Source organism: Kineosporia sp. R_H_3, assembly GCF_002198675.1.
GTDB lineage: Bacteria > Actinomycetota > Actinomycetes > Actinomycetales > Kineosporiaceae > R-H-3.
Genome location: NZ_MWLL01000178.1, coordinates 55,808 through 111,238, shown reverse-complemented (window position 1 = coordinate 111,238; position 55,431 = coordinate 55,808). Strand labels below are relative to the sequence as shown.

The window sequence follows — 55,431 nt, the reverse complement described above, 5'->3', positions numbered from 1 at the left end:
AGCGACCTCGGGGTCGAGCTCGAGCTGGAGAACTGCTACCAGTCGTCGTACCTCGCGCCCGGAGAGGTCCTGTACATGCACTGGCAGGGCGGTGGCGGGTACGGAGACCCCTGCCGGCGCGATCCGGCGTCCGTCGCGGCCGACGTCCGCGAGGGCAAGGTCACCGTCACCGCCGCTCGCGACGTCTACGGCGTCGTCCTCGTCGACGGCTCGGTGGACGCCTCCGCGACCCGGCACCGCCGCGACGAGATCCTCGCTGCGCGGCAGGCGCGGTCGACCGTGCCGGACGGCACGGCGTCCGTCGACGGTGGCGCACCGCTCGACCGGTCGGCCGCGCGGCGTCTCGACGACAACCTGTTCGTCGTCGACAGCGCCCATGCCGTCGGTTGCACGCACTGCGGGCGCCGGCTCGCCGACCTGCGGACCGACACCCGGTTGCAGCTCGCCGTCTACGAAGGGCCCTCGAGCGACGCGGGTCCGCAGGTCACCTCGGCGCCCGAGACGTACGTCGACGCCGACGTCGTCTTCCGGCAGCTGTGCTGCCCCGGTTGCTGGACGGCGGTGTACTCCTCCGTCGTGCCCCGCGAGCACGAGGACCACATCGCCGACGTGACACGGTTCGCCGTGGCGGCACAGGGATGAGCCGATGAGACTGCGAAGCGCAGCAGTCGTCGGAGGGGGACCGGGAGGCCTCTACGCGGCGCGGCTCATCAAGCTCAGCCAGCCGGACTGCCGGGTCGACGTCTACGAGGACGCCGACCCGGCCCGGACCTTCGGGTTCGGGGTCGGCCTCGCGACCCGCACGCAGCGCAACCTCCAGGCCGCCGACCCCGACACGCTGCGGGACATCCTGGAGACCTCGTGGCCGCACGACATGTCCATGCGGGTCGCCGGCCGCAAGGTGCAGCTGCCCGGTGACAACCTCATCGCCATCGGCCGGACCGCCCTGCTCGACCTCCTGCGCCGGCACGCGGCCGCGGTCGGGGTCCGGCTGCACTACGGGGCCAGGGTCCGCGCCGAGGACCTCGACGCGGACGTCGTCATCGCGGCCGACGGCGTCAGCAGCGGCACCCGCGAGGCGCACGCGCGTGAGTTCGGCGCCGACATCGAGTGGCACGACAGCCTCTACGTGTGGTGCGGCACCGAGTTCGCGCTGCCGAGCGCGGTCTTCACCCCAGCGCGGACCGAGCACGGCACGTTCGTCGCGCACGCCTATCCCTACGCGGCCGACCGCAGCACCTTCCTCGTCGAGGTCGACGAGACCACCTGGCGGGCAGCGGGATTCGACCGGACGACGGAGCTCACCGCGGTCGACGACAGCGACGAGACCACACTCGCCTACCTCGGTGACGCGTTCGCCGAGGAGCTGCGCGGCCACCGGCTCATCGGCAACCGCACCCGCTGGCTGCGGTTCCGCACCGTCCGCTGCCGGCAGTGGCACCACGGCAACCTCGTCCTGCTCGGCGACGCGGCCCACACGGCGCACTACTCCATCGGGTCCGGGACGAAGCTGGCGATGGAGGGCGCGATCGCGTTGAGCCGCGCACTCGCGGAGCAGCCGACGGTCGCGGAGGCCCTCGCGGAGTACGACGCCGTCCACCGCCCGGGGGTGGAGCACCTGCAGGAGACCGCCGACCGGAGCATGCACTGGTGGGACTCGTTCGCCACCCGCCTCGACCTGCCGGTGGAACGGCTCTTCGTGTCCTACATGACCCGCGCCGGAAAGGTCTCCATCGACAAGTTCGCCACCCGGACGCCGCACGTCGTCGACGCCGCGCTGGCCCAGTTCGCCGACGTCGCCGCCGCCGACGTCGACACCTCCGCCCGGGTCGACTGGGTCCTGTCCCGACCGCTGACCCTCGCTTCCGGGCAGGTCCCCGGCCGCGTCGTCGCCGAGACGGCTCTCACGGAGCTCGTCGGAGCCGTCGTCCGGCTCGAGGTCGACGTCGCCGAGCCGTGGGGCGCACGGGCCGACGGACTCGTGGCCCGCACGGCGGACGCCGTCCGGGCCGCAGGGGCGCACGCCGTCCTGCTCTCGTGCGCCGACGACGTGGGTGCCACCCTGACGATGTTCGACATCGGAGAACGGATGAAGCGGGAGACCGGTGCACTCGTCGTCGCACGCCTCGACCCGAAGTGGCGCGACCTCGCCGCGGACGCCCTCGTCAGCGGCCGTACGGACCTCGTGACGTGGGCGTCCGAGCAGGAGCCGGTGCCATGACGGACGTCGTCGGCGCGGCCGTCGGAGCGCACGGTGCGGCCGGCGCCGCGGTCGTGCGGGACGAGGAGTCGGTGCTCGCTCCACCGTTCCCTGCGGTCCGGGCGGCCGCCTACCGGTCCGCCGGCTGCTGGGGCGAACGGACGATCGGCGAGGAGCTGTCCGCCTCGGCGGCGCTGCACGCCGGACGGACCGCGGTCGTCGATGCCCACGGGCGTCTCACCTACGCCGAGCTGGACGCCGTGACCGACCGGGTCGGCGCAGGGATGCTCGACGCCGGCCTGGTGCCGGGCGACCGGGTCCTGTTCCAGGTGACCAACCGGCTGGAGTCGGTCGTCGCCTGGTACGCCTGCCAGAAGGCGGGGCTGGTGCCCGTCGCCACGCTCGCCGCGCACCGTGAGCACGAGATGCGGGCGATCGGCGCCCTGTCGGCGGCCAGGGCGTACGTCGTCGAGATCACCCCCGCCGGCACGACCGATCTCGTGGCCCTGGCCCGGAACGTCGCGGGCGACGTCCCCTCCGTCGGATGGATCCTCACGATCGACCCGCCCGGCGGCCCGGCCCCCGTGACGGCGGCACCGGCCGCCGAGGATGCTCCCCTGACGCTGCCCCTGGCGTCTCTCGGGGCGGGACTGCCGGCCGACGCCGTCGCGGCTGCGGTGCGGTCGGCCCAGGCCGCCCGTGGCCCGGAGAGCATCGCCGCGCTGCAGCTGTCCGGCGGCACGACGGGGGCGCCGAAGCTCATACCGCGTCGGCACAACGAGTACTGGTACAACGCGCTCGCCTACGCCCGGCATCTCGGGTGGACCGCGGAGACCAAGGTCGCCCACCTCATCCCGATCATCCACAACGCGGGGATCGTGTGCGCCACCCACGCGAGCCATGCCGTCGGCGCGACCTTGGTGCTCGGGACCCCGGACGCGCGGGCATCGCTGCCCCTGCTCGCGCGCGAGGGCACGACCTTCGCCCTCGTGGGGCACGCGCACTTCGCCGCGGTCGGGGAACCGGCCTTCCTCGACGCGCTCCCGACGCTGGACGGCCTCCTGCTGTCGGGCACCAAGGTCCCCGACGACCTGTTCGAGGAGATCGAACGCCGTGGCATCTGGTCCGGTCAGCTGTTCGGCATGGGGGAAGGGCTGTTCTGCCTCAGCCGGCGTGACGACCCCCGCGAGGCCAGGCTCCGGTCCGTGGGGCGGGTGCTGAGCCCGCTCGACGAGATCCGCATCTGCTATCCCGGCTCGGAGCAGCAGGTCGCGGCCGGCGAGATCGGTGAGCTGTGCTGCCGTGGCCCGTACACGATCCCCGGCTACTACGCCGCACCCGAACGCAACACCGAGGCCTTCACGTCCGACGGCTTCTACCGCACCGGGGACCTCGCTCGGTGGCAGGACTTCGACGGCGAGCCGCATCTGCTCATCGAGGGCCGCATCAAGGACGTCATCAACCGCGGTGGCGAGAAGATCAACGCCGAGGAGGTCGAGCTGCTCCTCCTGAGCCACCCCGACGTCGCCGAGGTCGCCGTCGTCGCCATGCCCGACCCGCGGCTCGGTGAACGGCCGTGCGCCTACGTCGTGTCCGGTCGTGCCTTCGGCGTGGGTGACGCGCAGGAGTGGCTCGCCGGTCTGGGCGTCGCGAAGTACAAGTGGCCGGAGCGCGTCGAGCGCCTCGACGTCCTCCCCCGGACCAAGGTGGGCAAGCTGAACAAGGCCCTTCTGCGGCAGATGGCCGCCGACCCGGGTCCCGGGCACTGAGCGGCCGTCCCAGTACAGTCACGCACATGGCGACGGCGAACCCCCAGCAAGCCGACGACAGCAGCCCGCCGGCTCCTCAGCGGCCCCGCAGCACCGCTCGACGCGACCTCGTCGAGCAGCAGATCATCGCCGAGGCGACCCGCCTCTTCGCCGAGCGCGGCTTCTCCGGCACCAGCCTGCAGGACATCGCCGACGCGACCGGTATGACCCGGCCCGCGCTCTACCACTACATCAAGAGCAAGGACGACGTCCTGGCCCGGCTCGTCGCCGAGCTCGCCCACGGGCCGGCCGCCGAGCTGCGCCGCATCCGGGCCGCCGAGGCGACCGACCCGGCTGCCCGGCTGTACGAGATGGTCTACCGCGTGGCGCAGGGCCATGCGCGGAACCCGGAGCGGTTCCAGCTGCTGGTCCGCTCCGAGGCCTACCTGCCGAACGAGCTCGTCGAGCCGTACCGCAAGAGCCGCCGCGACGTCCTCAAGGAGTTCGCCGGCGTCATCGGCGAGGGTGTGCGGTCCGGTCAGTTCCGACCGGTGGACCCGCGGATCGCGGCGCTCTCCGTCATCGGCCAGTGCAACTGGATCGCCTGGTGGCACCGGCCCGGCACCGACGACGAGGCGGACGCCGTCGCGCGGGCCGTCGCCGACCTCGCCGTGGCCTCGGTGCTGTCCAGCTCGTCGGAGCCTGCGGAGGCCGACCCGGCCCGCCGCGCGATCGCCATGCTGCGTCGCGACCTGGACTTCCTCGAGCGGACGCTCGACGCGCGCCCGGGGGACGCCGGGTAGCCGGTACCGGCACCGCCGTTCAGCCGCGAGCGGGGAACCGCTCGGCGAGCCAGCGCAGGATGGCCCCGGCCGCCAGCACGGACCCGCTCGGGTGCCCGGGGGCGATCGGACCGCCGAAGTGCGTGCCGTCGACCGACCCGGCCTCGAGGTCCTGCGCGCCGAGAGCCGCCTCCATCGCCGAGAGGTCGGAGGGGAACGAGGCCTGGTCGCCGCTGAACCCCAGCAGCAGCGTCGGCACGCGGACCGCGGGAGCGCATCGGAGGAAGCCGGCGTTGCTGTGGTTCGCCGACCACGTCGACAGCCAGGCGTCCGCGGTCGACAGCCGCCCGAAACCGACCAGCCCGTAGTTCGTGAGATCGGGACGGCGCCCGAACAACGACCCGTACGGCCGTCGGTTGGCATCGAGGGACAGGTCGACGGTGCGCGGGTCCGCGTCCGTGCGGTAGACCGTGACGATCCGCGGGGCGATGGCCGCCCGTCGGTCGAGGGGGTCCTGCCCGGCCTTGTAGCGACGGTTCGCGGCGCGGGCCCCGGCGACGAGATCGAGTGCGCAGGCGTCGATCCGGGCGATCCGCTCCGCCTGCGCGGCCCGGTACCGGCCGAGGAACTCCTCGTCGTACGTGCTCGGTTCCGGCGCCGGCCGGAACCCGTTGCGCAGGTCGAAGGCGTCGAGATCCGGGTCGACGGACAACGGGTCCGTCTCGTCGGTCACCGACGGGTCGACGAGCCGCGACAGCAGGACGCCCTGGCCCGGGTGCGGGGCGAGGAAGACCACGCCGTCCGGCTCGGGCATGGTCGTCGCCGCGAGATCGACCGGCTTGCCGGACGGCGCGCACGCCAACCGGTCGGCAGGAGCCGCGGCGGCCTGCTCGCAGTAGAACGCCGTCAGCGCACCGCCGCCGGAGTGACCGAGTGCGACGACGTGGCGAGAACCGTTGTCCCGCAGGAAGACCTGCCCTGCGGCGAAGTCCACGAGGGCCTGCTCGTGGACGAGGCTCAGGTCGTTGTTCGGCGATCTCGACCCCTGGGTCCACACGGCGTACCCGCCGGCGAGCAGGTGCGGCACGAGCGCGTGGTGCGTCACGTCCTGCCGTGGGTGCATGAGCGTGACGACGCAGCGCGAGCCGGGCGGGACCCGGAGGACGCCGGTGACCTTCGCGCCGTCCGCGGTCGTCAGCTCGTGCGCCGTCGTCACCGTCTCCGCCGGGACGGGCAGCAGGACGTCGTGGCGGCCCGAGCCGAGCCGCAGCGCTCCGTCCTCCGTCATCGCGCCTCGACGCGGAGCGCGTCCTTGTCCCACTGGGTGATGCGGCTGACGGACAGACCGGCGACGCAGCTGTACCAGACGGCGTGCCGGACCCCGGTGCTGCGGCGGTCGATGACGATGGCGCCGTCCGACTCCACCCCGAAGTACGGACCGACCCTGGTCACGCGGACCGTCGGGTCCTGCGCGACCACGTCGACGATCGGCCGGTTCTCCGGCACGTCGAGGAACCAGACCCCGGTCATGCGTGCACCCCGCTCGGCTGCGTGATGTTCTGCCGCACCGCGTCCTGCTGCTCCTGCCAGGCCCCGGCGCGCTCGACGATGAGCTCCGCCTTCCGGGCCAGCAGGTCGTCGAGGGTGTGACCGGGCCTGCTGACGATGTCCACGAGCGCGTCGATCGTCAGGTTGGCGTCGAGGTCCTCCTGCGGTGTCACCGGCCGCAGCGCGCGGGTGATCTCGAAGAAGTAGCCGTTCGGGTCGTGCGTGTAGATCGACTCGATGGTCTCGTGCTGCAGCTGCATCTCCACCGGCCAGCTGCTCGCGTCGAGCCGGCGCCGGTACTCCAGCAGGGCCTCCTCGGAGTCCACGTGCAGGGCCAGGTGCCGCGACCGGACGAAGTACTCCGGGACGTCGGAACCGAACTGCGCGAACGAGTCCCCCCGGTCCAGACGCTCCGGGCGCTCCAGGCCGAAGTAGTAGAAGAACGCGATCCGGTCACCGTTGCCGATGTCGAAGAAGAAGTGGATGAAGTCCGGGTGGTCCTCCGGCCCCCAGCCTGCTGCGCAGATCGAGTGGACGACCGGCAGACCCAGGACGTCCCGGTAGAACGTCACGGTCCCTGCGGGGTCGAAGGTCGGGAAGGCGGCGTGGTCCACGCCGCGGACGAGGTGTCGGCCGGTCAGGTCGGTCATCGGTGAGGCTCCCTACTCGTACCGGACAGGACGGTTCAGGCGGCGGGAGATGCGGCGTCCGGGCGGAGCAGGCGCCCCGCCGCGGGGAGCGCCGGCGGGAGGCCGACCGCGCGCAGCACGCTGTAGGCGCCCGCGGTGGCGGCCGACAGGACCGGCAGGCCGAACTCCGCCTCCGCCGGTTCGACCAGGTCCAGCGACGGCATCTGGACGCACGCGGAGATGACGAGGGCATCCAGACCCTCCAGGGCGAGGGACCGTGCCGCCGCCATGACCCGGTGACCGGCGATGCGGCCCACCTCGCGGTTGTCCTCGACCTCCAGTGCTCGCCACTGCGGCACCTCGAACCCCTCGTGCTCGAGGTACGCGACCACGGTCCGTGCCAGCGGCTCCATGTACGGCGTCACGAGCCCGATCCGTCGTGCGCCCAGCGCCCGCAGTCCTTCGACGAGTGCACCCGCGCTCGACCGGACCAGTGCGCGGGAGCCGCCCGCGGCGAGCTGCTCGGCGACGAGGTGCTCGACCCGCTGGTGCTCGCCCGGGCCGGCGGCCATGAGCGCGACGAGGCACGCGTAGAGCATGACGTCGGGGTCGCTGTCGCCGAGCTCGATGACGCACCGTTCGCGCTGCGCGTTCATCGCCGCCAGCTGCGACGGCGACACCTTCGCCATGCGCATCCGGCTCGCGTGGAACGAGAACGTCGCGGACTCGTGACGTCGCAGCAGCAGCGGCATCTCGTGCTCGACCGTCACGTTGGAGCTGGGGACCACAAGGCCCACCCGGACATGCCTCATCGTCGGTCCTCCGGCGGCGTCGACTTCGACGAGTATGACGAAAGTTCGACACGTACGTCAACCGTCGGTGGGTGCACGTCAGGCGGCGCCGACCACGCACCGCAGCGGTCGGCCGAGGATCCCCGCGAGCCGGTCGGCCTCGGTCTCGAGGTCCTCGCGCGGCGGGGGTCCGGGGTCGAGCCAGGTGACCGTGAGGGTGTCCGCGGTCGTCGCCCAGGTGCCGCGGACGACACCGCCCACCGTCACGGGGTTGGACTTGCGGGTGACCGGGGTGCGGTGGTCGGGCGGGACGACGTGCGACTCCTTGGTGCCCGGGCCGATGACCCACTGGTCGTGGCCGGGCAGGAAGCGCACCACCGTGGACGGCCGGGCAGCGAGCAGGGAGTCGACGTCCTCGCGCAGGACGTGGCGGCGACCGCCCTCGACGTCCACGGCGACCAGGCGGTCCTGCACGTCGGCGAGCCACCCGCGGAGCCGCTTCGCGCCGGCGCTGAGCCCGTTGCCGAGCCAGTAGCCCACGTGGTCGGCGTCGGCGGGGCCGTAGGTGCCGAAGTACTGGGTGACGGCGTACCGGCCGGCGTCGTCGAGGTCCCACACGCCGGCCCAGCGCGGGTCGTGGTCGAGCCGCTGGAAGGTGGGTCGCCGGCCGCGGGGTGGCCCGAAGCTCATGTCGCCCTGCCAGGTCAGGGGTTTGAGGAGCGTCCACGGGTCGTCGTCGAAGACCGGCCCCAGATGGCGGTACGCGGCGCGGGACGTCAGAGCCGCACCGAGCTCGGCGACGGTGCGCGGGCCGTCGGACAGCGCGTCGCGGACGGCCTCGCGGAAGCGCGGCCAGTCGGACGGCGTGAGCCCGTAGTAGTCCTGCCAGCTGGGCAGCTCCCACTGCCGGCCGGCGCAGCGGAGGGCCAGGTAGGCGCCGCCGTCCTCGGGGGTGAGGTAGTGCACGCTCCCGCGGAAGGCGAAGACCTTGATCACCTCACCGGCGGCGAACGCCCGGGCGAGCTCGCCCGGGGCGGAGCGCCGCCGCCGGACCCGGACGGCGAGCTCGGCGAGGGACTCGTCCATCGAGAGGACGGCGCCCAGGCGCCGCACCACGTCGGCGACCGGGAGCTCGCCCACCGGCGAGAGCAGGTGCCGCTCCGCCCGCCAGGCCAGGGCCTGCGGCCACGTGACGGACACCTCGGTCCCGCTCGCCATACGTCTCACGCTCGCACACGCCACCGACAAACGTGACTCCGTCGGGCCTAGCGGGTCACGAGCAGCACCGAGTTGTCGTCGTCGACCTGTGCGGCGGTGACGGCGGCGAGCAGCGTCTCGGTGTCCGTGCGCCGCAGCGCCGCGTCGGCGGGCAGCGCGGGGTCGGCCAGGAGGAAGCCGTCGGCGTCCGCGCCGACGAGCAGCACGCTGTGCGTGCCCACCTGCCCGTCCAGCGGGTCAGGCGCTCCCGACGCGTCGCGCTTCCCGGTGCCCGACAGCACGTTGTCGAGCAGCCCGGCTCCCACCGGCCCCCGGTCGAGGAGGTCGAGCAGCAGCGCGCGGCGTGGATGGGTCGCGATCCGCAGGACCCCGCCGGCGCGCACCAGGGAGAGGTAGCCCTCCGCGTAGCGCAGGCGGGCGTCGGTGGACGGACGGGAGGCGCGCAGATGGACGCACAGGGCCGTGAGCCGTGACTCCAGGTCGCTCCGGTCCAGCCTCGACCACGCGTAGTCCAGCACCCGGCCGTCGAACGAGTGCAGCTCGACCTCGAGCCCGAGCGAGAGGCAGAACGCAGCGAGCTCCTGGGTCGTGAACCCGGCGTCGCCGGCGCGTCGGAAGCCCGCGGCCCGACGCACCACCTCACCAGGGCTGAGGTCGAACCCGACCGACGAGAGCTGCATGGCGAGCGCCGTCGGGCCGCACACCGCATCCGCCGTCTGCTGGTAGCGCCTGACGGCGTGGAGGGGAGGCATCTGGTCACAGTAGCCAGCGCACAGCGGACGAACCCGCGTCGTCCCGCGGGCGGGAGGCCGCACTGGCGAGGTCCGATGCTCCCGGTGTCGAAGCGGGACGCTAGTCCTCGATGACGTCGAGGCCCTTGGCACGCAGCTGCGCCAGGGAGTCGAGCATGCCCCGGACGACCTCGGGGTCGTGGCCCTGCCACTCGACCACCTCACCGACGACGCGCAGCGGGTGGCGGGTGCGGTAGGACCGCGTCGGGTTGCCGGGGAACCGCTTGTTCGTCACGTTCGGGTCGTCCTCGAAGGGGCCCGTCGGGTGCACCTCGTAGATCCGCCCGCGGTCGGCGCTCCCGGCCAGTGCCGTCGCCAGCTCCGCTCCCCAGGCGGCGGTCTCCAGGAGCGTCGTGAAGTAGACGTTGTTCGACACCCGGCCGTCCTGGTAGTTCGAGCCGTACCCGGCGACGAGCTCGTCGCCGATCCCCAGCACCGACTTGGTGCCGTGGAAGAACGGCCCCTCGACGTGCGCCCACGACTCGTACGTCACCGGGACGTGGGTGTCGCCGGTCTCGTCCGTCACTGGTCCTCCCCGTGCTCGGTCCGCCGCCCTACCGCAGAGCGCCCTCGAGCCTAGGGCCGTCCGTGGCGCCACGCCGTCGCCGGTCCCCGGCCCACGCCGCGCCGGCGACGACAGCGAGCCCGGCGGCGACGGCGAGCGGGTGGCCGACGAGAGCCGCCTCGGCGCCGGCCAGCGGGTTCGCGAGGATCCCCAGCCGGTCCAGCACCCAGCAGGTCGCCGCCGCGAGGGCGACGAGCCCGCCGGTCACCCGGGTCGCGGTCGCGAACCGGCTGCGCGCCAGCACGTACAGCGAGGGGAAGACGAGGAGGGTGGCGAGCACCTGGGCCAGCTCGACCCCGACGTTGAAGGCGAGCAGCGCCGGCAGCGAGGGCGTCCCTGCCAGCCCCAGCCCGGCGAGGATGCCGGCGAACGCCAGCCCGTGCACGAGCCCGAAGCCGGCGGCGATGACCGTCTCGCCGCGGCGGAACAGCGGTCTGAGGACGTGGATCGCCGCCACCGCCACCGACACCGCGACGAGCACCTCGACGAGGCGGGTCGGGACCTCCACCCAGCCGAGGGCGGACGCGACGAGCGTCACCGAGTGCCCGAGGGTGAAGGCGGAGACGACCCCGAGGACGCCGCGCAGCGACGACACGGGCCCGTCCCGCCGCTGCCAGCGCCCGGCGACGACCACGAGCGGTGCGGCGAGCAGCAGCGCCACGAGGAACAGCAGGTGGTCGGCGCCCTGCAGCACGTGCTCGAACCCGTAGCCGACCATGTCGAGCACCCCGTGCCCGCCGTCGCTGCTCGCCGTCGTGCCCTCGACGGCGACGGACAGGGTGTCGTCGGACGACGTGAGCACCCCTGCGGTGGTCACGTCACCCTGGGGGTCGGTGAGGACGACGACCGCCTCGTGGGCCGGGTCGGCCTCGATCACCGCGTCGTAGGTGAGGTCGAACCCGGACGTGTCCGACCCGGCGGTGTCGAAGGAGACGTCGACCGAGAACGACTCGATCCCCTCGACGTCCTCGATCGTGGCCCCGGAGAACGTCTCCGCCCACTCGGTGCCGTCCGTCGAGGTCACCGTGAGGTGGTCGGCGAGGTACTCGACGACATCGTCCGCGTACGCCTCGGCGTCCTGGCCGTCGTAGGTCGTCCCTGTCGCGGCCTCCAGCGCGTCCAGCGCGACGCTGATCGTCGCGTCGACGCCGGTGCCGGTGACGTGGGTCGAGATCGTGCTGCTCGTCAGGCTGTGCGCCTGGGCGGCGGTCGGGGCGAGCGCGAGGGCGCCGCCGGCGAGCAGTGCGCCGGCGGCGACCCACGGGCGTCGCAGCAGATGCGGCGGCATGGTGGCGGCTCAGGCCTCGAGGCCGCTGAAGGTCGGGGTGGCCGCCTGGCCGTCCCAGGTCACCCGGAACGTGAACGCCTCCTCGAGCGCCGCGCGGTAGGCGTCCGCCTCGTCCTGCGTGATGGTGCCGTTCGCCAGCAGGGTGTCGATCGCCGGGCTCCACGACTCGACGAGCGCGTCGACGAGCGACTGCGGGTCGATGCCGAGGTCGGTCGCGACGGCGGCGAGGTTCTGGCCCTGCTCCTCCATGCGCACGTGCAGCTCGTCGTGACTGATCCCGAGCACCTCGTCGAGCACGCTCTCGACGGGCTGGTGACCACGGTGCAGGCCGAGGCTCGCGTCGCCGTAGGCCTCCTGGACGAGGGCGACGAGCTGCTCCTCGGTCGTCACCGAGCTCACGTCGACCGCGTTCGGGCCGGCGCCCGCGGCGTTGCTGCCGGCGGCCGCGCCGGACGTGTCCGCGGAGGTGTCCGAGGACGTGCTCGACGTCGTCGTCGTGCTCGAGCCGGACGACGTGCCCGTCGCGGCGGCGCCGCACGCGGCAGTGGCGGACAGGACGGCGACCAGGCCCAGGGCGGCCAGCGTCTTTCGGATCTTCACGGTTCTCTCGCTCTCGCAGCAGGTGGGTGGATCGGACTGCTGCAAGATTCGGGGCCGGACCGGTCAGCAGGCTCTCCGGACCCTGGACGTCCGCTGTGAACGTCGGCCGCCGCCTCAGCCGCTCCCCAGACCGGCCACGAGCTCGGCGAGCCGCTTGGCGCGCGTCGCGGCCGAGGCGCCCCAGTTGACGGCGTACAGCCGCCGGCGCCGCGTCGCCGGGGTGAGGGCGTCCCAAGCGCCGAGCAGGTCCGCGGCCACGAGCGCGTCCCGCACGTCGTCGGCCAACGGGACGTCGTCGGGATCGGCGGGCGCGAGGCGGCACGTGACCGGGTCCCCGGCGCGGACGCCGATCCGGCGCAGCACCGAGGCCCCGGCGTACACGAACGGGCCGTCGACGACCGGCGCCGTCGTCACCGCGAGGTTCACCGCCGTGCCGTCGATGTCGCCGGCGACCCGGCGGGTCCCCTGCCGCTCGGCGTCCGCGACGAGCGCGGCGGGCAGCCGGATGACGGTGTAGCGGCTGCGGCCCCAGTGCACCGGTTCGACGAGGGCGTCGAACTCATGCGCCCCGGCGGTCCCGTGCGGCCCTGCCACGCGTGCTCCTTCGGTCCGGCGACGTCTCCATCGTCCGGGATCACCCGCCGGACCGCACGTCCCGCGCCGGCGTGCGGGGCGTGACCGCCAGCGGGCGGGCCCGCGTAGGGATCGCGTGAAAATCGCCGGGTGCGCGTCGCAAACGCGTGAAGAGACATGTCGGTGCGCGGACGGCGGGACTTCACTTCTCGACGGGGCGACCGCACGGTCGCCCCGGCCGGACGACTCGTGAGGTGTCGAGCATGTCGAGACGGACCGTGGCCGGAAGCCCGGCCATCGAGGTCACCGGGAGCGTGCCACGTTCTCCGGCGGGGGTGCCGTTCGGCTTCTCCGCCCCCCTCGGCGCCGCCGTGGTCGCGGCGGCCTGCCTGTGCGCCGGGGCGTTCCCGTCGGCCGCGGCCGCCCGGCTGTGGCTGCCGGCCGCCGCCGTCGCCGCGGTGGCGTTCCTGAGCCGGGACTGGCGTGCGGGCCTCGCGGTGGCCGGCGTCGCCTTCCTGCTCGTGGACGGCTTCCTGGAGAACCGTTCCGGCCTGCTGACCTGGCACCCGGGGGACGGCGCCCGGCTGGGGCTCCTGCTCTGCGTCGCCGTCCTCGGCGCGGCGCTCGGCGCCGTCGCCTCGTCACCCGCGCGCGACGGCGGTGCGTCATGACCGACGTCGTCTACGTGCTCGTCGTGGTCGCGGGGTTCGCCGCCCTCGTCGCGCTGCTGCGCGGCGTCGAGCGGATGTGAGGGGGTGACTCCGGCATGAGTGTCGAGAACGTGGTGGGCCTGGTCCTGGCCGTCGGGCTGACGGTCTTCGTGGTCACGGCGCTGCTGTTCCCCGAGAAGTTCTGACCCGCCCGCGGCCCGAGCGGCCGCCGTCCTCTCGCGTGGTCCGCACGCGAGTCGCTCCCGAACATCGGTCATGGGATGTCATCGAACACGTCCACCCTGCTCTTCGTCGTCGCGCTCGTCGCGGCGCTCGCCCTCTCGTACCGCTTCGTCGGGGACTGGCTGCATCGCGCCGTCACCGCGCCCGGCCACGGCCGGGTCGAGCTACTGGTGTACCGCAGCATCGGTGCCTCCCCGGACGGGGAGCAGCGGTGGAGCGTGTACGCGCGCAGCGTCCTGGCCTTCTCCGCCGTCGGCGTGCTGGCCCTGTACGCCCTGCAACGCCTGCAGGACAGGCTCCCGCTGAGCCTGGGCAGGGAGCCGGTCGCGCCGGACCAGGCCTTCAACACGGCCGTGAGCTTCGTGACGAACACGAACTGGCAGTCCTACTCGGGTGAGGCGACCATGGGGCACCTCGTCCAGATGAGCGGCCTCGCGGTGCAGAACTTCGTCTCCGCAGCGGTCGGGATCGCCGTCGCCGTGGCACTCGTGCGCGGCATGGTCCGGCACTCGACGGACACCGTCGGCAACTTCTGGGTCGACCTCGTGCGGATCTGCCTGCGCGTCCTGCTGCCGGCCAGCGTGGTCGGCGCACTCGTGCTCGTCGCCGCAGGCGCCGTCCAGAACCTCACGGGCGGAACGGATGTCACGACCCTGGCCGGTGCCGCCCAGCACATCCCGGGCGGCCCGGTCGCGAGCCAGGAGGTCATCAAGGAGCTCGGCACGAACGGCGGCGGCTTCTACAACGCCAACAGCGCCCACCCGTTCGAGAACCCGACCTCGTGGACGAACTGGCTCCAGGTCTACCTCCTCCTCGTCATCCCGTTCAGCATGCCCCGGGTCTTCGGCCGGATGGTCGGGGACCGCAGGCAGGGGCTGGCGATCGCCGCGGTGATGGCGATCCTCGCCCTGCTGAGCACCGCGGCGATCTCGTTCGCCCAGGCCGCCGCCGCAGGGACCGTGCCGCAGGCCGTGGGCGCTGCGACCGAGGGCACCGAGGCCCGGTTCGGGGTCGGGCAGTCGGCGGTCTTCGGGGCGGCGACCACGCTGACGTCGACCGGGGCGGTGGACTCCTTCCACTCGAGCTACACGGGGCTCGGCGGTGGCGTGCTCCTCGTCAACATGATGCTCGGCGAGGTCGCGCCCGGCGGCGTCGGCTCGGGCCTGTACGGGATGCTCGTGCTCGCCGTCATCACGGTCTTCGTCGCGGGGCTCATGGTCGGGCGCACCCCGGAGTACCTCGGCAAGAAGATCGGCGCCCGCGAGATCAAGTTCGCCTCGCTGTACTTCCTCACGACCCCGACCATCGTCCTGGTCGGCACGGCGGCCGCGATGAGCCTCGCCGCGGCGCGCTCCTCCATGCTGAACGTCGGCCCGCACGGCCTGTCCGAGGTGCTCTACGCGTACACCTCCGCCGGCAACAACAACGGCTCCGCGTTCGCCGGTCTCGACGCGAACACCCCTTGGTACAACACGACTCTCGGGCTGGCGATGCTCTTCGGCCGGTTCCTGCCGATCATCTTCGTGCTCGGGCTCGCCGGCTCCTTCGCGGCACAGAAGCCCGTCCCGGAGTCCGCCGGGACGCTGCGGACCTACCAGCCGCTCTTCGTCGGGATGCTCGTCGGGGTCACCGTCGTCCTCGTCGCCCTGACCTACCTGCCCGCGCTCGCGCTCGGCCCCCTCGCGGAGGGACTGTCATGACCACCCCCGTCCTCACCGACCCCGCCGACGCCCGCCCGGGCGGCACCCCGGAACCCTCCGACCCGGCCGGCACGGCCCACCGCCGCGTCGGCGGCGGGCTGCTCGACCCGAAGCTCCTGTGGACCTCGCTGCCCGACGCCCTGCGCAAGCTCGACCCGCGCATCCTGTGGCACAACCCGGTGATGCTCATCGTCGAGGTCGGCTCGGTCTGGACGACGGTGCTCGCCGTCCTGCACCCGTCGGCCTTCGCCTGGGTCGTCACGGCCTGGCTGTGGGCCACCGTGGTCTTCGCCAACCTCGCCGAGGCCGTCGCCGAGGGGCGCGGCAAGGCCCAGGCGGACTCGCTGCGCCGGGCCAAGCAGGACGCGACCGCGCGCCGGCTGATCGGGTGGTCGCCGGGCGCCTCCGCGGACACGCTCGAGGAGGAGCAGGTGCCGGCGGCCGCGCTGCAGCCCGGCGACGTCGTCGTCGTCGAGGCGGGCCAGGTGATCCCCGGCGACGGCGACGTCGTCGAGGGCATCGCGAGCGTCGACGAGTCGGCCATCACCGGCGAGTCCGCGCCCGTGATCCGCGAGTCCGGCGGCGACCGCAGCGCCGTGACCGGCGGCACGAGCGTCCTGTCCGACCGGATCGTCGTCCGCGTCACGCAGCGCCCCGGGGAGAGCTTCCTGGACCGGATGATCGCCCTCGTCGAGGGCGCGGACCGGCAGAAGACGCCGAACGAGATCGCGCTGAACATCCTTCTCGCGGCCCTCACGGTGATCTTCCTGCTCGCCGTCGCGACGCTCCAGCCGCTGGCCGTCTACGCCAAGGCGCAGCAGACCGCGGCCCCGGACACCCTGGCGCTGGACGCCGACGGCGTCACCGGCGTCGTCCTCGTCGCCCTGCTCGTCTGCCTGATCCCGACGACCATCGGGGCGCTGCTCTCGGCGATCGGGATCGCGGGCATGGACCGCCTCGTCCAGCGCAACGTCCTGGCGATGTCCGGACGCGCCGTCGAGGCGGCCGGGGACGTGAACACCCTGCTGCTCGACAAGACGGGCACGATCACCCTCGGCAACCGGCAGGCGAGCGAGCTGCTGCCCGCGCCGGGCGTCGACCCGGCCGACCTCGCCGACGCCGCCCAGCTCTCGAGCCTCGCCGACGAGACCCCCGAGGGCCGCTCGATCGTCGTCCACGTCAAGCAGGCGCACGGGCTGCGCGAGCGTCATCAGGGCGAGCTCCGCGGGGCCGTCTGGGTGCCGTTCACCGCCCAGACCCGGATGTCGGGCGTCGACCTGCACGACGACCCGGACGGCGCCGTCCGTCGGATCCGCAAGGGCGCCGCCGCGGCCGTGATCGCCTGGGTCCGCGAGCAGAACGCCACCTCGGGGGTCACGAGCACGTCGGCAGAGACGGACTCCGAGCGCGGTCTCGAGGCCGCGGTGGATGCCGTCAGCGCAGCGGGCGGGACGCCGCTCGTCGTCGCCGAGCAGCGAGCGGGCCGGCCGGCGCGGGCGCTCGGCGTCGTCCACCTCAAGGACGTCGTCAAGGACGGCCTGCGGGAACGCTTCGACGAGATGCGCCGGATGGGCATCCGCACCGTGATGATCACCGGTGACAACCCGTTGACCGCCAAGGCGATCGCCGCGGAGGCGGGCGTCGACGACTTCCTCGCCGAGGCCACCCCGGAGGACAAGCTCGCGCTCATCGCGAAGGAGCAGGCCGGCGGCCGGCTCGTCGCGATGACCGGTGACGGCACCAACGACGCACCCGCGCTCGCCCAGGCGGACGTCGGGGTCGCGATGAACACCGGGACCTCGGCCGCCAAGGAGGCCGGGAACATGGTCGACCTCGACTCCGACCCGACCAAGCTCATCGAGATCGTCGAGATCGGCAAGCAGCTGCTCATCACCCGCGGTGCCCTGACGACGTTCTCCATCGCGAACGACGTCGCGAAGTACTTCGCGATCATCCCCGCGATGTTCGCCGGCCTCTACCCCGGCCTGGACACGCTCAACGTCATGCGGCTCCACAGCCCGACGACGGCGATCCTGTCCGCCGTCGTCTTCAACGCGCTCGTCATCGTCGCGCTCATCCCGCTCGCCCTGCGCGGCGTCCGGTACACCCCGAGCAGCGCCGCCGACCTGTTGCGCCGCAACCTGTTCGTCTACGGGCTCGGCGGCGTCGTCGCCCCGTTCGTCGGCATCAAGGTCATCGACCTCCTCGTCGCCCTCGTCCCCGGGCTCTCCTGAGCCCCCGTGAGGATCTCCTGATGCGTCGCGTCCCCTGGATCGCCCAGTACTCCGCAGCACTGCGGGCCCTGCTCGTCCTGACCCTGCTCCTCGGGGTCGCCTACCCGTTGCTCGTCACGCTCCTCGCGCAGGTCCCGGGCCTGCGCGACCGGGCCGGCGGCAGCCTCCTCACGCACGACGGCCGCACGGTCGGCAGCGCCCTCGTCGGGCAGTCGTTCACCGACGCGGACGGCGCCGCGCTGCCGCGGTACTTCCAGTCCCGACCGTCCGCGGCGGGGGACGGCTACGACCCGCTCGCGTCGGGCGCGTCCAACCTCGGTCCGGAGAGCGTCGTCGACTCCCTGCCCGACCCCGCCGTCGCCGGGGACACCGGCACGCAGAGCCTGCTCACCCGGGTCTGCGCGCGCAGCCTCGAGATCGGTACCCGAGAGGGCGTCGACGGACGCCGTCCCTTCTGCACCACCGGGGGCGTCGGTGCGGTGCTCGGCGTCTTCCACCGGGACGGTCTCACCGGACCGGTCACCCGGGCCGTCAGCCTCAACGAGGCCTGCCCCGCCACGCCGTTCGTCGCGACGTACGAGGGAGCCCGGGTCGAGTGCGCCGAGCCGGGCGCCGACTACGCGGGGGCGGTGGTCACCCCCGTCCGGGGAGACGCGCCGGCGTCCCCGGCCGTGCCGGCCGACGCCGTCACCGCGAGCGCGAGCGGCCTCGACCCGGGGATCAGCGTCGCCTTCGCCCGGCTTCAGGCGGCACGGGTCGCGACCGCCCGCGGGCTCACGGTCGACCAGGTGCTGACGCTCGTCGACGCGAACACGCGCCCTCGCGCCCTGGGGTTCCTCGGGGAGCCCACGGTCGACGTCCTCCGGCTGAACCTCGCGCTGGACGACGCTACGAGACGCTGACGTGCACGTGGTCGAAGTGGTTCGCGGTCCGGCTGCCGCGGTCCTCCATGCCCTTCCACTGGCTGGTCGGGTTGCCGGCCATCCAGATCTGCTGCTGGTAGATCACGTACGTGACACCGAGCTCGCGGGCGTGCGCCTGGACGTAGCGGGCGATCGTCCACCCGGGGTCGCCGGACACCATGATGTCGACGGCCCGGCCGCTGCCGTGGTCGCCGTCGTCCCCGGCGCGGTAGCCGCCGAAGGACGACACCGAGCTGCCGTAGGCGGCGCACACGGCGCGGTACACGGCGCGGGCGTTCGACGACAGGTGCGCCTCGATACTCGTGCTGATGGAGCAGGAGGCGTTCGACACGCCCTTGGCCGCGCTCTTCGGCTTCGGCGTGGGCTTCGTCTTCGACAGGTACGTGGACCGGACCCATCCGGCGCGGCCGTCGGTCACGACCTGGGTCCAGCCGCTCTTCGTCTCGCCGGTGACGCCGACCCGCGCGAGCGCCTTCAGGCTGCCGATGCGGTCCGTGCTCGCCGACGGCCCGGAGCGGACGTTGACCTGGGTCTCGACCCACATCTTCCGGACGACGGCCGGCACCGGGTCGGGCGTCGGGGTGGCCTTCGGGGTGGCGGTGGGAGCCGTCGGCGCGGGCGACGCGGGCCGGTCCCGGCTCGTCCGCTCCTCGGTCCGCAGTGCGGCCGCGGCCCGGAGGGCGTCGGCGGCGCGGAGGGCGTCCTGCTCGCCGGCGACGACGGTCTGGACCGTCGGCCCCGTGCTCGTGTCGGGCCAGAGGGTGACGCCCAGGGTCACGCCGAGCAGCGCCGTGCCGACACCGGCGGCGACGAACGGGCGGGGCAGCTGACGCGGGAGACGCGGGAGACGCGGGAGACGCGGGATCGGCGGGAGCGAGCGCTTGACGGGCTCCACGCGGTGACGGCCTCGGGACACGAACTCTCTCCCGCTCGGGAACGGTTAACTCGGACATCCTAGGCGCGATCATCGAGGCCCATGATCGACGACACGAGGGGACGAACCGGACTTAGCGACACTGCGTGCTGCCGTCACTACGGAGACGATCCGGCTGTGCTCCGGTCGCCTTATCCGAGTCGGACCCCGGGCCGTCGAGATGCCAGAGAAGTGTGATCGGGGTCACGTCTGGAGATCGACAACCGGCCCCTGCGTCACCACCGCGGACGGCGCCCGCTCGAACGGGGCGGCCGGTCCGGGTTCTCGACGGCCCTGGCGGGCTCGCCGGGGCGGCGGACGTCGCTCGCCTCGACCCAGTCGGTGCGTTCGGCGCCCCACGGGTCGGTCCAGGTGACCTCGACGGCGTTCCGGGTCCAGGCGACCGCGAGGGCCTGCTCCTCGGTGGCGTGACCGGCGTGCCAGCGGATGGTCGCGAGGACCGGGATCGGCTCGGGAGCCCTGGTCACCGGCCCGGTGGGCTCGGTACGGCGGAAGCGGGGGACGGCGGGCACGAGGACCTCCACGGAAGACGCTGGAACGGCTCGACCCTGCCTCCACGGTAGCGCAGATCCGTACGTATGTTCGAGCATCCGCCTGCAGGAGCGACCGGTCAGGCTCCGGCCGTCGGCAGCCGGCGACGGGTCGGGCGGTCGTCGCCCTGCTGCGCGGCGGCGTCCGCCGCGGCCACCACCTGCCGGACGGCGGCCCGCAGGAGCGCGGGCTCGTACCCCGGGTCCATGGAGGCGAGCAGCGTCACGGCGGCCCGCGACAGGTGCTGCGCCAGCAGACGCCCCGCGGCGGGGACGTCGGCGTTCCGGCAGTGCTCGAGCAGTTGGGCGTGCTCGCGGGCGCCCTGGGACCACCCGCCGGTCTCGTCGGCGAGGTACACCCGCCGGTACCGGGAGGTGTGGTCGGCCCACTGCGCGAGCACCTGCCGCATGGGCGGCTCGACGTGGTGCACGAGCAGGGCGTGGAACTGCTGGTGCCGGCTCTCCCAGGTGTCGAAGTCCTGGCTGCGCGGGTCCGACAGGGCCGGCAGCAGGCCCTCCATCGTCGCCAGCTCGTCGGACGTCATCCGCGGCACGCTGACGGTGAGCGCGAGCGACTCGTTCGCGACCCGGAGCGCGTAGACGTGCTCGACGTCCGTCAGGGAGATCGGCATGACATGGCAGCGCTGGTTCACCTGGGAGGCGAGCAGGCCCTCGCGCTCCAGCATGCGGAAGGCCTCCCGCACGGGCCCGCGGCTGACGCCGTAGTCGGCGGCGACCCTGGCCTGGGCCAGCTCGCTGCCCGCGGGCAGCTCACCGGAGAGGATCCGGGCGCGGAGGTCGTCGTGGACGACCTGCGTCGACCCGCGCATCCCGGGGTGCAGGGCGACCGCCGGTCTGCTCCGGGGGCGCGTCGCGCCGACCATCTCCGCTCCTCCCCGTCACCGGCCCGGCTCGTAGAGCCCGAAGATCAGGCCCGGGTCACCCGGGGTCAGGCCGCCGCCGAACTGGGACGTGTCGCCGATGGCCCGGGTGCGTGCCAGGAGGTCGCTGCCGAGCCGCAGCTGCCGCTGCTCCCAGGAACCTAGCGCGGCGGGCACGTCGCCGTCGTGGGCCACCAGCTCCTCGGCGAGCACCCAGCCGTCCTCGGCGGCCTTGGCCGTCCCGGCGGCCGCGTGCGGGCGCGCGGCGAAGGCGGCGTCGCCGAGGAGACAGACCCGGCCGAAGGCCATCCGCGGCACGTCCAGGTCGAACACGGCCTGGATGAACGGTTCCCGAACGGCCGTGACGAACCGGGCGACGGCCGGGGCGAGCAGCTCGTGCGCCTGCTCGCGCATCTCGTCGACGGGCTCGTCGCGGACCAGCCCGGGCGGGAGCGAGACCGGTCGCCGCTCGCCGTTGCGGTCGGTGAGGACGTCGGCCAGCCGGTCCTCGGGAACGTTGCGGTACCAGACCATGTTCATGAGCCGCCGGCCCACGCCGACCGAGCCGTCCGTGGCGGGGATCGGGTAGACGAGGATGTGCCCGCCCGGGACCTGCTGGTACGTCAGGGCGTCGTGCAGCCGGTCGAACGTCGCGGCGTCGAGGTCTGCCTCGGGGAGGACCCCGCGCCAGGCGACGTACCCCGCGTAGCGCGGGGCGGCCCGCGGCAGCAGCCGGCGCCGCGACGCCGAGGAGATGCCGTCGGCGCAGACGAGCAGGTCGGCCGTGCGCACCTGCCCGTCGGCGAACGTCACCCGCACGCGCTCGCCGTCGTCCTCGAAGCCGACCATCTCGTGGCCGAGGTGGTACCGCTGCGCCGGGAAGGCCGCCAGGAGCGTCCCGTAGACGGCGTTCCACGACGAGAAGACGTAGGGGTGCTCCTGCTCGTGCGCGACGCTCCCGTCGGCGCGCAGGAACCGGATCCACCCCGTCGTCGAGCAGAACTGCTCGATCGGGACGCCGGCCCGCCCGACCGGGTAGCGCAGCGTCTGCTCGAGCGCGGCGATGCCGGCGCCGCGCGCGGTCAGGGCGCTGCCGGACCGCTCGTAGACGTCGACGTCGCAGCCTGCGTCGCGCAGGACGCAGGCCGCGGTCAGGCCCCCGATGGAACCGCCGACGACGACGACCTGCGGTGCGTGCTCCATGGGCGGCCCGACGGCGACCGCGACCTCAGGGCCGGCCGAACGTGGCGACCGAGTCGACGCTCATCTCGAAGAGGACGCGGCGCTCCTCGAAGGACGGGTCCCGCAGGGCGTAGACGTCACCGCCGGTGTACTTCTTGAAGATCCGGTTCAGCTGGGCGGCGACCCGTGGGCCCTCGACCGGGTCGTCCTCGGAGACCTCGCGGGTGACGGTGCCCTTGATGCTCAACCAGTGGTAGGCGTTCTGCGGGTTCATGAGGAGGAACGTCGCCTGCGGGTTCGCCCGGAGCCAGTCCACCTTCTTGCGGTGGGTGGCGAGGTTCAGCAGGATCGTGTCGTCCTCGTAGTCGAACCAGACCGGGGTCAGGTTGGGGCGGCCGGTGCTGCCCATGACCGCGATCGTCGCCGTGACCGGCTCGTCGATGAGCTGCCGGTAGATGGGGTCCAGGTCGGACAGGCTGCGCGCGTGCTCGCGGTCGCCGACCGTGAACTGCCCCGCCTGGGTGCCTTCGGGCACGTCCTTGAACTTCGCCACGGTGAACGACATCGCCGTTGGGTCCTCCGTCCCGGTGCCGGCCACACTGCCGACAGTTCCGAGGAAGGCTAATGAGGTGGCTGATCCAAAGTCGAGACTTCCGAAGGAGTTGGCCGCGGGTTAGCATCGCGGATGCCGTCAACTGTCGACAGTTTGGGGCCACGGGTGTGACGGGTCCGCTGAACGGTCTACGCGTCGTGGATCTCACCCAGGTCCTGTCCGGGCCGTTCTGCACGATGGTGCTGGCCGACCTCGGCGCCGACGTCGTCAAGGTGGAGCCGCCCCAGGGCGACGTGTCCCGGGCCTGGGGGCCGCACCCGGCCGCGACCGGCGGCGCACCGGTCGAGGGCGGCTACGGCGGCTACTTCGCGAGCGTCAACCGCAACAAGCGCGGCGTCGTCCTCGACCTCAAGACCGAGGACGGCCGGGCCGGCCTGCACCGGCTGCTCGACGGCGCCGACGCCGTCGTGGAGAACTACCGGGTCGGCGTCATGGAGCGGCTGGGGCTCGACTACGAGACGCTGCACGCGCGGCACCCGCGCCTGGTCTACGTGTGCGTCCGGGGGTTCGGGGACCCGCGCACCGGGGCCGGTCCGTACGCCACCTGGCCCGCCTTCGACATCGTCGCGCAGGCGATGGGCGGGCTCATGGGGATCACCGGCAGCGACGCCGACCACCCGACGAAGGTCGGACCGGGCGTCGGCGACATCTTCCCGGGGGTGCTGGCCGCCGTCGGCCTGCTCGCCGCCGTACGGCACGCCGAACGCACCGGGGAGGGCCAGCTCGTCGACGTCGCCATGTACGACGCCGTCCTCTCGCTCTGCGAGCGCGTGGTCTACCAGCAGTCCATCACCGGGGTGCCGCCCCGTCCGCAGGGCAACACCCACCCGCTGCTGTGCCCGTACGGCGTCGTCGCGACCGGCGACGGGTTCGTCACGGTCGCCGCGCCCTCGGACCACCACTGGCGGCTGCTCACCGAGCTGATGGGCCGCCCCGGGCTGGGCACCGACGAGCGCTACGCGACGAACGAGGACCGGCTGTCCCGGGCCGGTGAGGTTTACCGGCACATCGAGGACTGGAGCCGGGCCCTGACGACCGAGGGCGTCGTCGGGGTGCTCGGGGGGCGGATCCCGTGCGGCCCCGTCGCGTCCGCGGCCGACATCCTCGACGACCCGCACGCCCGGGCCCGGCAGATGCTCGTCGAGCTGCCCCATCCCGGCGGGTCGACCGTGACCGTGGCCGGTTCGGCGATCAAGTTCACGGCGACGCCGAGCGCGCCCTTCCGGCCGGCACCGCTGCTGGGCGAGCACACCGACGAGGTCCTCGCCGCCCGCGCGACGACCGGCGCGAGCGGCCCGACCGGGGGCGCGCCGGAAGGGACGGACGGATGACGGGCAGCGGCTTCTCCGCGGACGTGGCGCACGCGCTGCACGACGCCGGTGTCCGCCGGCTGTTCGGGGTGCCGGGCGGCGGTGCGAACCTCGAGCTCATCGACGCCGCCGCCGCACTGGGGCTCGACTTCGTGCTCGCGCACACCGAGTCCGCCGCGTGCGTCATGGCCGCCGTCCACGGGCGGCTCACGGGCACGGTCGGCGCGGCAGTCGTCACCCGCGGGCCGGGGGTGACGAGCGCCGTGAACGGCCTCGCCCAGGCGAGCCTCGACCGCTACCCGCTGCTCCTGCTGAGCGACACGGTCCCGCAGGACCAGGCGGAGCGGACCGCCCACCAGCGGCTCGACCAGGTGGCGATGTCGGCGCCGCTGACCCGGTGGAGCGGCCTGCTCGGCTCCCGGGCGCCGTACAAGGACGTCATGGCCGCCGCGGCGCTCGCCCGGCGGCCCCCGGCCGGCGCCGTCCACCTGGCGCTCGACCCCTCGGTCCCCGGGGACCCCGTCGTGGATCCGGTCCGCACGGACGACGACACCGAGGGCAACGGCGACGGTCCGGACGCCGTCCGGGCCGCCTTCGCCCGGGCCCGCCGCCCCGTCGTCGTCGTCGGGCTGGACGCCGCCGACCTCGGTGCCCCCTTGCGCGCCGTCCTCGAGGCCGTGGGCTGTCCGGTGCTCACCACCTACCAGGCCAAAGGCGCTGTCCCCGAGTCGTGGCACGGCTACGCGGGGCTGTTCACGGGAGCCCGGATCGAGGCCCCGCTGCTCGAGCAGGCGGACCTCGTCGTCGGCGTCGGGGTGGACCCGGTCGAGCCGGTGCCCGGCCCGTGGCCGTACCCGGCCGACGTCGTCCTGCTCCACCGCCACCCGGTCGCCACCGCCTACTTCGGCGGCCGCGCGCTCGTGCACGTCGGCGAGTACGCGACGGCGCTGCTCCCCCTGCTGGCGGACCTGGTCTCGACGTGGCCGGCCGGCGCCGGGGCGGGCGCGCTCGCGGCGGGCCGGCGGGCCCTCGACGCGCCGGCCCCGGGCCTGCGCCCCCAGGACGTCGTCCGCGCGGTGCAGGAGGAGCTCGGCGACGTGCCCGTGACGGTCGACGCCGGCGCGCACATGCTCGTCGCGATGGAGCTGTGGCAGACCGACCGGCCGGCGCACGTGCTCATCTCGAACGGCCTGGCCACCATGGGTTTCGCGCTCCCCGCCGCGATCGGTGCCGCCCTCGCCCGGCCGGGCGGCCGGGTGGTCTGCCTCGTCGGGGACGGCGGTCTCGGGATGGTCCTCGCGGAGCTCGAGACCGTCGCACGGCTCGACCTCGACGTCGCCGTCGTCGTCTTCAACGACGCGACCCTGAGCCTCATCGAGCTCAAACGGTCGCCGGGCGTCGTGGACACCCGCCCGGTCGCCTACCGCCGCACCGACTTCGCGGCGGTCGCCGGAGGGATGGGCGTACCGGCGGGCGTCGCCACCGACGCCGCCGGGATCCGGGCCCTGCTGGCGCAGGTGCCCCGCGGCCCGCTGCTCGTCGACGCCAGGGTCGACCGGGGGGCCTACCGTCAGGTCATGGCCGCCATCCGCGGGACGACGCCCGCGCCGCCCGCCGACGATGCGCCGGCACCGGATCCGCGTCACGCACCGACGCCAGACGAGGGGAGCCGGCGATGAACGCCGCCGACCGAGCCGTGGACCTGACCGCCCGCCGCGACGTGGCGGGGAGGATGGCCGAGGCCGCCGCGGCCTGGCTGGACGCCCTGGACGCCGCGCAGCGCGAGCTCGCGAGCGGAGCAGTCCCCGCGGACGACGCGACGGACGCCGAGCGCCGGCGCTGGTTCTACACCCCGACCGACCACGGCGGGCTCACCTTCCACGGGCAGCGCCCCGCCCAGCAGCGCGCGGCCATGCGGCTCGTCGCGACCGGGCTGTCCACCGCGGGCTACGTGACGGTCGCCCTGACCATGGGGCTGGAGAACGTCCTCGACCACGTGGAGGGGTTCGTCACCCGGTTCGACCGGGAGCGGGCCCGCGACCCGCACCTGTACTACCTGCGCGTCTTCGGCGAGCCCGGGGGGACGCAGCCCTGGGGGTGGCGCTTCGGCGGGCACCACGTCTCGCTGAACTACCTCGTGGTGGACGGCGCCCTCGTCGCCACGACGCCCTGCTTCGTCGGCGCCGACCCCGCCGTGTCGCCGCTGCTCGGCGGCGCGCTGCACCGCCCGCTGGCCCGCGTCGAGGACCTCGGCCGCGACCTCGTGCGGTCCATGCCCGCGGACCTGCGCGCGCGGGCGGTCCTGCTGCCCAAGGCGCCCCCCGACCTCGTCACGGCGAACCGGACGCGGGTCGCCGACGGCGACCGCCAGGTGCCGCTGTCCGGCATCTGGCGCGACGAGCGGTTCCCCGACCCGGCCGAGGCGGCCCGGCTCCAGGTCCTCAGCGACGCCATCGACGCCGCCGCCGGGTTCGAGGAGGCCGACCTGCGGGCCGTCGAGTACACGAGCGTGCCGAAGGGGGTCGCCGTCGCCGACCTCGACGCCGAGCAGAAGGACCTCGTGCGGGCCCTGCTGGGGACGTACTTCGGGCGGGTCCCGGACGCCGTCGCGCCCACCTGGCACGAGGACGCCGCGGCCCTGGACGTCGTCCACGTCGCGTGGGCCGGCTCCCTCGAACCCGGTGAGCCGCACTACTACCGGCTGCAGGCGCCGGGCCTGCTCGTCGAGTGGGACAACACCCAGCGCGGGGCCAACCACGCCCACTCGGTGTGGCGCGACCCCGACACCGACTTCGGGCTCGACGTGCTGGCGGCGCACCGCGCACGGCACCACTGACCCGGTCAGCCAGATCAGGCAGGTCAGGCAGATCAGCCCGTGCGGCGCCTGCGGATCCGGATCGGACCCTTGGCGTGCGACGGGTCGGCCACGACGCGTCCGCCCTGGGTGATCTCGACCTCGCCCCGGACGACGAGCCGCCGTGCCGCTGCGCGCGCGGGCTCCATGAGCGCCCGCCACGCGTCGTCGGCGGCCGGCGCCCCGGCCGGTGCCGACGACGCGGCGACCGCCCGCGCGGCCTCCGACGGGCAGATCGTCGCCGTCGCGGGTCGCGCGGCGAGCAGCCTGAAGACGGCCTCCTCGAGAGCGGTGTCGACGGGGCGCACCCCGGCGCGGCGGCAGGCGTCGGAGCAGTACCGCACCTGGTCCCAGTCCCGGGCCCACTTCCTGCGCCAGGTGATCGTGCGGCCGCAGACGGCGCACGGCTTGCTCGGCGGGGCGGGGCTCATCGCCGGACCCAAGCGCTGAACGACTGCAGGGACCCGGAGCCCGGGCGGCGCAGCCAGGGCCACGGGTGGAGGGCGACGAGGTCGAGCGCGGCGGCCCGGCGCTTCCAGCCCGGCACCGGCGTCCAGGTCGCGGAGAGCGGCCGGCCGGCGAGCTCGACGGCGGGGTCGCCGAGGCGGACCTCCGCGCCGAGCTCCGCCAGCGTCTCGGCGAGGAACACCAGGCGCTTGCCCGACAGCCGGAGCCGGGCCAGCAGCGGCTCGTCGAGGACGAAGACCGCGGGCAGGTCAGGGTGCGCCGCCAGGGCCGGGTCGGCGTCCCCGAGCGACTCCGCGGTGAGCCAGACCGCCTCCGGGGCGCCGTGGACCAGCGGCTCGTGCGGCCCGGCGTCCGTGGTGCCGCCCGACAGCCGGGGGTCGGCCGGCAGCGCCGCCCCGGCCGCGGGCCGGTCCTCCACGGGGCAGGCCGCCGACAGCGGGCACGCCCGGCACAGCTGCGGGGCACGCCGCTCGACCTGCCACCGGCTGAAGCCGTAGGGGCGGCCGGTCGCGGTGCCGACGGTCCACTGCCACCCCAGCAGGTTGGCGGCCGGGGAGCCGTCGAGCAGGTGCCGGTACATCTCGTCGGCGCCCTCGAGCCAGTCGTGCCCGGCACGCACCCCGTGCTGCGAGGCCAGCCACATGCGGGTCTGGTTGACGAGCCAGCCCTTCTCCCGCAGCTCGGCGGTCGTGGTCGCGAGGCACGGCAGGTCGGGCCGCCACGGCTCGCCCTCCCACGGCACGTCCGGGACCGGCGGTGCGTAGCGCAGCGGACGCCGCAGCGCACGACCGAGCCGGGCGTAGACGTGCCGCGCGTACTCCTGCCACAGCAGCTCGTCCCGGAACTTCGCCCGGTCGCGCGGCGGCGCGGCCGCGACGGCGTCCCACACCGCGGGCAGCGGGAGCATCCCGTGCCGGATGTAGGGCGACAGCCCGGTGGCCCCGCGGGCGTGCCCGGGCAGCACGGTGCTGCGGCGCGCGGCGTACCCGGTGACGTCGAGCCCGGCCAGCGCCACGTCCGCCGCGGCCTGACCGCCGCGCACCGGGGACGCGGCGGGCTCGTCGCACGTGAGGTGCCCGAGGTGGGTGCGCACCCAGGCCACCACGCCGGGCCGCTCCGGGGGGATCGCGGGGAGGGTCGGCACCGCCCCATCATCGGCGGCCCGGGCCCGGACGACATCCGGAGCCGTGGCCCGCGCGGGCACGGGGTCTAGGCGGGCGGCGCCTCGAGCGCGTCGAGGTCGCGGACGGCGTAGCGGTGGTGCTCCCACTCCTCCTCGAGGATCGTGTGCAGGCAGGAGAGGGTCGTCTCGGGGTACTGCGGCGCCCACGGGTTCCTGCGGGTCACGGCGAGGTCGTCGGGCGTGACGGCGGCGAGGAAGTCGCGGACCATGGCGACGCGCCCGGCGCGGGCCTCGAGCACCTCGGCGAACGACGGCACCTCGGTGGAGAACACCGACATGTCGTTGCCGTCGGCCTCGAACTCGACGTTCGGCTGGCCGAGCGGGTGGTACGGCTGCTCGACCTCCAGGACCGCCCGCCGCAGCCACACGTCCGTGGCCATGACGAGGTGCCGCAACGTCTGCGCGAACGACCACTCGCCGTCCACCGAGACGTCGACGGTGCCCGCCGGCATCGACGCCGCGCGGTCCACCGTCGCCGCCCAGGTGCGCTCGAGCGCGGCCCAGGCGGCGCGCAGGCCGTCCGGGTCCGCCGCGCGACGGTCGGCGCGGCCGGGGTACCGGCGGTCGAGCTCGGCGTCGACGAGCGGGGCGACGTCGACGCCGTTGACGAGCAGCGAGCCCTCGCCGTCGAGCAGCCACGGCGCGTCGATGTCCGCGCCGTTCACGTCCACGCCGCGCATGACGACACCGGACAGGTCGCCCCGGACGAAGCGGGCGCCGTGCAGGTCCGCGTCGACGAACCGCGCCCCCCGCAGGTCGTCGGACCGGGTGAACGACGCCATGGTTCCTCCTCGCCGGGTGACCGGGGGTGCCTCCGGTGCCCTGTTCGCTCGTGAGTGGGTCGCCCATCCTGCCCGGGGCGGCGCAGCCGTCGCCAGCGGACGCGGCGCGGCCGCCGGCAAACGGGGTCTGTGCCCTTCAGACCCCGATGCCGACCCTGTCCCCGGAGCGGGCGTGGGCCCGCGCGAGCGTTCCTCCGCAGAGGCGGGCGTAGAGCCTCAGGCCGGGCACGAGCATCCGGTCGGTGTCGGCCGAGCCCTTCCAGTCGCGCAGCCGGACGTAGTAGGGGTCGATCCGGGTCGACGGCGGCGCCCAGCCCGCATGGGCCGCGAGCGGGACCGCCTGGCGTGCGGCCTTTCCCACGGCCGCCCGGCCCTCGACGTCGAGCGCGGTCCTGGGTCGGCTCATGCGTCCTCCTGCTCGGCGGCCCGGCGGCGCCCGGCGGCCAGCAGCCCGCTCGCGATCCGGACGACGGCACCGAGCAGGACGACGTTCGCGACCAGTTGCGCGGTGACGAGCGCGCGGGCCACCTGGCCGACCGGGTGGATGTCGCCGTACCCGACGGTGGTCAGCGTGGTGACCGTGAAGTAGAGCGCGTCCGTGTGCGTCCGCAGCCCCTCGAACTGGCCGGGGACCTGGGCCAGCCGCAGGTAGATGAGCGAGAACGCCAGCACGGCCCCGAGCACCACGAGGACGAGGGACTCCGCGACCGCACCCGGGTCGACGGACCGCGTCCCGCGCCGCCACCGCAGGAGCACGCCCAGGTAGAGCGCCAGCAGCACGAGCGCCGCACCGAACATCGCCAGGGTCACCACCGAGGCCCGCCAGCCCCGCGGGGTCGGCGAGAGGGCGTAGAGCGTGAGCAGCACCGCAGCGGCGCCCGCGCAGCGCAGCGTCCGTGCGCCGCTCAGCGGGCGGTTCACGCCGTCACGGCTCCCGCCCGGGCCATCCGCAGGTCCCGCACGGGCCGGTACCGGTCGTAGAGCACGACGATCAGCGAGATGAGCAGGACGAAGAACAGCGCGTGGTCCAGGTGGAAGTGCCTGCTCAGCAGGCTGGCAGCGGCGACGGTGAGGGCGTTGAGGCCGCAGACGGCGAGGAACGCCAGTGCCGTCCGTTCGATGCTTCGGCTGCGCCGCGCGAGCGCCAGACCCACCGCGGAGTTCACGACGAGCAGCACACCGACCGACACCACGGTGTCGAGCGGGGTCATCGTCGAGCCCGGAAGGATCTGCGCGAAGTCGATGCAGACCAGCCCGACGAGCGCCACCTTCTGCGCGAGGTTGGCGTCGAGCATCCGCCAGTTCAGGGCCCGGAAGGCGCTGCGCTCCGCAGCGGTGTCGAGTTCCTCCGGCAGCGGCGGGGCCAGGAGCGACGGGGGGTGGTCCGCGGGCGGCAGCCGGTGCGTCACCGCCCACCAGCCGCCGGCGCACAGGCCGGCGACGGCGAGCCCGAGGACCGGCAGCACCCAGGCGTTGGCCGCCGCGACGTCGGTGAAGTCCAGCCGGGCCACGTGGATCCACCATTCCTGCGGCAGCTTCACGAGCACCCAGATCGCGACGACCAGTCCCACGACCGCCCGGCCGGGGATCCGCGCCGGGTCCCATCGCAGCCGGATCGCCTCGTAGGCGATGAAGAAGTACTCGAACGTGTTGGGGAACACCAGGAGCAGCCATCGCCAGGAGGCCGGCTCGCCCGCGTCGTGGACGAGCTCGAACAGCGTGACACCGGCCAGTCGGTAGAGCCACAGGAACTGCGCGGAGACCACTGCCGCAGGATTGGTCCAGTTCCGCAGCGTGGCTGCGTAGGCGACGGAGAGGTAGTAGACGTCCAGCGCCTTGTCGTAGCCCTGGTACCCGTTCTCGACCTGGGCCCAGAACGGCGGGGAGAGCTGGGTCTGGAAGACCGTCTGGTCGACGCCGTCGATGACGAGGCAGGCGACGATGGCGGGCAGCGGGAAGACCGGGACGAACAGCGGAACGACCAGCCGGAGCCCGACGACGAGCAGGATGATCCCGACGTCCGCAGCCGTGCCGTCCATCGCAGCACCTCCGCCGGTAACGGGGTGCACCGAGGCTACCCGGACGGATCCACGAGGGGCTACCCAACGACGTCGTGCTGCTGACACAGTGACCGGGGTCGGCCTGCCGGCCGCAGCGTCCTGACCGACCGGGGGTTCCCATGGACACTGGTAGCGGACAGGCCGCCAGCACGTCGTTGCTGCGTCGCAAGTCCGTCGCGGCGATGCTCGGGTCGCGGGCCGGCGACACCACGCTCGAACGCACCATGAGCATGTTCAGCCTCATGATGATCGGCGTCGGGGCGACGATCGGGACCGGGATCTTCTTCGTCATGGCCGTGACCGTCCCTGAGGCCGGTCCGGGCGTGCTGCTGACGTTCCTGCTCGTGGGGCTCATCGTCTCGCTCACGGCCCTGTGCTACGCCGAGGTGGCCTCCAAGATCCCGGTCTCCGGATCCGCCTACGCCTACTCGTTCGCGTCGCTCGGTGAGCTCCCCGCCTACCTCGTCGGCTGGGCGCTGATCCTCGAGTACGGGGTCGCCGGCGCCGCAACATCGGTCGGGTGGGGCGAGTACTTCGACTCGTTCATCAACGACGCGTTCGGCTGGGAGATCCCGCACGCCCTGAACGCCGGTGCCCTGGCCGACGACCCCGGCATCGTCAACCTGCCGGCCGTCGTCCTCGTCGGCATGTGCTGCCTGCTCCTGCTCCGCGGGGCCAAGGAGTCGGCGCGCGCCAACGCGATCATGGTGATGGTCAAGCTCGGCGTGCTCGCGATGTTCATCGCCATCTCGTTCACCGCCTTCGACTCCGCGAACCTGACGCCGTTCCTGCCCTACGGGCTGGCGGGGGTGGGCGCGGCGATCCCGGCGATCTTCTTCACGTACATCGGGGTGGACGCGGTCTCGACCGCGGGCGAGGAGGTCAAGGACCCCAACCGCAGCCTGCCGATCGCCATCTTCGGCGCGGTCGGGCTCGTGACCCTGTTCTACTTCCTCGTCGCGGTCGGCGCCCTGGGCGCGCAACCGCTCGACCGGTTCGAGGGCCAGGAGGCCGGTCTGGCAGCGATCCTCACCGACGTCACGGGGATCCGGCTGCCGGCCCTCGTGCTCGCCGCCGGCGCGGTGATCTCGATCTTCTCCGTCACCCTCATCACCATCTACGGCCAGACCCGCATCCTCTTCGCCATGGGCCGCGACGGCATGCTGCCGAAGATGTTCAAGGAGGTCAGCCCGCGCAGCCTGTCGCCCGACAAGAACGTGCTCTTCACGTGCGGCTTCATCGCGGTCCTGGCGGCGGTCGTGCCCATCGACAAGCTGTTCGACCTGGTGAGCATCGGCACCCTGGCCGCGTTCATCGTCGTCTCGGCGACCGTCATCGTCCTGCGCAGGGACCGGCCGGAGCTGCGCGGCAAGGGCTTCGAGCTGCCCTTCGGCCCGGTCATCCCGGTGCTGTCGATCCTGTCGTGCGCGTGGGCCGCGACGAACATCGCGGCCGTGACCTGGATCGCGGTCGGGCTCTGGATCCTGCTGGCCCTGGTCCTGTACTTCGCCTACGCCCGCACGCACTCCGTCCTCGCGCCCGGCAAAGAGGTCGGACCGTGAAGGCCGTCATCGCCTACCGGGCCGCGGGCGACTCCCCGGAGGCGCTCGAGCTGGCAGCGATCCTGCGGCGCACCGTCGGGTGCGAACTCGTCGTCGTGGCGGTGCTGCCCTTCACCTCCCGCGACACCCTCGAGTCCCGCGAGCCCGACGCGGAGTTCCGGATGTGGCTCGACCAGGTGGCCGCCGATGCCGAGGCCGCTGCCCGGGCCTTCCTCGACGGCGAGGGCAGGATCGAGTTCCTGCGGGTCGCGTCGTCGTCGGTGGCCGCCGGGCTCATCGAGGCCGCAGAGTCCTGCGGCGCCGACGTCCTCGTGGTGGGGTCGGCCCGGGACGCCGTCCAGGGGTCGCTGCTCGCCGGCAGCGTCGCCACCCGGCTGCTGCACTCGTCCCCGGTGCCCGTGCTGCTCGCGCCCCGGGGCTACCACGCCGAACCAGGTCAGCGGTTCGCGTCGCTCACCTGCGCCTACGCGGGGACGGCCCGGTCCCGCGAGGCGCTGGCCGCGACCTGCGACCTGGCCCGGCGGTTCGGTGCCCCGCTGTACGTCGGCACGTTCGTCCCGCGTGCGGGCACGATGTACCCGCCCGAGGTGGGGCTGGACGTCGAGGAACTGGTGTCGGCCCAATGGGCCGAGCAGGCCGGCGGCCTCCAGAGCGAGGCCGTCGCACTCTGCCGGGAGCACGGGATCGACGACGTCCGGACCTTCGTCGCCCGGGGGGACGGCTGGGAGGGCGCGCTGCACTCCGTCGACTGGGAGGACCACGACCTCCTCGTCATCGGGTCCAGCCGGCTCGGCGCGGTCGCCCGGGTCTTCGTCGGGTCGACCGCCACCAAGATCCTCCGGTACACGCCTGTGCCGGTCCTCGTCGTCCCCGCCGGGAGCTACGTCTGGAGCGAGTGAGTCACACGAGGTCGCCGTCCGAGTGCACGTGCAGCAGCGCCGGGCCCTCGGTCTCGAAGAGCCGCTGCATCCCGTCGTCCAGATCGTCGGTGCTCCGTACGCTGATCCCGGTCGCGCCGCAGAGCTCGGCGTACCGGGCGAAGTCCGGGTTGACGAGCGAGGTCTGCCAGACCGGGTGGCCGGCGGCGAGCTGCTCCTTGCTGATCTTGCCGAGGGTGCCGTTGTCGAGCAGGACGTGCTTGATCCCCATGCCGTGCTTCACCGCCGTCGTCAGCTCGGCGAGGTACTGGCCGAAGCCGCCGTCACCGGTCACGGCGACGACGGTGCGGGCCGGGTCCGCGGCCCACGCACCCATCGCCGCCGGGTAGCCGAAGCCGATCGAGCCGAGGTAGCCCGACATGAGCACCGGCTGGCCGGCGCTCTCGAAGTAGCGGCCGAACGAGTAGGCGTGGTTGCCGACGTCCACGGCGATGACGGCGTCCGCCGGGCAGTGCGTGCCCAGCGCCGCGAACACGGCGGCGCTCGGCACACCGCGCCCGCGGTCGTCGTGCGCCCGCCGGGACTTCTCCGCCCGCCAGATCCGCCACCGGGCCTCGACGTCCGGGCGCTGGTCGCGCGCCGCGACGCCGTCCGCGGTCGCCTCGTCCAGCGCGCCCACGGTGACCGCCGCATCGCCGAGGACGCCGACGGCGACGGCGTCGAAGCGGCCGATCGCAGCGGGGGTGTCGTCGATCTGGACGATCGGCTTGTACGGCGCGATCCCGGTGTGGTTCGAGAACGACGCACCGACGACGAGCAGCAGGTCGGCCTCGTTCATGAGCCACGACGCGACCGGCGTCCCGGACCGGCCGAGGACGCCGCCGCCGAGCGGGTGGGTGTCCGGCAGGAGGCCCTTGGCGCGGAACGTCGTGAGCACGGGGGCGCGCAGCCGCTCGGCGAGCGCCCGCACCTCGCGGTGCGCGTCCCGGGCGCCCTGGCCGACGACGAGGACCGGACGGCGGGCCGCCCGCAGCAGGTCGGCCGCCGCGGCGAGGGCGGCCGGGTCGGGCCGGACGGCGCGCGGCGCGCGCCGGCCGTCGGGCTCGCCCGCGGCTGCGTCGGACGGCACGTCCTGCACCTCGTCGGGCAGCACGAGGTGGGCCACGCCGCGGCCGTCGACGGCGCGCTTGACCGCGGTCGCCGCGAGCTCGGCATGGTTCGACGCGCTGGTGAGGGTGACGGTCGACAGGGCCACGTCGCGGAACACCGCCGACAGGTCGACGTCCTGGAAGGCCCCGCGCCCCAGCACCTTCGACGGCACCTGGCCGCTCACGGCGAGTACCGGGGCGCCGTCCAGCTTCGCGTCGTAGAGCCCGGTGAGCAGGTTCGTCGAGCCGGGGCCGGCGATCGCGAAGCAGGCCGCCGGGCGGCCGGTGAGCTTGCCGTACGCGGACGCCGCGAAGGACGCCGCGCCCTCGTGCCGGATGCCGACGAACCGCAGGTCGCCGCGCTCCTCGGCGCGCCGCAGCGCGTCGGCGAAGCCGAGGTTGGAGTGCCCGACCATCCCGAAGACGACGTCGACACCCCAGGCCACGAGGGTCTCGACGAGGACGTCCGAGACGGTCCGGGCGGGGGCCGGCGGCTCGGGGAGGTAGACGTACGTGCCGTCGTCCCGCTCGTCGACGGGGAAGGCGGGGACGGCGTCCGAGAACCCGGCCGGCGGCCTGCCGGTCAGCGGGTCGTAGTCGTAGCCGTGCCACGGGCAGCGCAGCAGACCGCCCTCGATCGAGCCCTCGCCGAGCGGGCCGCCCTGGTGCGGGCAGTGGTTGTCGAGCGCCCCGACCCGGCCGCGGCAGCGGGTCAGCGCGATGCTGCGGCCGTCGACGGTCGAGGTCTGCACCCGGCCCTCGTCGGGGACGGCGTCCAGCCGGTGCCAGCGGCCGGCGCCGTCGTCGGTGGTCGGGTCGGTGCTCATCGGGTCACTCCTGCGTAGGAGACGCCGACGAGGTCGGCGACGTCGCGTCTGGCGCTGGTGAGGTCTCTGGGGGTGAAGCCGCTCAACGAGTCGTGGCCGCACGCCCGCGCGAGCACGACCATGAGCTCGGTCATCGCGCCGAGGTAGCGGGTGAGCTGCTCGGCCGCCCGCTGCACGGGGAGCCGGGCGCGCAGGTGCGGCTTCTGGGTGGCGATCCCGACCGGGCAGTTGTCGGTGTGGCAGGCCCGCATGCCGACGCAGCCGATCGCCTGGAGCGCGATGTTCGAGACGGCGACGGCGTCCGCGCCGAGCGCGAGCGCCTTGACGACGTCGGCCGGGCGGCGGAAGCCGCCGGTCGCGACGAGCGTGACGTGCCGGGCGCCCGAGACGTCGAGGTGCCGCCGGGCGCGCGCGAGCGCGGCCATCGTCGGGACGCTGATCGTGTCCCGGAAGATCGTCGGCGCCGCGCCGGTGCCGCCGCCCCTGCCGTCGAGGATCACGTAGTCGACACCGAGGTCGAGCGCGGCGTCGAGGTCCGCCTCGACGTGCTGGGCGGACATCTTCACCCCGACCGGGATCCCGCCCGAGCGCTCCCGGACCCGGTCGACGAGAGCCCGGGCGTCGAGCAGCGTCGTCCAGTCGGTGAACCGGGCCGGTGACACGGCCGGTGTGCCCTCCGGGAGGCCGCGGACGTCGGCGATCCGGCCGACGACCTTGCTCCCCGGCAGGTGGCCGCCGGTCCCGGTCTTGGCGCCCTGGCCGAGCTTGAGGTGCAGCGCCTGCACCTGGTCGAGCACCGCCTCGTCCCATCCGAACCGCCCCGACGCGAGCTCGTAGAGGTACCGGGACGACTCGGCCTTCTCCTCGGGCAGCATGCCGCCCTCGCCGGAGCAGATCGCCGTCCCGGCCGCCTCCGCCCCGCGGGCGAGCGCCGTCTTGGCCTCCTGGGAGAGCGCGCCGAAGCTCATGTCCGACACGAAGACCGGGATGTCGAGGTGCAGCGGCCGCGCCGCCGCCGGGCCGATCGTCACCGCGGTGTCGACGGGTGCGTCGTCCAGCAGCGGAAAACGGTGCAGCTGGGCGGTGAGGACCTGGAGGTCGTCCCACCGGGGCAGCTCGGTGCGGGGGACGCCCATCGCCGCGACCTTGCCGTGCGGTCCGCTCAACCCGTTGCGCGCGAGCGCATGGATCTCCGAGACGTACGGCTCCTCCGGGGTGTCCTGGTGGGGGTCGTCGAAGAGCCGGTCGTAGGTGGGCACGAGCCGCTGCGCCGGCCGCGCCGCCCGGAAGGCCGCGAGGTCGGCGGCGTCGACGACGACCCGGCCGTCGACGACCGAGGCCGTGAACTTGTGGATGCTCTCCTCGGGCGCGTACGCCGAGACGCCCGTGTCGAGGCGGAAGTCCCAGCCGTGGACACCGCACACGAGGTCGGGCCCCTGCACCCGGCCGTCGGCGAGCAGCGCCCCCCGGTGCGGGCACCGGCCCTCGAAGACGTGGACGGTGCCGCCGCGGCGCACGAGGACCAGTTCGACGCCGTCGGCCTCGGCACCTGCGGGGACGTCGTCCACCAGATCGGCGAGCCGGGCGATCGGCACGTGCGCGGTGCTCTTCATGTAACGCTCCCTGACCGACGGAGGACGACACCGTCGACGTCCCCGTGAGGGGCATGATCGTTACACCGACTCCAGGAGGACCACCATGGGCACCGGGACCGAGATCGACGCGGGCGTGCTCGCCACGACCCGCCGCTCGCTGCACGGCGTCGCCGAGATGGTCGTCGCCGGGCCGCAGCACCGACGGTTCGACACGATCCGGCTGCTCGTCGCGCCGGGCGGGTTCCGCGGGCTGCACCTGCCGCTGCACGTCGACGGGACGACGCTGCGCTTCGACGGCGGGAGCGTCCCGCTCGCGGGGACCTACCGCGGCCTCGCCGATGCCGCAGGGGTCGACGTCGGCGTCGCCGTCGACCTCTATACCGACGTCACGGGCATCGACCCCGACGAGGAGGTCGTCGTCGACGCCGCGGCGGCCGCACACCTCGCGGACTGCTGGGCCCGCGGGGACGCCGCGCTGCGGGTGCTGGCCCCGGAGTCGTCGCCGATCCTGTGGCCGGAGCACTTCGACGTGGGCATCACCCTCGACCAGGTCAACTACGGCCTGTCGCCGGGCGACGGCTACCACCCTTCGCCGTACGCCTACGTCGGCCCCTGGACGCTGCGCACGGGCGACTTCTGGAACGCGCCGTTCGGAGCGGCGCGCCCCGTCGAGGACCTGCCGGACGTCGCCGCCATGGCGGCCTTCTTCGCCGAGGGCCGCGAGCGCGCCGCCTCCTGACCGGGCGGGGCCGGACGGCGCAGTCGCTCAGGCGCGTCGACCGCCGGCGCGACCGCGGTCGGTGGACGCGGTCCGGGACCGGCGCCGCACCACCACGCGGACGAGCGCGACGACCGCGAACGGCACGACGCCCCCGAGCAGGAGCGTCTCGTCGACCGAGAGGCCGTCGACGTTCGGCTGGAGATCCTCCTTGGTCGCCCAGCCGAACCACCACTCGCTGACGAGCGCACCGAGAACGGCGTACGCCGCCCAGGCGGCCGACCACAGGTACCGCGGGGCCGGGCGGCCCCACACCAGGTGCGTGGCGACGCCGAACGCCCCCGACAGGAGAAGCAGCAGTCCCGCACCTCGCAGGCCCAGGTCCCACGTCATGATCCGGCCCTCCCGTCCCGGCGGCCGACCTCACCACTCATCGTCGGTCTCGGCGGGCCGCCCGGGCGGGGACCTTGGACGTGCGCACGCCGGCACCGGCGGAGCGCACCGGCGCCGGACCACCGGGGTGGCGGGGGACAGGGCCGCCGGCAGCGAGCGGGCATGGGGGGCGGCCCCGCGTCGCTGCCGGCGGCGGTCGTGGTCGACCAGCACCCGGGAGGGCGCGCGACAGCGCGGACGGCTCAGCCGGGGGAGGTCGAGGGTCGGAGCGTGATCTGGGCTCCGGGGAAGGTGCCGGGACGCGCGCGTCCTGCACCTGTGTCGACCTTACGCGCCGGCGACGGACGCCGTCCATCGGACCGAGGACCCGTCCGCCCCGGGCGGGAAGCCCGGCCCGCTAAGGCGTCGGCTCCGCAGGGCCCGGCGCCGGAGGGCCGGGCATCGGCGCCTGCAGCGTGCTGGTGAGGATCTGCTCGGTGACGTCCGCGAGGCGCAGGTGGTGGGCGCGGGCGTAGCGTCGGATCGCCTCGAACGCGTCGTCCATCTCCAGCCCGAGACGCTCGGCGAGGACGCCCTTGGCCTGCTCGATCCGGATCCGGGTGTTCAGCGCGGTCTGCAGCTGGGCGGCCAGGGCACGGCTGTCGTGGATGGCGCGTTCCTGGATCAGACCGATGGCCGCGAGGTCGGCCATCCCCCGGGCGAGGCGCAGGTCCATCGGGTCGAGCGCGGTCGGGCTGGTGCGGAACAGGTTCAGGGCCCCGATCACGTCGTCGCGCAGCCGCATCGGGACGGCGTACACCGACCCGAACCCGTGCTCGCGCCGCAGCCGGGTGAACTCGGGCCAGCGGCCGGTCCCGGCCGGGTCGGTCCCCTCGGCGTCGACCTCGGCGATCGTCGCCCCGGTGCGCAGGCACTCCACGCAGGGCCCGGTGTCGGACTGGATCTCGAAGACCTCGAGCAGCTGTGCCCGGTGGCTGGACGTCGCGGCCACCTGCGGACGGCCGTAGACATCGGCGAGGAGCAGCCCGACGGCGTCGACGTGCAGCAGGTCGCGGCACCTGGTGGCGAGCGCGTCCATGTAGTCGGCGACGTCGAACCCGGCGACCAACGTGTCGGCGATGGCGACGAAGGCGTCGGTGATCTGCTCCTCGCGGGACGCGCTGCGCCGCGCCGTGGAGGTCCCTGCGTCAGGTCGCTCGTCGCTCATGACCGCGCCCTGCCCTCACCACCTGGGTCCGGCTGCCCTCTCGACGGGTCGGCGACCACGGGCGCGAAGCGCATCCTGCGCGCGACCACGTCGTCGGCGACGTCCATGAGGGGCCGGTCCTCCGCGTAGCTGCGGGCCACCAGCAGGCTGAACGCCTCGTCGATCGTCACCGCGGCCTGGACCATGACCATCCCGGTGGCCTGGTGCACCTTGGCCCGGTGCCGGACCGGGTCCAGGAGCAGGTCCGGGACGTCGTCGTCGTCGCCCCGGCCCGACAGCAGGACGTTCGTGGCGGCGTCGGCGTACGCCAGAGCGGTGTTCAGCTCGGGGTCGGACAGCTGGCCGGGGTGCTTGCGGTACAGGTCCATGACGCCGAGCCGGATCTCACCGATCTGCAGGGGGAACGCGAACACCGCCCGGATCGGGGTGTCCCCCAGCGGGGCGAGCAGGGCCGGCCAGCGGCCGGCCGGGAGCATCCTGACGTCCGGTTCGAGGACCGGCCGGCGCCACGTGGCGGCGTCGACGCACGGCCCTTCGTTCAACGAGAACTGCAGCTCCTCCAGGAGTGCAGCCAACGGGTCCGAGCTCGCGACCGCCCCCGCAGGGACGGTCTGGTTCATCACCGACAGGGATGCCCCGTCCACCGGTACCTCCGCAGCCGCCGAACGGCACAGCCGCTCCGGCAGTGACCCGGTTCCGCCTCCGGCCAGCGCGGCGAGGATCGACTCGCGCCGAGGCGGCGTCACCGACGTTCTCCGACCCGGGCACCGGTCTCGTCCCGAGGATCCATGGTGCTCCGATCGCAGATGTCCGGCGTCGCGACCGGCGTCGTCGAGTCAACCCCAGCAGGCCGTCGAGAACAAGTCGCCGGCGCCGTACCCGCCACCTTGCGCCGCTCGCGGTGCCCTGGCCTAGGACAATGGTCGCTTCCGGGACATCCGCGTCGCGGCCTAGCGTGGGCCGGGTTCGACTCGTGCTGCCCAGATCCCGCATCGCCGGTCGTCGTCGACCCAGAGGATGCGAGGTCCGTCATGAGCGACGTGGACGTGCGACCGTCCGGGACCACGGAGCCGACGAGCGTCGTGCTCGTCGAGGACCACCGGGGCATCCGGGAGATGGTCGCCGAGACGCTCGCAGCGGCCGGGTTCCGCGTGCTCGACACCGCAGGCACCGTGCGGGACGCCCGGCAGAGCATCGTGCGGCACCTCCCGCGCGTCGCGGTCATCGACAACCGGCTGCCCGACGGTCTCGGGGTGGACCTGTGCCGGACCCTGTCGCGCGAGACCCCCTCCGTCGCCCTCCTGATCTACACGACGGACCTGACGCCCGCGCGGACGAGGGAGGCCCTCGACGCCGGGGTCGACGCCGTCGTCCTGAAGTCGATCCACGCCCAGCCGCTCATCGACGCGCTCCGCGGCCTCGTCGCCGTCCGTGGACCGTTGGCCCCTGGTCACGGCCCGGTGCGCCGGTGACGATGGAGGGTGGACGCGTGCGTCCGCAGGTCGTGGACGCCGCGGCGTACCGGAGGTGACCGGCGATGCAGAACGAGTTCGACGACGAGATGCCCGAGACCGCGGGTGCCACGGCACTGCGAACGGGCGATGACCGCCACGCGGCGCGCAGGCGCCTGGAGAAGAAGCGGGCCTGGACGTCCGGGCTCGTGGCCTACGTGGTGGTCAACAGCTTCCTCGTCGGGGTCTGGGCCCTGACGGGCAGGGGCTACTTCTGGCCGGTCTGGGTCATCGGCGGATGGGGCCTGGGGGTCGTCCTCAGCTTCTGGGACACCTTCGTGCGCAAGCCCATCAGCGAGGCGGACGTCGACGCGGAGATCCGTCGCAGCTGACGGCGACCGTGCAGAAGTTCCGCGACAGGGTGGACGCCGGCCGCCGGCTCGCCCGGCGGCTGGAGCACCTGCGCGGCCGCGATGTCGTCGTCCTCGGGCTGCCCCGGGGCGGCGTCCCGGTCGCGGCGGAGGTGGCGGACGCCCTCGGGGCCCCGCTCGACGTCGTCGTCGTCCGCAAGCTCGGCCTGCCGTCCCAGCCCGAGCTGGCGATGGGCGCGATCGGGGAGGGCGGTTTCCGGGTGGTGGACCAGGTCCTGGTCGCGCGGGCGCGGATCACCCGGGCGCAGTGGCGGGCGGTGGAGGACCGCGAACGGCGTGCGCTCGAGGAGCGCGTCGGGAGGCTCCGGCGCGGGCGGCCCCGTCCGGGCCTGCGAGGCCGCGTCGCGGTCGTCGTCGACGACGGCATCGCGACCGGGGCCACGGCCCGGGTCGCGTGCGAGGCCGTCCGGGCGCTCGGGGCCTCGACCGTCGTGCTGGCGGTGCCGGTGGCCCCGGTGGGGCTCTCGACGGCGGTGCCCGGTGCCGACGAGGTCGTGTGCCTGCGGGCGGCGCGACGGTTCGGCTCCGTCGGGCAGTACTACGACGACTTCTCCGCGGTCGGCGACGACGAGGTGGTCGCCCTGCTCACAGCCCGTGCTGGGCCCGGCTCCGCTGCTCCTGGTTGCGGAACTGACCGAACCGCGGGAGGAACTTCTCCCAGTCGATGATGGCGGCGTCGATCTCCGGGCCGTCGATGCAGGCGTGCTTGCGCACCATCTTGCCGTCGACGACGACCGGCACCATGCAGGCGCCGCACATGCCGGTGGCGTCGACCATGATCGAGTTGAGGCTCGCGACGCAGGGGGCGCCGAACCGCCGGCACAGGTCGCTCACCGCACGCATCATGAGCGGCGGCCCGATCGTCACCACCTCGGCGACGCGGCGTCCCTCGCCGTGCCGGTTCGCCTCGAGCATCTGCTCCAGAGGGCCGGTGACGAAGCCCGGCACGCCGTACGTCCCGTCGTTCGTGGTGACGACGACGTCGAGCAGGTCGCCGAACTCGGCCTGCAGCCGGCCGACCCGCTCGTCCGGACCGAGCCAGAACATGAGGCCGGCGCTGCGGAAGCCCGTCACCAGCGTGACGTGGTTCCCGGCGCGCAGGTGCTCGCGCATGATCGGGTACACCGGCGGCAGGCCGAGGCCGCCCGCGGTGAAGACGACCGTCGTCCCCGGCTCGTGCCGGTGGATCTCGCTGGCGCGGCCGAGCGGACCTGCGATGCCGGCGAACGAGTCGCCGACGCCCATCCGGTTGATCTCGATGCTGCTCGTCCCGACGCCCTGGACGACGAGGCAGATGGTCCCGGAGTCGGCGTCCCAGTCGGCGAGGGTCAGCGGGATCAGCTCGCCGTGCTCCCACGGCAGCACCCGGACGAACTGGCCGGCCTGCGCGGCGTGCGCGACGAGCGGCGAGCGGACGACGAACTCGTCGATCCCGTCGCTCAGCTCGGCCTTGTGCAGGATCCGCTGCGAGGTCGCCGCGACGTCGGAGTACTCCCGGGCCCGCGCGACCATCTCGCGGACGGCGGCCGGCTCGAGGTCGATCGCACCGATGATCTCGCGGGCGGCCGCCTGCCCGTCGCCCGCCGCCATGATCGCCGTCGACCCGCCGCGGGCGGCGTCGCCGCCGGTGTAGACGCCGGGCAGCGTGGTCTCCTGCGACCCGTCGTGGTCGAGGTCGATGGTGCCCCACTTCGAGGTGTGGAGCCGGGGCTCGGAGTCCTTGATGATCGGGTTCGCCGCGTTGCCGAGCGCCATGATGACGAGGTCCGCGGCCACCGTCTCCTGGGCGCCGGTGACGACCGGGCTGCGTCGTCCGGACGCGTCCGGCCGGCCGAGCTCCATGACGTCGAGGACGGCCCCGGTGACGAAGTTCGTCGCCGGGTCGCCGAGGAACTCCGCGGGGGAGCGCAGCACGGACAGCGCGATCTCCTCCTCGAGGGCGTGGTGCAGCTCCTCGACGCGGGCCGGCATCTCCTTCTGCGTCCGGCGGTAGACGATCGTCACCTCGCCGCCGAGCCGGCGTGCGGTGCGGGCGGCGTCCATCGCGGTGTTGCCGCCGCCGATGACGAGCACCTGCCTGCCCTCGACGTCCGGCAGCGGGGTCTCGTAGTCCGCCCGCTGGCCCTGCATGAGGTTGACCCGGGTGAGGAACTCGTTGGCGGACATCACGTTGAGCAGGTGCTCGCCGGGGACGTTCATGAACCGCGGGAGGCCGGCGCCGGAGCCGACGAAGATCTTCCAGAAGCCGGCCGCGCGCAGCTCCTCCAGGGTCGCGGTCTTGCCGACGACGAAGTTCGGCACGAACTTGCCGCCGAGCAGCCGGATCTTGCCGACGACGTCGTCGATGAGGTCGTTGGGCAGCCGGAACTCGGGGATCCCGTAGCGCAGCACGCCGCCGAGCGCGTGGAAGGCCTCGAACACCGTGACCGGGAAGCCCTCGGCGCCGAGCAGGTAGGCGTTGATGAGGCCGGACGGCCCGGAGCCGACGATCGCCACCGGCGGCCGCGCGGCGACATCCCACGGGTCGCGCCGGCCGGCGAACCGGTCCGTCGCGGCATCGGGGTGCAGCCGCTTCTCGCGCTCGGGGAGGAACCACTCGAGCTGGCCGATCGCGATCGGCATCTTGTTCTGGATGCAGACGCCCTGGCACTGCAGCTCCTGCGGGCAGACCCGGCCGGTGACGTCCGGCAGCGGGTTGGCCGACTCGATGAGCTCCATCGCCTCGCGGAACCGGCCGGTCCCGACGAGCTCGAGGACGCGCGGGATGTGGATCTTCACCGGGCAGCCGCCCTTGGGCTCCCGGCGGCCGGCGAGGAGGATGCCGATCTCGCACGGCTTCTCCTCGCACTGCTTGTCCCGCAACGCCTCCAACCAGACGAACAGGTCGACCTCGGCGGTGGTGTACCCGAGGGTCAGGTAGCCCTGGTACCCCTGGTTGACGAGCCCGAAGTCGTGCTCGCGCTCCTGCGCGTCGCGGATGTACGGCGGGATGCTGTTGCCCGCCGGCCAGTCCCGGGACAGCCCGTCGAACATCGGGTACCGCTCGGACAAGCAGCGGTCGAGCCCACGGACGAACTTGCGCTTCATGCCGAGGTTGAGGCCCCACACGAACCGCATGAGCACCTTGGCCGCGTCGTCGCCGCGGAGCAGGGTCGCCCACATCGCGCGGACGAAGTCGTCGCCCAGCTCGGGCTGCCGGAACTCCAGTGCGACCGCTTGCATGCCGTCGGCGATGAACATCTCGCGGAAGGCCTGCGGCTGGGCGACGAGGCGCCGCTTGAGCAGGTCGAGCTGGCGGTTGAAGGTCTCCACCGGCTCGGAGTGCTCGAGCACCTCGACCCGGGCGCGGGTCTGCTCGAGGGTGCTGCGGGCGTCGAGGTAGTGCCGCAGGTCCTCGGGGCCGACCGCGTCGGCGGCCGGGCCCCCGGGCGGCGGGCCGGCCGTCACCGGATGATCTCCGCGTCGCAGTTCGCCCGCACACGGTCGATCCGCTTGCGGATCTCCGGGGTGACCTCGACCGTGTCGACGGCACCGGGGATCATCCGGGCGACCGTCCGGGCCTCGCCGTCGATGACGACCGTCGCCTTCTGGAAGAACTGCGGCAGCTCCTGGTAGCAGGTGCCGCAGTCGTTGCAGAGCGGCTCGTCGGCCGGGTCGAGGAAGACCGGGCCGGCCGTCAGGACGGTCGACCCTGCTGGTGCCGCGGTCGCGGCGGCGGCCGCCGGGGCCGGGCCGCCGAACGCGCCGGCCGGTGCGGCGGCGGGGGCCGACGGCACGGCGGTCGACGACGCGAGCTCGGTCATCGCCCGCGCGATGTCGTCGAGCGACGCCTCGCGCAGCCGGACCGCCTCCTCGTAGCGCGCCTGCAGCTGCTGGAGCTCGGCCCGGTGCGCCGCGGTGAGCCGGGTCTCGTGCATGCCGGAGAGGAACTGCAGCGTCCGCCAGTAGCGGCGCCGCTCCTCGACGAGCCCGACGACGGACGACGAGCACACGACCTTCGTCAGGTGCCGCTCCTCGTCGGTCGCCCAGACGAACGGGACGGTGCCGGCGCGCAGCCCGGACGGCATGTCGACGTACTCGTGGATCGGGACGGCGACCGGCTCGAGGTCGGCCGCGAGGGTGCGGAACTGCTTCTTGAACCGGGTCTCGCCCAGTGCGAACTCGGCCGGGGTGAGCGGCGTCGTCATGAGCTGCACGTCGCCGTTCTCGTCGAGGTACTGCAGCGTGGTCGTCGTCCAGTCCGCCTCCGGGTCCGGGTTCCCCTCGACGGAGAACGCCTCTTCGGGAGAGGCCCCGCGGCGCGGGTCGTGGACGAACAGCGGGTTCATCCGGCTCTCGACCGCGAGCCGGGCCCGCGCGTTGGACGCCGCCTCCGGGACGCCGTGCTCGGACCCGCACGGGGTGTAGACGTCCATCACGGCCGGGCCGTCGGTGTACGTGACGAGCTCGGTGGCGTTGCGCAGGAAGTGCGCCTGGAACGCCGTGCTCGTCGCGACGACCAGCACGTGCGGGTGGAAGGACGCGAGCAGGCCGAGCTCCTTGCGGTTCTCGTGCTTGCCGGTCGCGGCGCTGCCGAACCGGGCGAGGTCGGAGTCCTGGCCGGTGAAGCTCGCCGTCGACGCCTGGCCACCGGTGTTGGAGTACACGCCGGAGTTGAGCACCAGGACCTTCATCGGGGTGTCGCTGGCGAGGATCCGGGACATCGCGCCGAACCCGATGTCGTAGCTCGCGCCGTCGCCGCCGATCGTCAGCACCGTCGGGAGCAGACCGAGCTCGTCGGTGCTGAACTCCTCCCAGGAGAGCATGTCCAGCTGCGGGTCGTGCAGGTCGGCACGGTAGGCGTCCTCGAGCTCGAGGCGGGCCAGCCGGAGCATCCGGACGTCGGGGACGAGCTGGGCGGACAGGCCCTCGAAGATGCCCTTCGCGAGCGGCTGGGCGTCCTGGAAGAGGCTGTTCACCCACGGGTCGGTGTAGGAGTTGAACGGCATCGTCGAGGCGTACACGCTGCTGCAGCCGGTCGCGTTCGCGATCACCGTGGACGCCGGGCCGTTCCCGGTGGGGCCGGCCTCGTAGAGGTACAGCCGCCGTTCGAGGGCCGCCACGATCGTGGAGATCCGCTCCCGCCGGGTGGTGTCGGCCGGGTCGAGGGCGTCCCGCTTGGCGGTGAGCCCGTGGAGCAGAGCGTCCAGCTCGCGCAGATGGGCGCGACGGCGCTGCGCGCCGAGGGCGTGGCTGACCGACATGAGCAGCCGCAGCGCGGTGACCTCGCCGCAGCCCCGGCAGCCGCCGTGCCCGCCGGTCGTCGCGTAGTAGTTCGAGCGGTCGAGCAGCAGGCGCTTGATGTCGCCGTCCGGGGTCGTCGAGCCCTCGAGGAACCGGCTCGGCGCGTTCGGCAGCGTGGCGGAGAACGTGAAGCGCGCCTGGAGCGTGCCGAGCACGTCGTCGTCCTGCTCCGTCGGCGTCAGCGCGCCCGGGCCGCAGACCTCGATGCACTCCAGGCAGCCGGTGCACTTCCACGGGTCGACGGTGGCGGCGAAGAGCGCGCCGCTGCCCGGGGAGACCTTCTCCGGGGCGTCGAAGAACGGCCGGGTGCGCGCGACCGGGAAGCCGGCGAGCACCTCGACCACCGCGGCCACGTTGCGGGCCAGCACGGGGTCGTCGTCGCCGACCCCCGCCACGTCCGCCACGATCCGGTGGAACGGGCGGCCCTCGGTGTCGGTGCGCAGCGCCGCCCGGACCCGTTCGGCGAGCCCGTAGACGAGGCCGCGCAGGGCCTCCCGCTGGGCGTCGGTGACGTCCACGGCGGCGATCCCGGCGAGCAGCAGCTCGTGCACCTCGTGCACGGTGTTCGGGATCGCGGCGTCCGGGCAGACGAGCGCGCACTCCATGCAGCCGGTGCACGTGCTCACGTCGATGCTCGGAACCGTCCTGCGGAACAGGCCCTTGTCCTTGCGGGCCGCCGTCCCCGCAGGCATGAAGAGCCCGGCGCCGGGGAACACCGGTGCCTCGCCGATGGTGCCCTCGCGGAACGGGCGGGCTGTGATGTCCTCGTAGTAGGCGGGGTCGAACAGGCCGCTCGACGCGGCGGCCGTCGTGCTCGAGCACATCGACGCCGAGACGCCGGTGCCGGCCAGCAACGTCCGCGGCAACGGCTTGTCGTCGAGGGCGAGCAGCTCAGGGGAGTCGAGGTCGACGACCCGGGTGGCCTCGATGCCGTCCCGGATCACCGCCATGTTGCCCTCGACGACGGCGTCGCCCTTGCGACCGAACTTCTTGACGATCTGGGCGTGCACCTTGTCGAGGATGACCTCCTCGGCGGCACCCGCCGACACCCGGTCGACGTGCGCGGCGACCGAGCCGATGAAGGCGATGCCCATCATCCGGGTCTCGAGGTCCGAGGTCGGGGCGTGCCGCCGGGCGACGCTGAAGGCGTCGACGACGAGCAGCCGGATCCGCTTCTCGCGGATCGTCCGGCGCGCGTACGACGGCAGCTCGCGCCAGACCTCCTCGTTGCTCAGGCTCGACTGCAGGATGAACGTGCCGCCGGGGACGAGACCCTTGAGCGGGTTGGTGTGGATGAACGCCCGGTGGTCGGGCGAGATGACCACCTCGACGTCCTCGAGCTCGGCGTTCGTCAGCAGCACCGGTTCGGGGCTCAGGGTGATGTAGTAGTTCGTCGGGGCGCCGCTCTTCTCCGACCCGTACTTCGGGGCGGACTTCGAGTGCATGCCGAGCACGCCGGCGAGGATGTCGGTGAGCAGCTTGCCGGTCGCGATCGTGCCGTAGCCGCCGACCGAGTGGAACCGGATCCGGATCGCCGACTCCGGCAGCAGCACCGGGTTCGGCCCGGTCTCCAGCGCCATGAGCTCGGTCTCCGGGTACGCCGCCCGCAGCCGCTCCTGGAGCTCGGCCATCCGGCCCCGCGAGCCCGGGTCGAAGAACTGGGACCCCAGGTACACCAACGGTGCCGGGGCGCCGGCGGCCATGTTCTCGAACGCCGCGACGAGGTGCCGCGGCTGCAGGTCGTGGCCGCCGAGCCCGAAGATCGCGGTCGTCAGCACCGGCACCTCGTCGGCCGGCGGCACGCCCGGGTGCCGGTCGGTGCCGGTCCGGGCGTTCTCCCGGGCCCGGAAGAGCGCCTGGGTGACGAACGAGGTGAGGGCGGTCTGGTCGGACCGCTCGAGGACGGTGACGGCCTTCTTGCCCCGCAGGGCCTCGACGACCTCCGCCTCGGGGAAGGGCTGGAGCAGCTTGACGGCGACCAGGCCGACCTTGAGGCCCTGCGCGCGCAGGTGCGGCAGGACGGCGCGGACGTCGTCCGTCACCGACCCGAGCCCGACCATGACGTAGTCGGCGTCGTCGCAGTCGTAGGTGTGCACGGGGGCGTACGTCCGGCCGGTGAGCCCGGAGTACTCCGACATCGCCTGCCGCACCAGGTCCGGGACGGCGGCGGCGAAGTGCGTCCGGTGGTCCACCGAGCCGGCCTGGAAGTCCGGCTGGTTCTGTACCGGCCCGGTCAGGCCGGGGTTGTTGACGTCGACGAGCGCCGGCACGAGCTGGCGGGTGCCGCGCTCGAACGCGTTGACCCACTGCCGGCGCCACTGCGCGTGCAGGTCAGCGGGGACCCAGCGCTCCGTCTGCTCGACGAGGTCTCCGGCGCCGTCGGGCTCGACGGCCTCCGCGTTCGCGTCGAGCCAGTCGGTGAGGGCGGCCAGGTGCTCCGGGCGCAGGTCGCCGGAGTGCCGGTCCAGGTAGCTCTTCAGCTGGTGCACACGACCCTTGGCGCCGAAGAGGATCTCCTGCGCCACGGTCGGCGCCGGGATCCGGCCGGCCGGGTCGCCGAGGTACTCGCGGAGCAGCTCGGGCTCCGGCATGAGCGCCTCGCTGAGCATGTGGCTCGTCGAGAAGCCGTCCATGGCGTTGGCGACGGGGATCAGCGACAGCGCCGAGGTGCGGTAGGCGATCGCGGCGAGGTCGGCGGCCTCCTGCGGGTTGGCCCCGAACAGGACCGTGTACCCCGACGACAGCAGGGCGTAGACGTCGTCGTGGCCCGCCATGACGTTGAGGGAGTGCTTGGAGACGACGCGCGCCGCCACCTGGAGCACGAAACCGCCGATCTTCTTGCCGACGGTGACGTAGTGCGACTCCATCGCGTAGAGGATGCCCTGGCTCGACGACGCGTTGGAGATGAACTGCCCGCCGGTCAGCGCCGCGCCCAGCGCGCCGCTCTGCGCCGAGTGCTCGCCCTCGGGCTCGAAGAAGAACGGGTGCTTGCCCCAGACGTTGAGCCCGCCCTGGGCCCTGGCGGCCTCGAAGAGCTCGGAGATCTCGGTGGACGGCGTGATCGGGTACCCGATGACCCCGCCGCACACGTGCGACATGACGTGGGCGACCGCCCCGTTGCCGTTGATGACGGCGGGAAGACCGGGGTACCGATGGTGCGCGGCGGCCTTCCCGGGGGACCGGTCGGGGGACCGGTCGGGGGACTGGTCGGGGGACTGAGCGGTGGACTGTGTGGACACGGGGACCCTCCCGTCCGGCGCGGGCGCGGCCAGCCTAGGCACCGTCGTGCCGCCGGTCCCCGGGTCGATCGTCCCGTGACGACGCACGGCGCGTGACGCCGCGCGCAGGGCCGATGAGTCGGTGGTGCGGGGCCGGTCTGCACGGGGAGGTCGCGCCCGGCGACCCGCTCCGACCGGCGAGGAGGACCATGTCCGCCACCGCTCTGCCCCCGATCGTCGACGCCGCCACCTGGCAGCGTCAGCTCGACGCGCTGCGGATCCGCGAGAAGGCGGTGACCCGCGAGCTCGACGCCGTCGCCGCGCAGCGCCGCCGGCTGCCGATGGTCCGGATGCCCGACTACACCCTCGAGGGCGAGGAGGGCCCGGTCCGGCTCGCCGACGTCTTCGGCGGCGCGTCCCAGCTCATCGTCTACAACCACATGTGGTTCCCCGGCGAGACCTGGCAGTGCGGCGGCTGCACCGGGTTCACCGCCCAGTTCACCCGCCTGGACGTCCTCGCCGGCTACGACGCCCGGTTCGTCGTCGTGACGCAGGGACCGATCGACGAGGCGCTCGCCTACCGCAGGCGCGTCGGCAACACCATGACCTGGTACTCGACGGCGAACAGCCCGTTCGGCACGGACGTCGGCGCGCCGCCCGGCGGCGGGTTCGCCGTCAACGTGTTCCTCCGGGACGGCGACGCGGTCTACCGCACCTGGCACACGAACGGCCGCGGCACCGAGCAGCTCAGCTACACGTTCGCTCTCATCGACCTGCTGCCCTACGGCCGGCGGGAGGAGTGGCAGGACTCGCCCGAGGGCTGGCCGCAGGGGCCGACCTACGGAGGCTGGGCGAGCTCGCAGGACATCGCGGCGCTGTACGGCGCCGACGCCTGAGCCCGGGCTCCCCGCCCCACGGTGACGCCGCCGGGCGCCGCGTGCCCCCGGACGGGTGATCGGGGCGGCCCGGTGGCGTCACGGGGCACCGGGCGGCTCAGCCGCGGTCGCCGCGCGCCGATAGGTCACGGGTGGGCGCGGTGACCGGATCCGGCGAGCGGGCGGCTGCCTCCGTGCTGCCCCTGGTCGCCGGCGTGCGCAGCGTCTACCAACCGATCGTCGACCTCGTCGACCGCCGGACGGTCGCGTTCGAGGCACTGGCACGTGGGCCCGCCGGCTCCGGACTGGAGGCACCGCCCGCGCTCTTCGCCGCGGCCCGGGCCGCCGGCCTCGAGGGGCTGCTGGACCAGAGCTGCCAGGCGGCGGCGTTCCGCGGCGCGCTGCGGCGCCGGCTCCCCGCCTCGGTGCCCCTGTTCGTCAACGTGGAGCCGCGGTGGCTGGGCCTGCCCTGGCCGGACCACCTGGCTGCCCTGCTCGAGCAGGCCCTGGACCGCCTGCAGGTCGTCGTCGAGCTGACCGAGCGGTCCCTCGTCGCGGACCCGGCCGCGCTCGTCGCGACCGTGGAGCAGGCACGCCGGCACGGGTGGGGGATCGCCATGGACGACGTCGGGGCCGACCCGGCGTCGCTCGCGCTGCTGCCGCTCGTCGACCCCGACGTCGTCAAGCTGGACCTGCGGCTCGTCCAGGAGCGGACCACCGACGACGTCGCCGCCGTCGTCAACGCGGTCAACGCGCAGGCCGAGAGGTCGGGCGCCCTCGTCCTCGCCGAGGGGATCGAGACCGAGGAGCACCTGCGCCGGGCGCTCGCCCTGGGCGCCCACCTCGGCCAGGGCTGGCTGTTCGGGCGGCCCGCGGAGCTCCCCGACCGGATGCGGCCCGCCCGCCACGACCACGCGTTCGGCCGCGCACCGTGGACGGACCCGGCGGACCCGTGGGACGCCGTCCGCGGCAGGCCCTCGCGGGCGGCGACCAAGGAGCTCCTGCTGCCGATCAGCCACCACCTGGAGCGGCACCCGCTCACCGCGGCGGAGCCGCCCGTGGTGCTGTCGACCTTCGAGGACGCGACGCACTTCACCCCGGCCACCGCCGACCGCTACGGGCGGCTGGCGCAGCACTGCTCCCTGGTCGGCGCGTTCGGCGCGGGGATGCGGGCGGAGCCGGTCCCGGGCGTGCGCGGGGCCGACCTCGCGGCGGACGACCCGCTCGCCCGGCAGTGGGTCGTCGCCTGCCTCGGCCCGCACTTCGCCGGGGCGCTCGTGGCGCTCGACCTCGACGACGCCACGACGTGCCCGGGGGTCCGGGACCGGGACCGCCGCTTCCGCTACGTCGTCACGCACGACCGGGACGTCGTCGTCCGCGCGTCGAGGAGCCTGCTGCGCCGGATGGCGCCGCTCGGCTGACGGCGCGCGCCCGGGTCCGGACCGGTCGGGGGACGTGCCCGGCGGGGTAGCGTCTGAGGGATGCAGAAGACCTCCGGCAGAACGGTTCCCGATGGCTGACGCGGACGACGTGCGCCGGCTGGCCCGCGCGCTGCCCCACGTCGAGGAGGTGCCGAGCGCCGGCTTCGACTTCCGCGTCGGCGGCAAGGGCTTCGTGTGGTCGTACCCCGAGCGCCGGCCCGGCAGACCGCGCGAGATCCGCACCGACGTCGCCGTCCTGTTCGTCGGCGACGAGGACGAGAAGCAGGCACTCCTGCTCGGCGAGCCGGAGAGGTTCTTCACCGCGCCCGGCTACGGCGACGTGCCGCTGGTCATGCTGCGGCTCGGGACGGTGGACGTCGCGCGCCTCACCGAGCTCGTCACCGACGCCTGGCGGATGCGCGCGCCGGAGCACCTCGCGGCCGACTTCGTCGAGTGACGGCCGTGACGTGCGCGGCGCCGGTCAGTCGATGACCATCCGGCGCTCCCCGGCCGCGACGGCCTTGAGGAGCAGCCGCCGGGACAGCGACCGGGGCCCGCACTCGCAGCCGGCCGGCAGCGGGTCGTCGAGCGTGCCCCCGCCGTCCGGGTCGACCCAGTCGACGTAGGGCCGGTCCCGGTGGCCGCCGTGGTGCGCGGCGTCGTGCCGGTCGCGGTCGCCGTGGCCGTGGGCCCACGGCACCGAGACGAACACGGCGCCCGCGGGGGTGGCGTAGAGGGTGGCGACGTGGTGGGCGGCCGCGCAGTGGACCGCGAGGAGCGGGCGAGGTGAGGGCGAGTGGCCGAGCTGCGCGTAGGCCCGCTCGGCGGTGCCGCGCCGCAGGTCCGCGGTGCTCGGGGCGCTGGGAGTCATGGCTCCTCCTTCTGCACCCGGCCGGCCGGTGCCGGACCGTCCCGGTCCGGATGGCGCGTGGCGCGGTCGCGTGCGAGCACTCCCATTGTTCTCCGGGCGGTCGGCGGCGCCACCTGCGGAACGTCCCGGCCGGGACCGGTCGCCGACCGTGTCAGAGCCAGCCGCGGTCGCGCGCGGCGCGCAGGGCCTCGATCCGGTTGCGCGTCCCGGTCTTGCCGATCGCCGCGGAGAGGTAGTTGCGGACCGTGCTCCGGGACAGGTGCAGGCGGTTCGCCATGTCGAGGACCGTCGAGCCGTCCTCGGCCGCCGCGAGGACGGCGCGCTCGCGCTCGGTCAGGGGGCTCGCGCCGGCGGTCAGTGCGCTCGTCGCGAGCTCGGGGTCGACGACGGTCCCGCCGGCGACGACGGTCCGGACCGCCTCCGCGAGGCCTTCGACGGGCCCGTCCTTGACGAGGAAGCCCCGCGCCCCGGCGTCCGTCGCACGCCGGAGGTAGCCGGGTCGCGCGAACGTCGTGACGATGACGACGGCGCAGGCCGGCACCGCGGCCAGCAGGTCCCGCGCGGCGTCGATGCCGTTGCCCCCGGGCAGCTCGATGTCGAGGAGCGCGACGTCCGGCGCGGTCCGCAGCGCCGCCGGCACGATCTCGTCGGCCCGCCCCACCTGTGCCACGACCTCCAGGTCGGGCTCGAGGTCGAGCAGGACGGCGAGCGCCCCGCGGAGCATCGCCTGGTCCTCGGCGAGGAGGATCCTGATCACCGGGCCGCCCCGACCGCCTGCTGCGGGAGGGGCTGCGGGACGGGCACCTCGACCGACAGGTCGAACCCGGAGTCCGAGGGTCCGGACGCGAGTCGCCCGCCCGCCGCCCCGACACGCTCGCGCAGACCGGCCAGCCCGTTGCCGCGCGGGCCCGTCGCCGCACCCGTCGCCGCACCCGTCGCCGCGGTCCCGGCCGCTGCGACGCCGCGGCCGTCGTCCGCGATCGCGATCCGGGCCGTGCCGGCGGTCTGCGAGCACGTGACGACGCACCGCCGCGCCCCCGAGTGCCGGATGACGTTGGTGCTCCCTTCGCGGACGACCCAGCCGAACAGCTCGTCGACCTCGTCCGGCAGCGCACCGGACGCGGGCGCCCCGGTCACGGTCGCCGTGATCCCGGCGGCGGCCAGTGCACCGACCGCCCGGTCGAGCTCGGCCGCCAGGCCGGTGCCGCGGTAGCCGGCGACCGCCTGGCGTACCTCCGAGAGCGCGCGGCGGCCGATCACCTCGATGTCGGCGCCGTGCTGCGCGGCAGCCCCGGCGTCGCGCGCGGCCAGCCGCCGCACCGCCTGCGCCTTGACGACGACGACCGACAGCGTGTGGCCGAGCAGGTCGTGCAGGTCCCGGGAGAAGCGCTCCCGCTCCTGCTCGACCGCGACCCGCGCGAGCGCCTCACGGGTCGCGGCGAGCTCGGCGATGACGGCGAACAACCGTCGGAAGGTCCAGGAGCCCAGCCCCGACAGGGCGGTGACGACGACGGTCCCGCTGAGCCGCCCCGCCGTCCCGCCGGCCGCCCACACGGTGACCGCGGACAGGGCCGTCACGACGCCCACCGCGACGAGCCCCGGCCGGCCGTCGAGCACCACGACGGCCGCGATGACGAGCAGCGAGAAGAGCGCCGCCGAGTCGGCGGAGCGGCTCACCAGGAGGAGTGTCGTGACCGCCAGGACGACGAGCAGGGCGGTGCCGACCGGGTGCGCGCCGCGGGCCGTCCGCCGCGGCGTGCTGCCGACGACGCCGCACCCGAGGAACGCGGCCGCGGCCACGGCCAGCCCCAGCCACGACGGCCACGCCGGCCGCAGCCCGGCCACCTGGGCGGCCGGCTCAGCCAGCAGGAGCGGCAGCCAGACCGCCATCGCGCCGAGCAGCGCGCCGCGGCTGCGGACCCACCGCGGCATGCCCTGCTCCGTGGCGCAACGCTCCTGCGCGCTCATCGGCCCTCCCCCCGCATCGCCCCGGTGTCCGGTCCAGTATTCAGCGCCGCCGGCGGACCGGTCCGACGAGGACGCCCCAGACGACGGCGTGCATCGTGCCGAGGACGAAGGCGGCGGCCGTCGTCGTCGCACCGAGCGGTCCGACGACCAGCGAGAGCAGCAGCACGACGGTGGCGAGCCAGAAGCCGATCGTCCGCCCGCGACGCAGCCGGCGGTGCAGGAGGACGAGGGTCGTCGTCCCGGCCGCGGTGGCGACGGCGCTCGCCAGGAGCACGGCCGGCCAGCCGACGGTCGTCGTCCCGTCG

The 55,431-nt window shown here is 73.9% G+C and carries 53 protein-coding genes (2 of these 53 only partly in view); 21 read left to right on the top strand and 32 right to left on the bottom strand.

The annotated features are described in order from the left end of the window. The 4 genes in view from ECOMGDLI_RS19925 to ECOMGDLI_RS19910 are tightly spaced (at most 26 nt apart) and all read left to right on the top strand, a layout consistent with a single transcriptional unit that may run on beyond the window. Positions 1-642 carry the end of a hydantoinase B/oxoprolinase family protein gene (locus ECOMGDLI_RS19925; RefSeq protein WP_088318628.1) on the top strand. Its footprint begins 1,689 nt before the window's first position, so the window shows 642 of its 2,331 coding nt (coding positions 1,690-2,331); the start codon falls outside the window, past its left edge; the stop codon is at positions 640-642. 4 nt (positions 643-646) lie between these two features. Continuing rightward, positions 647-2,221 carry an FAD-dependent monooxygenase gene (locus ECOMGDLI_RS19920; protein WP_088318627.1) on the top strand — a complete coding sequence of 525 codons (1,575 nt, stop codon included), beginning with the start codon at positions 647-649 and terminating at the stop codon, positions 2,219-2,221. Then, entirely contained in the window at positions 2,218-3,969 is a 1,752-nt protein-coding gene (locus ECOMGDLI_RS19915; RefSeq protein WP_088318626.1) for an AMP-binding protein, read from the top strand. Before ECOMGDLI_RS19920 ends, ECOMGDLI_RS19915 begins: the two co-directional genes overlap by 4 nt. 26 nt (positions 3,970-3,995) lie before the next feature. Beyond that, positions 3,996-4,751 carry a TetR/AcrR family transcriptional regulator gene (locus tag ECOMGDLI_RS19910; protein ID WP_088318625.1) on the top strand — a complete coding sequence of 252 codons (756 nt, stop codon included), beginning with the start codon at positions 3,996-3,998 and terminating at the stop codon, positions 4,749-4,751. 19 nt (positions 4,752-4,770) lie between these two features. Here ECOMGDLI_RS19910 and ECOMGDLI_RS19905 read toward each other — a convergent pair whose 3' ends face one another. The 10 genes from ECOMGDLI_RS19905 to ECOMGDLI_RS19860 all read right to left on the bottom strand — a co-directional run bounded on the left by ECOMGDLI_RS19905 (position 4,771) and on the right by ECOMGDLI_RS19860 (position 12,754). Next, positions 4,771-6,018 (bottom strand): alpha/beta hydrolase, encoded by a 1,248-nt coding sequence (locus ECOMGDLI_RS19905; RefSeq protein WP_088318624.1) that lies wholly within the window; start codon positions 6,016-6,018, stop codon positions 4,771-4,773. Beyond that, positions 6,015-6,260, bottom strand: a complete 246-nt coding sequence (locus tag ECOMGDLI_RS19900; protein WP_088318623.1) for a hypothetical protein — start codon at positions 6,258-6,260, stop codon at positions 6,015-6,017. Before ECOMGDLI_RS19900 ends, ECOMGDLI_RS19905 begins: the two co-directional genes overlap by 4 nt. Continuing rightward, the gene (locus ECOMGDLI_RS19895) at positions 6,257-6,928 is read right to left on the bottom strand and encodes a VOC family protein (RefSeq protein WP_088318622.1); all 672 of its coding nucleotides are present in this window, start codon (positions 6,926-6,928) and stop codon (positions 6,257-6,259) included. Before ECOMGDLI_RS19895 ends, ECOMGDLI_RS19900 begins: the two co-directional genes overlap by 4 nt. Before the next feature lie 35 nt (positions 6,929-6,963). Beyond that, complete coding sequence (locus ECOMGDLI_RS19890; protein WP_088318621.1) at positions 6,964-7,719, bottom strand: maleate cis-trans isomerase; 756 nt, start codon at positions 7,717-7,719, stop codon at positions 6,964-6,966. 78 nt (positions 7,720-7,797) lie between these two features. Further along, positions 7,798-8,916, bottom strand: a complete 1,119-nt coding sequence (locus ECOMGDLI_RS19885) for a winged helix DNA-binding domain-containing protein (RefSeq protein ID WP_088318620.1) — start codon at positions 8,914-8,916, stop codon at positions 7,798-7,800. A 47-nt stretch (positions 8,917-8,963) separates the two neighbouring features. Next, the gene (locus tag ECOMGDLI_RS19880) at positions 8,964-9,668 is read right to left on the bottom strand and encodes a hypothetical protein (protein ID WP_143447808.1); all 705 of its coding nucleotides are present in this window, start codon (positions 9,666-9,668) and stop codon (positions 8,964-8,966) included. 100 nt (positions 9,669-9,768) lie between these two features. After that, the gene (gene arr, locus ECOMGDLI_RS19875; protein ID WP_369812773.1) at positions 9,769-10,200 is read right to left on the bottom strand and encodes an NAD(+)--rifampin ADP-ribosyltransferase; all 432 of its coding nucleotides are present in this window, start codon (positions 10,198-10,200) and stop codon (positions 9,769-9,771) included. A gap of 61 nt (positions 10,201-10,261) precedes the next feature. Then, complete coding sequence (locus tag ECOMGDLI_RS19870) at positions 10,262-11,560, bottom strand: HupE/UreJ family protein (protein ID WP_088318617.1); 1,299 nt, start codon at positions 11,558-11,560, stop codon at positions 10,262-10,264. A gap of 9 nt (positions 11,561-11,569) precedes the next feature. Continuing rightward, positions 11,570-12,160, bottom strand: coding sequence for a hypothetical protein (locus ECOMGDLI_RS19865; RefSeq protein WP_088318616.1), 591 nt, complete (start codon positions 12,158-12,160; stop codon positions 11,570-11,572). Between the two features lie 114 nt (positions 12,161-12,274). After that, complete coding sequence (locus tag ECOMGDLI_RS19860; RefSeq protein ID WP_088318615.1) at positions 12,275-12,754, bottom strand: YdeI/OmpD-associated family protein; 480 nt, start codon at positions 12,752-12,754, stop codon at positions 12,275-12,277. Between the two features lie 242 nt (positions 12,755-12,996). On the opposite strand from ECOMGDLI_RS19860, the gene ECOMGDLI_RS19855 reads away from it, so the two are divergent. The 5 genes from ECOMGDLI_RS19855 (at position 12,997) to ECOMGDLI_RS19835 (ending at position 18,462) form a co-directional block, all read left to right on the top strand. Further along, complete coding sequence (locus tag ECOMGDLI_RS19855) at positions 12,997-13,404, top strand: hypothetical protein (protein ID WP_143447807.1); 408 nt, start codon at positions 12,997-12,999, stop codon at positions 13,402-13,404. 95 nt (positions 13,405-13,499) lie between these two features. Beyond that, a complete protein-coding gene (gene kdpF / locus ECOMGDLI_RS19850; RefSeq protein ID WP_088290488.1) occupies positions 13,500-13,589 on the top strand; it encodes a K(+)-transporting ATPase subunit F in 90 nt (29 codons plus the stop codon). Positions 13,590-13,664: 75 nt separating this feature from the next. Beyond that, entirely contained in the window at positions 13,665-15,326 is a 1,662-nt protein-coding gene (gene kdpA / locus ECOMGDLI_RS19845; RefSeq protein ID WP_088318613.1) for a potassium-transporting ATPase subunit KdpA, read from the top strand. Continuing rightward, positions 15,323-17,560 carry a potassium-transporting ATPase subunit KdpB gene (gene kdpB / locus ECOMGDLI_RS19840; protein ID WP_088318612.1) on the top strand — a complete coding sequence of 746 codons (2,238 nt, stop codon included), beginning with the start codon at positions 15,323-15,325 and terminating at the stop codon, positions 17,558-17,560. The genes kdpA and kdpB overlap by 4 nt, the downstream gene beginning before the upstream one ends. Positions 17,561-17,580: 20 nt before the next feature. Beyond that, complete coding sequence (locus tag ECOMGDLI_RS19835) at positions 17,581-18,462, top strand: potassium-transporting ATPase subunit C (RefSeq protein WP_088318611.1); 882 nt, start codon at positions 17,581-17,583, stop codon at positions 18,460-18,462. Here the strand turns inward: ECOMGDLI_RS19835 and ECOMGDLI_RS19830 are convergent. The 5 genes from ECOMGDLI_RS19830 to ECOMGDLI_RS19810 all read right to left on the bottom strand — a co-directional run bounded on the left by ECOMGDLI_RS19830 (position 18,449) and on the right by ECOMGDLI_RS19810 (position 22,575). After that, positions 18,449-19,378, bottom strand: a complete 930-nt coding sequence (locus ECOMGDLI_RS19830; protein WP_088318610.1) for an SH3 domain-containing protein — start codon at positions 19,376-19,378, stop codon at positions 18,449-18,451. The genes ECOMGDLI_RS19835 and ECOMGDLI_RS19830 overlap by 14 nt on opposite strands. A gap of 254 nt (positions 19,379-19,632) precedes the next feature. After that, positions 19,633-19,929, bottom strand: coding sequence for a hypothetical protein (locus tag ECOMGDLI_RS19825; RefSeq protein WP_143447806.1), 297 nt, complete (start codon positions 19,927-19,929; stop codon positions 19,633-19,635). A gap of 98 nt (positions 19,930-20,027) precedes the next feature. Continuing rightward, entirely contained in the window at positions 20,028-20,831 is an 804-nt protein-coding gene (locus ECOMGDLI_RS19820) for a GntR family transcriptional regulator (protein WP_088318608.1), read from the bottom strand. A 15-nt stretch (positions 20,832-20,846) separates the two neighbouring features. Beyond that, positions 20,847-22,031 carry an FAD-dependent monooxygenase gene (locus tag ECOMGDLI_RS19815; protein ID WP_088318607.1) on the bottom strand — a complete coding sequence of 395 codons (1,185 nt, stop codon included), beginning with the start codon at positions 22,029-22,031 and terminating at the stop codon, positions 20,847-20,849. 25 nt (positions 22,032-22,056) lie between these two features. Further along, complete coding sequence (locus ECOMGDLI_RS19810; protein ID WP_088318606.1) at positions 22,057-22,575, bottom strand: pyridoxamine 5'-phosphate oxidase family protein; 519 nt, start codon at positions 22,573-22,575, stop codon at positions 22,057-22,059. A gap of 155 nt (positions 22,576-22,730) precedes the next feature. Between ECOMGDLI_RS19810 and ECOMGDLI_RS19805 the strand changes: the two genes are divergently transcribed. The 3 genes from ECOMGDLI_RS19805 to ECOMGDLI_RS19795 are packed head-to-tail and all read left to right on the top strand — an operon-like array spanning position 22,731 to position 26,769. Next, entirely contained in the window at positions 22,731-23,954 is a 1,224-nt protein-coding gene (locus tag ECOMGDLI_RS19805; protein WP_233153546.1) for a CoA transferase, read from the top strand. Next, on the top strand, positions 23,951-25,612 hold the full coding sequence (locus ECOMGDLI_RS19800; RefSeq protein WP_088318604.1) for a thiamine pyrophosphate-binding protein: 1,662 nt from the start codon (positions 23,951-23,953) through the stop codon (positions 25,610-25,612). The genes ECOMGDLI_RS19805 and ECOMGDLI_RS19800 overlap by 4 nt, the downstream gene beginning before the upstream one ends. Next, entirely contained in the window at positions 25,609-26,769 is a 1,161-nt protein-coding gene (locus ECOMGDLI_RS19795) for a DUF3500 domain-containing protein (RefSeq protein WP_198955029.1), read from the top strand. Before ECOMGDLI_RS19800 ends, ECOMGDLI_RS19795 begins: the two co-directional genes overlap by 4 nt. Before the next feature lie 32 nt (positions 26,770-26,801). Here ECOMGDLI_RS19795 and ECOMGDLI_RS19790 read toward each other — a convergent pair whose 3' ends face one another. The 6 genes from ECOMGDLI_RS19790 to ECOMGDLI_RS19765 all read right to left on the bottom strand — a co-directional run bounded on the left by ECOMGDLI_RS19790 (position 26,802) and on the right by ECOMGDLI_RS19765 (position 31,259). Continuing rightward, positions 26,802-27,218, bottom strand: a complete 417-nt coding sequence (locus ECOMGDLI_RS19790; RefSeq protein ID WP_088318603.1) for a DUF2256 and DUF3253 domain-containing protein — start codon at positions 27,216-27,218, stop codon at positions 26,802-26,804. Next, entirely contained in the window at positions 27,215-28,399 is a 1,185-nt protein-coding gene (locus ECOMGDLI_RS19785) for an FAD-binding domain-containing protein (RefSeq protein WP_233153545.1), read from the bottom strand. Before ECOMGDLI_RS19785 ends, ECOMGDLI_RS19790 begins: the two co-directional genes overlap by 4 nt. A gap of 65 nt (positions 28,400-28,464) precedes the next feature. Next, complete coding sequence (locus ECOMGDLI_RS19780; RefSeq protein ID WP_088318602.1) at positions 28,465-29,220, bottom strand: DinB family protein; 756 nt, start codon at positions 29,218-29,220, stop codon at positions 28,465-28,467. Between the two features lie 136 nt (positions 29,221-29,356). Then, the gene (locus ECOMGDLI_RS19775) at positions 29,357-29,626 is read right to left on the bottom strand and encodes a DUF2252 family protein (protein WP_088318601.1); all 270 of its coding nucleotides are present in this window, start codon (positions 29,624-29,626) and stop codon (positions 29,357-29,359) included. Further along, positions 29,623-30,141, bottom strand: a complete 519-nt coding sequence (locus ECOMGDLI_RS19770) for a potassium channel family protein (protein WP_088318600.1) — start codon at positions 30,139-30,141, stop codon at positions 29,623-29,625. Before ECOMGDLI_RS19770 ends, ECOMGDLI_RS19775 begins: the two co-directional genes overlap by 4 nt. Beyond that, positions 30,138-31,259, bottom strand: a complete 1,122-nt coding sequence (locus ECOMGDLI_RS19765) for a hypothetical protein (RefSeq protein WP_088318599.1) — start codon at positions 31,257-31,259, stop codon at positions 30,138-30,140. The genes ECOMGDLI_RS19770 and ECOMGDLI_RS19765 overlap by 4 nt, the downstream gene beginning before the upstream one ends. A gap of 140 nt (positions 31,260-31,399) precedes the next feature. Between ECOMGDLI_RS19765 and ECOMGDLI_RS19760 the strand changes: the two genes are divergently transcribed. Both ECOMGDLI_RS19760 and ECOMGDLI_RS19755 read left to right on the top strand, forming a co-directional pair. Then, complete coding sequence (locus ECOMGDLI_RS19760) at positions 31,400-32,842, top strand: amino acid permease (RefSeq protein WP_198955028.1); 1,443 nt, start codon at positions 31,400-31,402, stop codon at positions 32,840-32,842. Next, positions 32,839-33,741 (top strand): universal stress protein, encoded by a 903-nt coding sequence (locus tag ECOMGDLI_RS19755; protein WP_158221074.1) that lies wholly within the window; start codon positions 32,839-32,841, stop codon positions 33,739-33,741. Before ECOMGDLI_RS19760 ends, ECOMGDLI_RS19755 begins: the two co-directional genes overlap by 4 nt. A 1-nt stretch (position 33,742) precedes the next feature. Here ECOMGDLI_RS19755 and ECOMGDLI_RS19750 read toward each other — a convergent pair whose 3' ends face one another. Then, the gene (locus tag ECOMGDLI_RS19750) at positions 33,743-35,695 is read right to left on the bottom strand and encodes a thiamine pyrophosphate-binding protein (protein ID WP_088318597.1); all 1,953 of its coding nucleotides are present in this window, start codon (positions 35,693-35,695) and stop codon (positions 33,743-33,745) included. Continuing rightward, positions 35,692-37,308 (bottom strand): glutamate synthase-related protein, encoded by a 1,617-nt coding sequence (locus ECOMGDLI_RS19745; RefSeq protein ID WP_088318596.1) that lies wholly within the window; start codon positions 37,306-37,308, stop codon positions 35,692-35,694. The genes ECOMGDLI_RS19750 and ECOMGDLI_RS19745 overlap by 4 nt, the downstream gene beginning before the upstream one ends. Positions 37,309-37,393: 85 nt before the next feature. Here ECOMGDLI_RS19745 and ECOMGDLI_RS19740 point away from each other — a divergent pair, with 85 nt between their 5' ends. Next, the gene (locus ECOMGDLI_RS19740) at positions 37,394-38,029 is read left to right on the top strand and encodes a hypothetical protein (RefSeq protein ID WP_088318595.1); all 636 of its coding nucleotides are present in this window, start codon (positions 37,394-37,396) and stop codon (positions 38,027-38,029) included. Positions 38,030-38,056: 27 nt separating this feature from the next. Here ECOMGDLI_RS19740 and ECOMGDLI_RS19735 read toward each other — a convergent pair whose 3' ends face one another. The 3 genes from ECOMGDLI_RS19735 to ECOMGDLI_RS19725 all read right to left on the bottom strand — a co-directional run bounded on the left by ECOMGDLI_RS19735 (position 38,057) and on the right by ECOMGDLI_RS19725 (position 40,354). Continuing rightward, the gene (locus tag ECOMGDLI_RS19735; RefSeq protein ID WP_088318594.1) at positions 38,057-38,401 is read right to left on the bottom strand and encodes a hypothetical protein; all 345 of its coding nucleotides are present in this window, start codon (positions 38,399-38,401) and stop codon (positions 38,057-38,059) included. A 397-nt stretch (positions 38,402-38,798) separates the two neighbouring features. Continuing rightward, the gene (locus tag ECOMGDLI_RS19730) at positions 38,799-39,608 is read right to left on the bottom strand and encodes a GAF and ANTAR domain-containing protein (RefSeq protein ID WP_088318593.1); all 810 of its coding nucleotides are present in this window, start codon (positions 39,606-39,608) and stop codon (positions 38,799-38,801) included. Next, positions 39,605-40,354 carry a GAF and ANTAR domain-containing protein gene (locus ECOMGDLI_RS19725; protein ID WP_369812772.1) on the bottom strand — a complete coding sequence of 250 codons (750 nt, stop codon included), beginning with the start codon at positions 40,352-40,354 and terminating at the stop codon, positions 39,605-39,607. The genes ECOMGDLI_RS19730 and ECOMGDLI_RS19725 overlap by 4 nt, the downstream gene beginning before the upstream one ends. A 285-nt stretch (positions 40,355-40,639) precedes the next feature. Between ECOMGDLI_RS19725 and ECOMGDLI_RS34755 the strand changes: the two genes are divergently transcribed. The 3 genes from ECOMGDLI_RS34755 to ECOMGDLI_RS19710 all read left to right on the top strand — a co-directional run bounded on the left by ECOMGDLI_RS34755 (position 40,640) and on the right by ECOMGDLI_RS19710 (position 42,158). Then, positions 40,640-41,080 carry a response regulator gene (locus ECOMGDLI_RS34755; RefSeq protein ID WP_158221073.1) on the top strand — a complete coding sequence of 147 codons (441 nt, stop codon included), beginning with the start codon at positions 40,640-40,642 and terminating at the stop codon, positions 41,078-41,080. Between the two features lie 65 nt (positions 41,081-41,145). Further along, the gene (locus tag ECOMGDLI_RS19715; RefSeq protein ID WP_088318590.1) at positions 41,146-41,451 is read left to right on the top strand and encodes a 2TM domain-containing protein; all 306 of its coding nucleotides are present in this window, start codon (positions 41,146-41,148) and stop codon (positions 41,449-41,451) included. Positions 41,452-41,459: 8 nt separating this feature from the next. After that, positions 41,460-42,158 (top strand): phosphoribosyltransferase, encoded by a 699-nt coding sequence (locus ECOMGDLI_RS19710; RefSeq protein WP_198955027.1) that lies wholly within the window; start codon positions 41,460-41,462, stop codon positions 42,156-42,158. Here ECOMGDLI_RS19710 and ECOMGDLI_RS19705 read toward each other — a convergent pair. Next, complete coding sequence (locus tag ECOMGDLI_RS19705) at positions 42,076-44,937, bottom strand: sulfide/dihydroorotate dehydrogenase-like FAD/NAD-binding protein (protein WP_198955026.1); 2,862 nt, start codon at positions 44,935-44,937, stop codon at positions 42,076-42,078. The two genes, ECOMGDLI_RS19710 and ECOMGDLI_RS19705, sit on opposite strands and share 83 nt — an antisense overlap. After that, positions 44,934-49,871, bottom strand: coding sequence for a 2-oxoacid:acceptor oxidoreductase family protein (locus ECOMGDLI_RS19700; RefSeq protein WP_088318649.1), 4,938 nt, complete (start codon positions 49,869-49,871; stop codon positions 44,934-44,936). Before ECOMGDLI_RS19700 ends, ECOMGDLI_RS19705 begins: the two co-directional genes overlap by 4 nt. Before the next feature lie 329 nt (positions 49,872-50,200). On the opposite strand from ECOMGDLI_RS19700, the gene ECOMGDLI_RS19695 reads away from it, so the two are divergent. The 3 genes from ECOMGDLI_RS19695 (at position 50,201) to ECOMGDLI_RS19685 (ending at position 52,744) form a co-directional block, all read left to right on the top strand. Next, complete coding sequence (locus ECOMGDLI_RS19695) at positions 50,201-50,887, top strand: DUF899 family protein (RefSeq protein WP_088318588.1); 687 nt, start codon at positions 50,201-50,203, stop codon at positions 50,885-50,887. A 140-nt stretch (positions 50,888-51,027) separates the two neighbouring features. Then, complete coding sequence (locus ECOMGDLI_RS19690; RefSeq protein WP_198955024.1) at positions 51,028-52,287, top strand: EAL domain-containing protein; 1,260 nt, start codon at positions 51,028-51,030, stop codon at positions 52,285-52,287. Between the two features lie 91 nt (positions 52,288-52,378). Continuing rightward, positions 52,379-52,744, top strand: a complete 366-nt coding sequence (locus tag ECOMGDLI_RS19685; protein ID WP_088318587.1) for an MmcQ/YjbR family DNA-binding protein — start codon at positions 52,379-52,381, stop codon at positions 52,742-52,744. Positions 52,745-52,768: 24 nt separating this feature from the next. Here the strand turns inward: ECOMGDLI_RS19685 and ECOMGDLI_RS19680 are convergent, their stop codons facing one another. From ECOMGDLI_RS19680 to ECOMGDLI_RS34750, 4 genes are all read right to left on the bottom strand, one after another. Then, the gene (locus ECOMGDLI_RS19680; protein ID WP_088318586.1) at positions 52,769-53,158 is read right to left on the bottom strand and encodes a hypothetical protein; all 390 of its coding nucleotides are present in this window, start codon (positions 53,156-53,158) and stop codon (positions 52,769-52,771) included. Positions 53,159-53,309: 151 nt separating this feature from the next. Then, positions 53,310-53,915, bottom strand: coding sequence for a response regulator transcription factor (locus ECOMGDLI_RS19675; protein WP_088318585.1), 606 nt, complete (start codon positions 53,913-53,915; stop codon positions 53,310-53,312). Beyond that, positions 53,912-55,126: a sensor histidine kinase gene (locus ECOMGDLI_RS19670; RefSeq protein ID WP_198955023.1), complete on the bottom strand. Its 1,215-nt coding sequence runs from the start codon at positions 55,124-55,126 to the stop codon at positions 53,912-53,914. The genes ECOMGDLI_RS19675 and ECOMGDLI_RS19670 overlap by 4 nt, the downstream gene beginning before the upstream one ends. A gap of 40 nt (positions 55,127-55,166) precedes the next feature. After that, positions 55,167-55,431, bottom strand: partial view of a DUF6069 family protein gene (locus ECOMGDLI_RS34750; RefSeq protein ID WP_088318583.1) — the 3' portion only. 164 nt of this gene lie beyond the right edge of the window; 265 of the gene's 429 nt are visible here — the last part of the coding sequence; its start codon lies beyond the right edge, outside the window; its stop codon occupies positions 55,167-55,169.

Bases quoted from the DNA above. Each gene is read 5' to 3' on its own strand.
- ECOMGDLI_RS19920 (WP_088318627.1), top strand. From the start codon at position 647: ATGAGACTGCGAAGCGCAGCAGTCGTCGGAGGGGGACCGGGAGGCCTC.
- ECOMGDLI_RS19915 (WP_088318626.1), top strand. From the start codon at position 2,218: ATGACGGACGTCGTCGGCGCGGCCGTCGGAGCGCACGGTGCGGCCGGC.
- ECOMGDLI_RS19910 (WP_088318625.1), top strand. From the start codon at position 3,996: ATGGCGACGGCGAACCCCCAGCAAGCCGACGACAGCAGCCCGCCGGCT.
- ECOMGDLI_RS19905 (WP_088318624.1), bottom strand. From the start codon at position 6,018: ATGACGGAGGACGGAGCGCTGCGGCTCGGCTCGGGCCGCCACGACGTC.
- ECOMGDLI_RS19900 (WP_088318623.1), bottom strand. From the start codon at position 6,260: ATGACCGGGGTCTGGTTCCTCGACGTGCCGGAGAACCGGCCGATCGTC.
- ECOMGDLI_RS19895 (WP_088318622.1), bottom strand. From the start codon at position 6,928: ATGACCGACCTGACCGGCCGACACCTCGTCCGCGGCGTGGACCACGCC.
- ECOMGDLI_RS19890 (WP_088318621.1), bottom strand. From the start codon at position 7,719: ATGAGGCATGTCCGGGTGGGCCTTGTGGTCCCCAGCTCCAACGTGACG.
- ECOMGDLI_RS19885 (WP_088318620.1), bottom strand. From the start codon at position 8,916: ATGGCGAGCGGGACCGAGGTGTCCGTCACGTGGCCGCAGGCCCTGGCC.
- ECOMGDLI_RS19880 (WP_143447808.1), bottom strand. From the start codon at position 9,668: ATGCCTCCCCTCCACGCCGTCAGGCGCTACCAGCAGACGGCGGATGCG.
- ECOMGDLI_RS19870 (WP_088318617.1), bottom strand. From the start codon at position 11,560: ATGCCGCCGCATCTGCTGCGACGCCCGTGGGTCGCCGCCGGCGCACTG.
- ECOMGDLI_RS19855 (WP_143447807.1), top strand. From the start codon at position 12,997: ATGTCGAGACGGACCGTGGCCGGAAGCCCGGCCATCGAGGTCACCGGG.
- kdpF (WP_088290488.1), top strand. From the start codon at position 13,500: ATGAGTGTCGAGAACGTGGTGGGCCTGGTCCTGGCCGTCGGGCTGACG.
- kdpA (WP_088318613.1), top strand. From the start codon at position 13,665: ATGTCATCGAACACGTCCACCCTGCTCTTCGTCGTCGCGCTCGTCGCG.
- kdpB (WP_088318612.1), top strand. From the start codon at position 15,323: ATGACCACCCCCGTCCTCACCGACCCCGCCGACGCCCGCCCGGGCGGC.
- ECOMGDLI_RS19835 (WP_088318611.1), top strand. From the start codon at position 17,581: ATGCGTCGCGTCCCCTGGATCGCCCAGTACTCCGCAGCACTGCGGGCC.
- ECOMGDLI_RS19820 (WP_088318608.1), bottom strand. From the start codon at position 20,831: ATGGTCGGCGCGACGCGCCCCCGGAGCAGACCGGCGGTCGCCCTGCAC.
- ECOMGDLI_RS19815 (WP_088318607.1), bottom strand. From the start codon at position 22,031: ATGGAGCACGCACCGCAGGTCGTCGTCGTCGGCGGTTCCATCGGGGGC.
- ECOMGDLI_RS19810 (WP_088318606.1), bottom strand. From the start codon at position 22,575: ATGTCGTTCACCGTGGCGAAGTTCAAGGACGTGCCCGAAGGCACCCAG.
- ECOMGDLI_RS19800 (WP_088318604.1), top strand. From the start codon at position 23,951: ATGACGGGCAGCGGCTTCTCCGCGGACGTGGCGCACGCGCTGCACGAC.
- ECOMGDLI_RS19795 (WP_198955029.1), top strand. From the start codon at position 25,609: ATGAACGCCGCCGACCGAGCCGTGGACCTGACCGCCCGCCGCGACGTG.
- ECOMGDLI_RS19790 (WP_088318603.1), bottom strand. From the start codon at position 27,218: ATGAGCCCCGCCCCGCCGAGCAAGCCGTGCGCCGTCTGCGGCCGCACG.
- ECOMGDLI_RS19780 (WP_088318602.1), bottom strand. From the start codon at position 29,220: ATGGCGTCGTTCACCCGGTCCGACGACCTGCGGGGGGCGCGGTTCGTC.
- ECOMGDLI_RS19775 (WP_088318601.1), bottom strand. From the start codon at position 29,626: ATGAGCCGACCCAGGACCGCGCTCGACGTCGAGGGCCGGGCGGCCGTG.
- ECOMGDLI_RS19765 (WP_088318599.1), bottom strand. From the start codon at position 31,259: ATGGACGGCACGGCTGCGGACGTCGGGATCATCCTGCTCGTCGTCGGG.
- ECOMGDLI_RS19760 (WP_198955028.1), top strand. From the start codon at position 31,400: ATGGACACTGGTAGCGGACAGGCCGCCAGCACGTCGTTGCTGCGTCGC.
- ECOMGDLI_RS19750 (WP_088318597.1), bottom strand. From the start codon at position 35,695: ATGAGCACCGACCCGACCACCGACGACGGCGCCGGCCGCTGGCACCGG.
- ECOMGDLI_RS19745 (WP_088318596.1), bottom strand. From the start codon at position 37,308: ATGAAGAGCACCGCGCACGTGCCGATCGCCCGGCTCGCCGATCTGGTG.
- ECOMGDLI_RS19740 (WP_088318595.1), top strand. From the start codon at position 37,394: ATGGGCACCGGGACCGAGATCGACGCGGGCGTGCTCGCCACGACCCGC.
- ECOMGDLI_RS19735 (WP_088318594.1), bottom strand. From the start codon at position 38,401: ATGACGTGGGACCTGGGCCTGCGAGGTGCGGGACTGCTGCTTCTCCTG.
- ECOMGDLI_RS19730 (WP_088318593.1), bottom strand. From the start codon at position 39,608: ATGAGCGACGAGCGACCTGACGCAGGGACCTCCACGGCGCGGCGCAGC.
- ECOMGDLI_RS34755 (WP_158221073.1), top strand. From the start codon at position 40,640: ATGAGCGACGTGGACGTGCGACCGTCCGGGACCACGGAGCCGACGAGC.
- ECOMGDLI_RS19715 (WP_088318590.1), top strand. From the start codon at position 41,146: ATGCAGAACGAGTTCGACGACGAGATGCCCGAGACCGCGGGTGCCACG.
- ECOMGDLI_RS19700 (WP_088318649.1), bottom strand. From the start codon at position 49,871: ATGTCGCACGTGTGCGGCGGGGTCATCGGGTACCCGATCACGCCGTCC.
- ECOMGDLI_RS19695 (WP_088318588.1), top strand. From the start codon at position 50,201: ATGTCCGCCACCGCTCTGCCCCCGATCGTCGACGCCGCCACCTGGCAG.
- ECOMGDLI_RS19685 (WP_088318587.1), top strand. From the start codon at position 52,379: ATGGCTGACGCGGACGACGTGCGCCGGCTGGCCCGCGCGCTGCCCCAC.
- ECOMGDLI_RS19680 (WP_088318586.1), bottom strand. From the start codon at position 53,158: ATGACTCCCAGCGCCCCGAGCACCGCGGACCTGCGGCGCGGCACCGCC.
- ECOMGDLI_RS19670 (WP_198955023.1), bottom strand. From the start codon at position 55,126: ATGAGCGCGCAGGAGCGTTGCGCCACGGAGCAGGGCATGCCGCGGTGG.